The 55,855-nt window shown below is 63.3% G+C and carries 57 protein-coding genes (1 of these 57 cut by a window edge); 22 read left to right on the top strand and 35 right to left on the bottom strand.

Features of this window, described 5'->3' with window-relative positions:
• The coding region (locus tag O3299_RS21350) for a FimV family protein (RefSeq protein WP_370385304.1) at positions 1-581 on the bottom strand (581 nt) is incomplete at its 3' end.
• Positions 582-752: 171 nt separating this feature from the next.
• Here O3299_RS21350 and fumC point away from each other — a divergent pair.
• From fumC to O3299_RS21365, 3 genes are all read left to right on the top strand, one after another.
• Positions 753-2,147 (top strand): class II fumarate hydratase, encoded by a 1,395-nt coding sequence (fumC, locus tag O3299_RS21355; RefSeq protein WP_305063153.1) that lies wholly within the window; start codon positions 753-755, stop codon positions 2,145-2,147.
• A 96-nt stretch (positions 2,148-2,243) separates the two neighbouring features.
• Entirely contained in the window at positions 2,244-2,465 is a 222-nt protein-coding gene (locus O3299_RS21360; RefSeq protein WP_071079051.1) for an RNA-binding S4 domain-containing protein, read from the top strand.
• A 125-nt stretch (positions 2,466-2,590) separates the two neighbouring features.
• Entirely contained in the window at positions 2,591-2,875 is a 285-nt protein-coding gene (locus tag O3299_RS21365; protein ID WP_034759786.1) for a hypothetical protein, read from the top strand.
• A gap of 4 nt (positions 2,876-2,879) precedes the next feature.
• Here O3299_RS21365 and O3299_RS21370 read toward each other — a convergent pair whose 3' ends face one another.
• The 9 genes from O3299_RS21370 to O3299_RS21410 all read right to left on the bottom strand — a co-directional run bounded on the left by O3299_RS21370 (position 2,880) and on the right by O3299_RS21410 (position 11,012).
• Complete coding sequence (locus O3299_RS21370) at positions 2,880-4,502, bottom strand: DUF692 family multinuclear iron-containing protein (protein WP_305063155.1); 1,623 nt, start codon at positions 4,500-4,502, stop codon at positions 2,880-2,882.
• 15 nt (positions 4,503-4,517) lie between these two features.
• The gene (locus tag O3299_RS21375; RefSeq protein ID WP_077400619.1) at positions 4,518-4,820 is read right to left on the bottom strand and encodes a DUF2282 domain-containing protein; all 303 of its coding nucleotides are present in this window, start codon (positions 4,818-4,820) and stop codon (positions 4,518-4,520) included.
• Between the two features lie 253 nt (positions 4,821-5,073).
• The gene (locus O3299_RS21380; RefSeq protein ID WP_034781856.1) at positions 5,074-5,274 is read right to left on the bottom strand and encodes a YjfB family protein; all 201 of its coding nucleotides are present in this window, start codon (positions 5,272-5,274) and stop codon (positions 5,074-5,076) included.
• 57 nt (positions 5,275-5,331) lie between these two features.
• Complete coding sequence (gene mobB, locus O3299_RS21385; RefSeq protein WP_077400616.1) at positions 5,332-5,868, bottom strand: molybdopterin-guanine dinucleotide biosynthesis protein B; 537 nt, start codon at positions 5,866-5,868, stop codon at positions 5,332-5,334.
• A 106-nt stretch (positions 5,869-5,974) separates the two neighbouring features.
• Positions 5,975-7,444, bottom strand: coding sequence for an alkaline phosphatase family protein (locus tag O3299_RS21390; RefSeq protein ID WP_305063156.1), 1,470 nt, complete (start codon positions 7,442-7,444; stop codon positions 5,975-5,977).
• Between the two features lie 130 nt (positions 7,445-7,574).
• Entirely contained in the window at positions 7,575-8,264 is a 690-nt protein-coding gene (locus O3299_RS21395) for a general secretion pathway protein GspB (RefSeq protein ID WP_305063157.1), read from the bottom strand.
• 1 nt (position 8,265) lies between these two features.
• Complete coding sequence (locus O3299_RS21400; protein ID WP_305063158.1) at positions 8,266-9,918, bottom strand: AAA family ATPase; 1,653 nt, start codon at positions 9,916-9,918, stop codon at positions 8,266-8,268.
• A 51-nt stretch (positions 9,919-9,969) separates the two neighbouring features.
• A complete protein-coding gene (locus O3299_RS21405; RefSeq protein ID WP_099665198.1) occupies positions 9,970-10,494 on the bottom strand; it encodes a hypothetical protein in 525 nt (174 codons plus the stop codon).
• A 230-nt stretch (positions 10,495-10,724) separates the two neighbouring features.
• Positions 10,725-11,012 carry a hypothetical protein gene (locus tag O3299_RS21410; RefSeq protein ID WP_029496217.1) on the bottom strand — a complete coding sequence of 96 codons (288 nt, stop codon included), beginning with the start codon at positions 11,010-11,012 and terminating at the stop codon, positions 10,725-10,727.
• A 348-nt stretch (positions 11,013-11,360) separates the two neighbouring features.
• On the opposite strand from O3299_RS21410, the gene O3299_RS21415 reads away from it, so the two are divergent.
• From O3299_RS21415 to O3299_RS21460, 10 genes are all read left to right on the top strand, one after another.
• On the top strand, positions 11,361-12,233 hold the full coding sequence (locus tag O3299_RS21415; RefSeq protein WP_289906252.1) for a BadF/BadG/BcrA/BcrD ATPase family protein: 873 nt from the start codon (positions 11,361-11,363) through the stop codon (positions 12,231-12,233).
• Between the two features lie 2 nt (positions 12,234-12,235).
• Entirely contained in the window at positions 12,236-12,970 is a 735-nt protein-coding gene (locus tag O3299_RS21420; RefSeq protein WP_070282815.1) for a GntR family transcriptional regulator, read from the top strand.
• Complete coding sequence (gene nagA, locus O3299_RS21425; protein WP_099665200.1) at positions 12,967-14,079, top strand: N-acetylglucosamine-6-phosphate deacetylase; 1,113 nt, start codon at positions 12,967-12,969, stop codon at positions 14,077-14,079. The genes O3299_RS21420 and nagA overlap by 4 nt, the downstream gene beginning before the upstream one ends.
• Positions 14,069-15,082 (top strand): SIS domain-containing protein, encoded by a 1,014-nt coding sequence (locus tag O3299_RS21430; RefSeq protein ID WP_071079063.1) that lies wholly within the window; start codon positions 14,069-14,071, stop codon positions 15,080-15,082. The genes nagA and O3299_RS21430 overlap by 11 nt, the downstream gene beginning before the upstream one ends.
• 132 nt (positions 15,083-15,214) lie before the next feature.
• Positions 15,215-16,474: an ABC transporter substrate-binding protein gene (locus O3299_RS21435; RefSeq protein ID WP_305063159.1), complete on the top strand. Its 1,260-nt coding sequence runs from the start codon at positions 15,215-15,217 to the stop codon at positions 16,472-16,474.
• Between the two features lie 7 nt (positions 16,475-16,481).
• On the top strand, positions 16,482-17,351 hold the full coding sequence (locus tag O3299_RS21440) for a carbohydrate ABC transporter permease (RefSeq protein WP_099665202.1): 870 nt from the start codon (positions 16,482-16,484) through the stop codon (positions 17,349-17,351).
• Between the two features lie 12 nt (positions 17,352-17,363).
• A complete protein-coding gene (locus tag O3299_RS21445; protein WP_305063160.1) occupies positions 17,364-18,212 on the top strand; it encodes a carbohydrate ABC transporter permease in 849 nt (282 codons plus the stop codon).
• A 26-nt stretch (positions 18,213-18,238) separates the two neighbouring features.
• Positions 18,239-19,561 (top strand): MFS transporter, encoded by a 1,323-nt coding sequence (locus O3299_RS21450; RefSeq protein ID WP_077400590.1) that lies wholly within the window; start codon positions 18,239-18,241, stop codon positions 19,559-19,561.
• A 14-nt stretch (positions 19,562-19,575) separates the two neighbouring features.
• Entirely contained in the window at positions 19,576-20,709 is a 1,134-nt protein-coding gene (locus O3299_RS21455; RefSeq protein WP_305063161.1) for an ABC transporter ATP-binding protein, read from the top strand.
• Between the two features lie 161 nt (positions 20,710-20,870).
• A complete protein-coding gene (locus tag O3299_RS21460; protein ID WP_099665204.1) occupies positions 20,871-22,178 on the top strand; it encodes a hypothetical protein in 1,308 nt (435 codons plus the stop codon).
• A gap of 124 nt (positions 22,179-22,302) precedes the next feature.
• Here the strand turns inward: O3299_RS21460 and O3299_RS21465 are convergent, their stop codons facing one another.
• Both O3299_RS21465 and O3299_RS21470 read right to left on the bottom strand, forming a co-directional pair.
• Positions 22,303-23,424, bottom strand: a complete 1,122-nt coding sequence (locus tag O3299_RS21465; RefSeq protein ID WP_305063162.1) for an acyltransferase family protein — start codon at positions 23,422-23,424, stop codon at positions 22,303-22,305.
• Positions 23,425-23,679: 255 nt separating this feature from the next.
• Entirely contained in the window at positions 23,680-26,343 is a 2,664-nt protein-coding gene (locus tag O3299_RS21470) for a TonB-dependent receptor (protein WP_099665205.1), read from the bottom strand.
• 388 nt (positions 26,344-26,731) lie between these two features.
• On the opposite strand from O3299_RS21470, the gene O3299_RS21475 reads away from it, so the two are divergent.
• On the top strand, positions 26,732-27,472 hold the full coding sequence (locus O3299_RS21475; protein ID WP_099665206.1) for a GntR family transcriptional regulator: 741 nt from the start codon (positions 26,732-26,734) through the stop codon (positions 27,470-27,472).
• Between the two features lie 192 nt (positions 27,473-27,664).
• Here O3299_RS21475 and O3299_RS21480 read toward each other — a convergent pair whose 3' ends face one another.
• The 10 genes from O3299_RS21480 to rpsP all read right to left on the bottom strand — a co-directional run bounded on the left by O3299_RS21480 (position 27,665) and on the right by rpsP (position 35,049).
• Positions 27,665-29,131, bottom strand: a complete 1,467-nt coding sequence (locus tag O3299_RS21480; RefSeq protein ID WP_305063163.1) for a carbon-nitrogen hydrolase family protein — start codon at positions 29,129-29,131, stop codon at positions 27,665-27,667.
• Positions 29,128-29,946 (bottom strand): AraC family transcriptional regulator, encoded by an 819-nt coding sequence (locus O3299_RS21485; RefSeq protein ID WP_305063164.1) that lies wholly within the window; start codon positions 29,944-29,946, stop codon positions 29,128-29,130. Before O3299_RS21485 ends, O3299_RS21480 begins: the two co-directional genes overlap by 4 nt.
• Positions 29,947-30,024: 78 nt before the next feature.
• Positions 30,025-30,474: a CBS domain-containing protein gene (locus O3299_RS21490; RefSeq protein ID WP_035825422.1), complete on the bottom strand. Its 450-nt coding sequence runs from the start codon at positions 30,472-30,474 to the stop codon at positions 30,025-30,027.
• Positions 30,475-30,555: 81 nt separating this feature from the next.
• Entirely contained in the window at positions 30,556-30,891 is a 336-nt protein-coding gene (locus O3299_RS21495) for a DUF3579 domain-containing protein (protein ID WP_029496213.1), read from the bottom strand.
• 225 nt (positions 30,892-31,116) lie between these two features.
• A complete protein-coding gene (locus tag O3299_RS21500) occupies positions 31,117-32,076 on the bottom strand; it encodes a CobD/CbiB family protein (protein WP_099665209.1) in 960 nt (319 codons plus the stop codon).
• A gap of 97 nt (positions 32,077-32,173) precedes the next feature.
• Positions 32,174-32,833, bottom strand: coding sequence for a CoA pyrophosphatase (locus tag O3299_RS21505; protein WP_305054388.1), 660 nt, complete (start codon positions 32,831-32,833; stop codon positions 32,174-32,176).
• A 78-nt stretch (positions 32,834-32,911) separates the two neighbouring features.
• Positions 32,912-33,295 carry a 50S ribosomal protein L19 gene (gene rplS, locus O3299_RS21510; RefSeq protein ID WP_035825414.1) on the bottom strand — a complete coding sequence of 128 codons (384 nt, stop codon included), beginning with the start codon at positions 33,293-33,295 and terminating at the stop codon, positions 32,912-32,914.
• 134 nt (positions 33,296-33,429) lie between these two features.
• On the bottom strand, positions 33,430-34,176 hold the full coding sequence (gene trmD, locus O3299_RS21515) for a tRNA (guanosine(37)-N1)-methyltransferase TrmD (RefSeq protein ID WP_251349893.1): 747 nt from the start codon (positions 34,174-34,176) through the stop codon (positions 33,430-33,432).
• 50 nt (positions 34,177-34,226) lie between these two features.
• On the bottom strand, positions 34,227-34,784 hold the full coding sequence (gene rimM / locus O3299_RS21520; protein ID WP_077400554.1) for a ribosome maturation factor RimM: 558 nt from the start codon (positions 34,782-34,784) through the stop codon (positions 34,227-34,229).
• A 13-nt stretch (positions 34,785-34,797) separates the two neighbouring features.
• Positions 34,798-35,049, bottom strand: coding sequence for a 30S ribosomal protein S16 (rpsP, locus tag O3299_RS21525; protein ID WP_010395524.1), 252 nt, complete (start codon positions 35,047-35,049; stop codon positions 34,798-34,800).
• Between the two features lie 288 nt (positions 35,050-35,337).
• Here rpsP and O3299_RS21530 point away from each other — a divergent pair, with 288 nt between their 5' ends.
• Both O3299_RS21530 and O3299_RS21535 read left to right on the top strand, forming a co-directional pair.
• Complete coding sequence (locus O3299_RS21530; protein ID WP_099665212.1) at positions 35,338-35,772, top strand: NINE protein; 435 nt, start codon at positions 35,338-35,340, stop codon at positions 35,770-35,772.
• Between the two features lie 136 nt (positions 35,773-35,908).
• Complete coding sequence (locus O3299_RS21535; RefSeq protein ID WP_305054386.1) at positions 35,909-36,535, top strand: glycine zipper 2TM domain-containing protein; 627 nt, start codon at positions 35,909-35,911, stop codon at positions 36,533-36,535.
• Between the two features lie 86 nt (positions 36,536-36,621).
• On the opposite strand, the gene O3299_RS21540 is transcribed toward O3299_RS21535, so the two are convergent.
• From O3299_RS21540 to O3299_RS21565, 6 genes are all read right to left on the bottom strand, one after another.
• Positions 36,622-38,412: an acyl-CoA dehydrogenase gene (locus O3299_RS21540; RefSeq protein ID WP_289899933.1), complete on the bottom strand. Its 1,791-nt coding sequence runs from the start codon at positions 38,410-38,412 to the stop codon at positions 36,622-36,624.
• 92 nt (positions 38,413-38,504) lie between these two features.
• On the bottom strand, positions 38,505-39,437 hold the full coding sequence (locus tag O3299_RS21545; RefSeq protein ID WP_077400542.1) for an electron transfer flavoprotein subunit alpha/FixB family protein: 933 nt from the start codon (positions 39,435-39,437) through the stop codon (positions 38,505-38,507).
• Positions 39,438-39,477: 40 nt separating this feature from the next.
• On the bottom strand, positions 39,478-40,227 hold the full coding sequence (locus O3299_RS21550) for an electron transfer flavoprotein subunit beta/FixA family protein (protein ID WP_070221859.1): 750 nt from the start codon (positions 40,225-40,227) through the stop codon (positions 39,478-39,480).
• A gap of 256 nt (positions 40,228-40,483) precedes the next feature.
• Positions 40,484-40,711 (bottom strand): sulfurtransferase TusA family protein, encoded by a 228-nt coding sequence (locus O3299_RS21555; protein ID WP_010395510.1) that lies wholly within the window; start codon positions 40,709-40,711, stop codon positions 40,484-40,486.
• Between the two features lie 235 nt (positions 40,712-40,946).
• Complete coding sequence (gene alaS / locus O3299_RS21560; protein WP_099665215.1) at positions 40,947-43,559, bottom strand: alanine--tRNA ligase; 2,613 nt, start codon at positions 43,557-43,559, stop codon at positions 40,947-40,949.
• Positions 43,560-43,678: 119 nt separating this feature from the next.
• Complete coding sequence (locus O3299_RS21565; RefSeq protein WP_305063165.1) at positions 43,679-44,131, bottom strand: Fur family transcriptional regulator; 453 nt, start codon at positions 44,129-44,131, stop codon at positions 43,679-43,681.
• 158 nt (positions 44,132-44,289) lie between these two features.
• On the opposite strand from O3299_RS21565, the gene O3299_RS21570 reads away from it, so the two are divergent.
• Positions 44,290-46,359: a TonB-dependent receptor domain-containing protein gene (locus O3299_RS21570; RefSeq protein WP_305063166.1), complete on the top strand. Its 2,070-nt coding sequence runs from the start codon at positions 44,290-44,292 to the stop codon at positions 46,357-46,359.
• 115 nt (positions 46,360-46,474) lie between these two features.
• Here the strand turns inward: O3299_RS21570 and ugpQ are convergent, their stop codons facing one another.
• Entirely contained in the window at positions 46,475-47,218 is a 744-nt protein-coding gene (gene ugpQ / locus O3299_RS21575) for a glycerophosphodiester phosphodiesterase (RefSeq protein WP_305063167.1), read from the bottom strand.
• A 197-nt stretch (positions 47,219-47,415) separates the two neighbouring features.
• Between ugpQ and O3299_RS21580 the strand changes: the two genes are divergently transcribed.
• Positions 47,416-48,534 carry a sensor histidine kinase gene (locus O3299_RS21580; protein WP_305063168.1) on the top strand — a complete coding sequence of 373 codons (1,119 nt, stop codon included), beginning with the start codon at positions 47,416-47,418 and terminating at the stop codon, positions 48,532-48,534.
• Positions 48,531-49,388, top strand: coding sequence for a LytTR family DNA-binding domain-containing protein (locus O3299_RS21585; RefSeq protein WP_305054380.1), 858 nt, complete (start codon positions 48,531-48,533; stop codon positions 49,386-49,388). The genes O3299_RS21580 and O3299_RS21585 overlap by 4 nt, the downstream gene beginning before the upstream one ends.
• 5 nt (positions 49,389-49,393) lie before the next feature.
• Here O3299_RS21585 and O3299_RS21590 read toward each other — a convergent pair whose 3' ends face one another.
• Positions 49,394-49,720 carry a hypothetical protein gene (locus O3299_RS21590; protein WP_070257487.1) on the bottom strand — a complete coding sequence of 109 codons (327 nt, stop codon included), beginning with the start codon at positions 49,718-49,720 and terminating at the stop codon, positions 49,394-49,396.
• A gap of 167 nt (positions 49,721-49,887) precedes the next feature.
• On the opposite strand from O3299_RS21590, the gene O3299_RS21595 reads away from it, so the two are divergent.
• Positions 49,888-50,541: a hypothetical protein gene (locus O3299_RS21595; protein ID WP_305063169.1), complete on the top strand. Its 654-nt coding sequence runs from the start codon at positions 49,888-49,890 to the stop codon at positions 50,539-50,541.
• 4 nt (positions 50,542-50,545) lie between these two features.
• Here the strand turns inward: O3299_RS21595 and O3299_RS21600 are convergent, their stop codons facing one another.
• The gene (locus O3299_RS21600; protein ID WP_305063170.1) at positions 50,546-51,820 is read right to left on the bottom strand and encodes an MFS transporter; all 1,275 of its coding nucleotides are present in this window, start codon (positions 51,818-51,820) and stop codon (positions 50,546-50,548) included.
• A gap of 107 nt (positions 51,821-51,927) precedes the next feature.
• Between O3299_RS21600 and O3299_RS21605 the strand changes: the two genes are divergently transcribed.
• A complete protein-coding gene (locus O3299_RS21605) occupies positions 51,928-52,830 on the top strand; it encodes a LysR family transcriptional regulator (protein WP_077400521.1) in 903 nt (300 codons plus the stop codon).
• A gap of 28 nt (positions 52,831-52,858) precedes the next feature.
• Here O3299_RS21605 and O3299_RS21610 read toward each other — a convergent pair whose 3' ends face one another.
• The 4 genes from O3299_RS21610 to O3299_RS21625 form a co-directional block, all read right to left on the bottom strand.
• Positions 52,859-53,731, bottom strand: coding sequence for a hypothetical protein (locus tag O3299_RS21610; RefSeq protein WP_077400518.1), 873 nt, complete (start codon positions 53,729-53,731; stop codon positions 52,859-52,861).
• A 19-nt stretch (positions 53,732-53,750) separates the two neighbouring features.
• A complete protein-coding gene (locus O3299_RS21615) occupies positions 53,751-54,539 on the bottom strand; it encodes a hypothetical protein (protein ID WP_289899924.1) in 789 nt (262 codons plus the stop codon).
• The gene (locus O3299_RS21620; protein ID WP_034781751.1) at positions 54,529-55,041 is read right to left on the bottom strand and encodes a hypothetical protein; all 513 of its coding nucleotides are present in this window, start codon (positions 55,039-55,041) and stop codon (positions 54,529-54,531) included. Before O3299_RS21620 ends, O3299_RS21615 begins: the two co-directional genes overlap by 11 nt.
• Before the next feature lie 208 nt (positions 55,042-55,249).
• The gene (locus O3299_RS21625) at positions 55,250-55,543 is read right to left on the bottom strand and encodes a DnaJ domain-containing protein (RefSeq protein WP_010395442.1); all 294 of its coding nucleotides are present in this window, start codon (positions 55,541-55,543) and stop codon (positions 55,250-55,252) included.
• A gap of 161 nt (positions 55,544-55,704) precedes the next feature.
• Between O3299_RS21625 and O3299_RS21630 the strand changes: the two genes are divergently transcribed.
• A protein-coding gene (locus O3299_RS21630; RefSeq protein ID WP_305063171.1) for a glutamine--tRNA ligase/YqeY domain fusion protein crosses the window boundary here: on the top strand, positions 55,705-55,855 show its 5' end (the start). The gene runs 1,616 nt beyond the window's last position; the window shows 151 of its 1,767 coding nt (coding positions 1-151); the start codon lies at positions 55,705-55,707; its stop codon lies off the right edge, out of view.

Here is a 55,855-nt window from a genome sequence, read left to right on the forward strand (position 1 = left end):
AACACGCGCGCCGGGCGCACCAGGCCCTCGGCGCGCGCGCGGGCCGCCAGGGCGGCGGCATCGGGCAGCGGCGCGGCGGACACGGCACGCGGCAATGGCAACGGTTGCGGCACCGGCGCGGGCGCGGGCGCCGGAACGGCGGGCCTGGCTGGCGCGCTGACAGGGGCGACGGCGGCGGGCGGGGCCGGCGTCAGCCACAAGGTGCCCAGGCGCACGACGGCGCCATTGCCACTGCCCAGCAATAAATACAGGTGCACATGGCCTGCCTGGATCGCTTGCCGCGTTGTCACGCGCACATAGTGGCGCCCACCGCGCTCCAGCGGGCTGATGGTCAAGGTTTGCAGGGCCGGATCCATGCCGATGCCGCCGCCGCGGTACACATCGGGCGAAGCCAGGCGCACGGCCACGCCGCTCGCTTCCTCGGGCGCCAAGGCCGTCAGTTCTATCTCGGCCAGCAGGGGCTGCCCCACGTGCGACAGCACGGCCATGTCACCCAGTTCGGCCGCCATGACGGGCGGCAAGGCCAGGCTGGCGGCGACGCACGCGATCAGGGACCAACGGGGAAAGATGCTGCTCTGCATGGACTGATCGCTTTGATAACAGGATAGGAAGGGGAACTCGCCTGTCTTTAACGGCAGGAAATCGCAAAAATATAGATGGGTCAGGGCAAAAATGATGCAATACAGCATCATCCTGTGCTTTTTTGACGCCTGGAGTACACTCGATCCACCTCTATCGATGAAAGGGATGCCATGAGTAGCAGAATCGAACGCGACAGTTTCGGCCCGATCGACGTACCCGCCGACCGGCTGTGGGGAGCGCAAACGCAGCGCTCGCTCGAGCACTTCCATATCTCCACGGAAAAGATGCCGCCCGAACTGATCGCCGCCCTGGCCACCGTCAAGCGCGCGGCCGCCCACGTCAACCTGGACCTGGGTCTGTTGGATGGCAAGAAAGCCATCGCCATCACGCAGGCGGCCGACGAGGTATTGGCCGGCAAGCACGAGGCAGAATTCCCGCTGGCCGTCTGGCAGACGGGTTCTGGCACGCAAAGCAATATGAACATGAATGAAGTGCTGGCCAACCGCGGCTCCGAGCTGATCGGCGGCTTGCGGGGCGAGGGGCGCCTGCTGCACCCGAACGACGACGTCAACCTGGGCCAGTCCTCGAACGACATCTTCCCCACCGCCATCCACGTGGCGGCCGCCCTGGCCGTCGCCAACACCGTCTTGCCGCCGCTGCGCCAGCTGCGCGCCACCTTGGACGCGAAAGCGACGGAGTTTGCCGACATCGTCAAGATCGGCCGCACCCACTTGCAGGATGCGACGCCGCTGACCCTGGGCCAGGAATTTTCCGGCTACGTGGCGCAACTGGACTTTGCCGAGCACATCATCACGGCATCGTTGCCGCCGCTGCTGCAGCTGGCCGCCGGCGGCACGGCCGTCGGCACGGGATTGAATGCCCACGTGGAATTTGCCGGCCGCATCGCCGCGGAACTGGCGCGCCTGACGGGCCAGCCGTTCGAGACGGCCAGCAACAAGTTTGCCGCGCTGGCGGCCCACGACGCCTTGGTGGCCGCCCATGGCGCGCTGAAAACCCTGGCCACGGCCCTCATGAAAATCGCCAACGACGTGCGCTGGATGGCGTCCGGCCCCCGTTCCGGCCTCGGTGAAATCACCATCCCCGAAAACGAGCCGGGCAGCTCCATCATGCCGGGCAAGGTCAACCCCACCCAATGCGAAGCGCTGACCATGCTGTGCTGCCAGGTGTTCGGCAACGATGTCGCCATCACGGTGGGCGGCGCCTCGGGCAATTTCGAGCTGAACGTCTTCAAGCCCTTGATTGCGCACAACTTCCTGCAAAGCGCGCGCCTGCTGGGCGACGGCATGCGCAGCTTCGACGAGCATTGCGCGCACGGCATCGCGCCGAACCGCGAGCGCATCGCCGAACTGATGGAGCGCTCCCTGATGCTGGTCACGGCGCTGGCGCCGCACATCGGCTACGACAAGGCGGCGCAAATCGCCAAGCAGGCCCAGCATGAAGGAACGACCTTGAAGGAAGCGGCGCTGGCCTTGGGCTTTGTGACGGAAGAGCAATTCGGTGCGTGGATCGTGCCCCTGGACATGACGCGGCCCAACAAAAGTTAAGGCTCAGCCTGCATTCCTCCTGGCTTCATGTAAACTATGACCTTAGTTGACACCGTCATTAAGTGTTTAAAACACATCGTTGCAATAAGGGATACAATGCAAAAAGTAAGCTTTGATTTAACATCCGAGTTCGTCGAGCTGAACCAGCTATTGAAGCTGGTCGGCCTGTGCGACAGCGGTGGCGCAGGCAAGGTCATGGTCGATAGCGGCGTGGTGAAGGTCGATGGCAAGAAGGAATTGCGCAAGACCGCCAAGATCCGCGCCGGCCAGGTCGTCAGCGTGGGCGATATCCGTATCACGGTCGTCGCTCCCGCTTGATGCCGGCATGGGGCGCGAAAGCAGCCCCATGCGTCCAGCCGGCGCCGCTGCCAGCCGGCTGCCTGGATCAAGCTGCAAACACGTCGTTATTGTCAGATGAATATCGATTGCAGAAGGGAAGCGCCATGGACCATCCCGAACAAGGTACGCGCAGCCAGGAACGCCTGATCGGCGACTTGCGCCAGGTAATAGAAAACGCGGAAGAATTGCTGCGTAACACAGACAAATACACCAGCAGCCTGTACCAGAGCGCGCGCGCCAGGCTGGAACTGGCCCTCGTCGCGGCCACGGCCGAGCTCGCCCGCTTTGAAGAAGAACAAGTCACGCGCATGATGGATGCCACCCTGGCCGCGAATGCCCTGTACCGCGATCAGACGGGCGAAGCGCGCCTGCTGCGGGCCTTCGAATAACCCCTCACGCCGTCAACACCGCATGCGCCAGCCACTGGCGCAAGTGCGCGGCCAGGTCGAATGCAGGGTCCAGCTCGAACGCCGCATCGAGCGCGGCGCCAAACGTCTGCCCCTGCTTTAACGCAAGCAAGGCGGCATGCGCGGCCGCATCCAGTAGCAGCACCTGCGCCTTCCAGCCCGGCCGGCATACGAGCGCGCAGCTCGCCACCTGCATATCCTGCGGAAACCTCCCCTGCCCTTCTCCCTCCTGATGCGCCTGCCACAGGGCCGCCACTTGCCAATCCGATGCCAGCAAGGCGCAGGCGGGATACAAGCTGAAGCGCCGCGCTTCCAGCTGGTCGGGATGCAAGGCGGCCAGCGACTCGGGCGTCAAGCCCTGCGCATCGTCCGCGTAATGGGCCAGGTGCACGGCCCATTCCAGGCGCGCCATGTCCGGCAGATAGGGCAAGCCGGCAACATGCGGGAAAGTGGCCAGAAAATCGGCGAAACGGGCGCCAAACTGGTTCAAATCGGCGCTATCGGATGGCATCTGCCGCCCATACGCGCGCGCCAGGCCACCCAGGAATTCCTCGCCCACCAGCGCCAACACGACGGGATAGACGTGCGCCAGGGTGCGGCGCCAGGTGGCGCTCATATTGCCACGGTACAGTGCGAAACGCTGCGGCACCGCCTCTCCCGCGAACGGTGGCAGGGTTGCCTCGGCATCCAGCAAGGCCGTGGCAAACGCTTGCTGGCCGGCCGCCAGCGCATCAAGCGACGCCGACGCCGGCGGGGACGGCAGCGCTGCTCCATGCCGTGGCGTTGGCGGCGCATGGCGCGCCAGCATGGCTTGCGCCTTGTCCACCTCGCCCAGCAAGACATCGAGGGCGGGCAAGTCCGTATCCCATTCGACGAGGGTGGGCACGGCGCCAAAGCGCTGCAAGGCGGCCGCATACAAGTCCCAGACGGGATCGGCCACGGCGGCGCCGTGATGGTCGATCACGGCATGCGACGTTACCAGATGGCCACCCAGGTGCAGCTCGCCCACGCTGCCCGGCGCGATGGACAGCATGGCCGTCATAGCGTCTTCGCCGTGGTTGCACTGGTTCACATACAGGTTATTGATATCGAGCAGCAGCCCGCAGCCGCTGCGCCGCGCCAGCTCCGCCAGGAATTGCGCCTCGCTCATGGCATCGTCGGCAAAACGCAGGTAAGTGGAGACATTCTCCAGCAAGATCGGCCTTTTCAGCGCATCCTGCACCCTCCCCACCCTGGCGCACAGCAAATCGAGGACGGCGCCGTTCAAGGCCAACGGCAACAGATCATTGAGTTGCTGCTGCGCCACGGCGCCCCAGCTCAGGTGTTCCGACACGAGGACCGGCTCGACGCGCTCGACCACGGCGCGCACGTGCTGCAAGTGGCTCTCGGAAAAACCGCGCGCGGACCCCAGGCCCAGGCCCACGCCATGCAGGCTGATGGGGTAATCCTGGCGCAGGGTGTCTAATACATGGTTATCCCAGCCCGACGGCTGCAGATAATTTTCGGTGTGTACTTCCAGCCAGCCCACCCTGGGGCGGCGCGCCAGGAAGTCGCGGTAGTGCGCGGCGCGCAAGCCGACGCCGGCAAGCGCTTGAACTGGCGGCGGCATGGGCTGGCGGCGTGCTTACGGCTGCGTGGCCGGTTTTGCCGCCTTGCCGGCCTTGATGGGCTTGACGGAGCCGCCCGCCTGTTCGCACGTGCCCTTGGCAACATACGTCCATTCCGTCGGCAAGTTGTCCGCCTCCGCCTGGCCCGCGCAGGAGTGCGCGCCGTCGGACGAGGCGCAATCGTTCTGCCCTGCCTTGGCCACGCCATAACACTTTTCCTTGTCGCCGGGGGCGGGACCATCGTGCGCGGCCGCGTTGAGGGTGGTGCCGGCACAGATGCCCGCGAGGGCGGCGGCGATGAGAGCTTGACGTTTGTTCATGGGGAATCCTCTTGCATGGGTCAAAGTAATGGCACGCCCCGGGCTGCGCTGATGGGCAACGCGAGGTGATGGACGTCATTCTACTGAATCGGCCGTGCCATGGCGAACCATGGTCAATTAATCAACTTGACAGAGGCGGGGAGAAAACGGAAGGCAGGCAGGAAGACAGACAAAAACGCCCACGCGCCACCGTCGATGACGGTGGTGTGGGCGTAAGCAATGCGAGCGCCAGACGGGCGCCGCGGGACTGCGCTCAGGCGGTCGTGTTGATGCGGTTGCCGAGGTGAGCCGGCAGACTTGGCGCCGACTGTACCGGTGGCAGCGCTGCCAGCAAGGCCGTGGCGGTCGAGCTTTGGATATCCTGGGCTTTTTTCAGGACAGTCAAGCCGACGGCTTGCCGCGTGCCTGTCTCCGCCATCGTGGTTGACAGTTGAGCAATGCTTCCGACGTCCATACGTTTCTCCAATGAGGTTCTACCCTTGTTAACGGATGCCGCCGGCAAACCTTTAGCTTATTTTTCCAGCTTATTTTCCAACTGCAGCAGCAGCCAGGCCAGCACGTGTTCGCGCGCATTCAAGTCCAGCCATTGCACGCCCTCGCGCAAGTCGGCCGGCGCAGGACTGTCCGACGCGACGGCGATCACATGCGGGTCATGCGGATACAGGGGCGCCTGCCCCACTTCCGGGCGGAATACTTCCAGCTTGGGAATGGGGTCCGTCTTGAAGCCTTCCACCAGGGTCAGGTCTGCCGGCCCCATGCGGGCCAATTGCTGCGCCAGGCTGGGTTCCGGCGCGCCGCGCAGTTCATGCACGATGGCAAAACGGTACGGCGACGCCACCAGCACTTCCGCCGCACCGGCCAGGCGCAGGCGGGCGCTGTCCTTTTGCGGCGGTTCCAGCGCCAGGTCATGGTGGCTGTGCTTGACCAGGTTGACGCGCAAGCCGCGCGCCGCCATTTCCTTCACTACAAATTCCAGCAGGGTCGTCTTGCCGCTACCGGAACGGCCGATCACACCGAGTACCGGGTGTGCGGGCATCGCATCGTGCATGGTCACTCCTTGATTGAGAAGGAATGATTATACGCAGCCCACCGGCGCCGCCGCCTGACGCAGGCGCCGCGCATCGCCCGACTCATCGCGCAACTCATCGCGCAACTCAAGCGCCGCCGGATTTCCCGCCATTCCTGGCACTGGCGGGCCCCGGCTTGCCGCCCTGCCGCCGGCGCCTGCCCACCGGCTTCGGCGCTGCCGTTCCCGCCGCTTGACTCGCCGTTTGACTTGCCATTTTACTCGCCGTTCTACCATCCACCGCCTGCGCATTCCTCGCCCTGCGCGCCAATTGCCGGTGGGCGGCGATCGCGCCCGCCTCCGCATCGGACTGGAAGGGGACGGCGGCAGCGGCGGCCAGCGCGCCATCCGGCGGGGAGGCAGGCGCCGGCGGGGCGAAATCCTGCGCCCGCACATCCGCTTCCCATGCGGCGCGCTGCGCCTGCACGGCTGCGGGCACGGCAGGCGCCGCGCGCGGCTGCGCCAGGGTCAGCACGGCGCCCAGGCCGCTGGCGGCCGCCACGCGCGCACCCATCTGGGGCAAGGCGCCGTCGGCGGCGCGGCAAAAGCGCTGCAGGATGGTCTTGATGATCGACGCGTGATCGTATACCTCGTGGCTGACGCTGCCAGGCGCGATCAGCGGCGACACGAGCAGCATGGGCACGCGCACGCCGTAGCGGCGAAACGCGGGGTCGTCGTCCACGGCGACGGGCGGCGGCACATGGTCGAAAAAACCGCCGTGTTCGTCATAACTGAGGATGAGCAAGGTGCGCGCCCAGGCAGGACCGCGCGACAGGGCCTGGTAGACCTGCGCCACCAGCGCCTGGCCGGCGCGGATATCGGCCGGCGGGTGGTCGTCATTGTCGAAGAAATGGGGATCGATCCAGCTGACCGAGGGCAAGGCGCCCGCCAGCGCATCGCCGATGAAACCATAGCGGCGGGCGCTGGAGCCGAACGGTTCGTACATGTCGGACGAGCGGTAATGGTCGTCCGTCAGCGCCAGGCTCCAGGGCTTCCAGGCGGAATAAAACTTCCAGCTGACCTGGGCCCGCTCGAGGTGGCGCACGAAGGATTTGTTCGCATACAGGGGCACGCGCTTGCTGTCCTTGCTGCCGGCCGCCTTGCCGCTGACCGCATACAGGCGGTTGGGCCAGGTGGCGCCCGGCACGGAACTGTAGCAGCGGTCGCAGACGCAGAATTGCTGCGCCAGGAAATCGTACATGGGCAAGTCGGCCCCATTGTAGTAGCCCATGACCAGGTCGATGTCGGGGTCGCCCGGATGCGTTTGCGCATAATCGTCAACGAAGCCACCGTTATTGTTTTGCAATTGCTGCGCCACCGACATGCCCGTATGCGACGGGTCTTGCTGCGGGCCAAGGGCCGTGCGCCGCAAATGGTGCACGAGGTAGGTCACGCCCGCATGCACGTTGGCATGACTTGCCTGCAAGCCATCGATATCGGTGCGCCCGCCTTCCAGGCTCAGGTAGCCAAGCATGTGGTCGAACGAGCGGTTTTCCATCATCAGCACGACGATATGGTCGATGCGCGCCAGGTTTCCCAGCCCCTGTGCATCAAGCATACCTTCGCCAGCAGTTGCGGCAGCAATCATCGGACCTCCCCGGCCGCGCTCACGGTCGCAGCGACCCTGGTTCGACCAGGCCCCGCCAGTATGGTTCAGCTATGGCGGCCCGGCCTTGATGCACAACAACTCAATATGGCACGCGGTAGCGGTAACCCTTGAAACTGAAGATGGCCGCCTTCGGCTGCAACTTTTCCAGCACCAGGCCGGGCGCCAGCTCCTCACCCTCGTGGCGCAAGACCTTGTCGATCAGCAACAGGCGGTCGGCCGGATTTTTCGAATAGATATAGCCGCCGATGGCGACAGTGGGGATTTGCCGCTGTATCGGCTCGGGCAGGTCGCGCATGCCGGGCACGCTCTCTTCGGCCGCCGGCGCGGGCGCGGGCGCGGGCATGGCCGGCGCCGGAGCGGGAGCGGGGACAGGCGGAGCGGCCTGGCCTGGCGTCTCCTGCTTCGGTTCCGGCACGGGCCTCGCATGGTGCACGGGCGCGGCGGTGGCCGCCGGTGGTACGGGCGCCGCCGCGGGCGCGGGGGCAGCAGGCGGCGGCGCTGCCGGCAGCGGCGCGGGCACGGCCTGGGCCAGCACGGCAGGGGCGACGGCCGCAGGCGCCGCCGCGCTCGCCTGCCACGGCTGCCACAGCAGCAGCGCGGCAGCCACGGCCACCGTCACGCCGCCCAGCGCCAGCCAGACGGGCGCGCGCCGCGCGGCGCCGGATGCGGCGGCATCGTGCAGCTGCACTTGCGGTGCGTGGATCGACGGCAACTCGCCCAATTGGCGCTCGGCTTGCGATTTTTTCAGTGCTTCAAGTATGTAGGACATCTTATTTCCCCGCCACCATCGCCGTCGCAGCGGGCGCTGCCACGGCAGGAGCCGCGCTGCTCAGGCGCGGCTCCGAGTTGTCACCCAGCTGCATCAGGCGTATGAATGTTTTCGGGCCAGCCAGGCCATCGGCCCGCAAGTTCTGGCGCTGCTGGAAAGCGCGCAGCAGGCCTTGCATCTCTGCATCGAGCGGCAGATTGGCGGCCGGCGCAGGCAAGCCTTGCTGTTGCGCCAGGCGCTGCGCCAGCCAGTCCACGTCGGCGCCACGGGCGCCCAGCGGCACTTCGTCGCGCCAACTGCGCGGGGCGCGCCAGAAGGTGGTGAAACTGCCATCGCTGCGCTGGGCCAGCTGGGCCAGCGGCACGCTTTGATGTTTGCCATCGAGCAGCACGGTGGCGTTCTCGTCCTGCACGCGCGTCAGCAGCGCCAGCTGCTCCGCCCCCTCCCCGTCGCGCAAGGCCAGCATGGCGGGACGGTCCAGCACGCGCAGCTCGGCGATACCGCCCCGGCTCTGCAGGCAGCGCAGGCCGGCGCGGGCGCCCGCCTGGCAAGCGTCGCCGGCCGGCAACTGCTCGCCCCACAGGCTGGCCAGCTGGCGCAGCACGGCGTTGCGGTCCGGCACGCTGGCCGGTGCGGGCACGGATGCGGCGGCAGCCGCTACGGAGGAAGCGGCCGCGACGGCGGAGGCGGCCGGCACAGAGGCGGCCACGGCAGGTACAGGGGGGACGGCGGACGGGCGCGGCATGAAATGCCAGGCCAGCGCGGCCGTGACCACGGCGCCGGCCAGCACGCCACCGGCCACGTGCGGCCAGCGCAGACCCCGTCCGGCAGCCGACTTCCCCTCTTCCGCAAACACTTCCTCGGCGGCGCGGCGCAGTATCTGGCGCGTCACCTGCGGCTGGTTTTCCACGTAGGCGCCCAGCAGCGCGCGGTCGCACAGCAGGTTGATGCGGCGCGGCACTCCCTTGCTCAAGGCATGGATCTGCGCCATCAAACGCGGCGCGAACGGCGTCTGCGCCGTGCTGCCCGCCACGGCAAGGCGGTGGCGGATATAGCTGGCCGTCTCGTCCGCCGTCAGCGAACCCAGGTGGTAGCGGGCGATCACGCGCTGCGCCAGCTGTTCGAGTTCGGGACGGGCCAGCATGGCGCGCAATTCCGGCTGGCCGATCAGTATGATCTGCAGCAACTTGCGCTCGCTCGTCTCCAGGTTGGTCAGCAAGCGCAGCTGCTCCAGCACGGCGGCGGACAGGTTTTGCGCTTCGTCAATGATCAGCACATTATTCTTGCCCTGCGCATGGCTGGCCAGCAAATGCGCGTTGATGGCGTCGACATAGCCTTTCACGCTGGCCACGCCGGGCGCCAGGGCGATGCGGAATTCCTCGCAGATCGACAGCAGCAATTCCTCGACGGACAATTTCGGATTGAAGATGTAAGCGAGCTGGCAATTTTCCGGAATCTGTTCCATGAAGCAGCGGCACACGGTGGTCTTGCCGGCGCCGATTTCTCCCGTCAGCAGCACGAAGCCGCCGCCGCTGCCCACGCCATACAGCAGGTGCGCCAGCGCTTCGCGGTGGCGTTCGCTCATGAACAGGTAGCGCGGATCGGGGGCGATCGAAAACGGCGATTGCTTGAGCTGGAAATAATGCGTGTACATGGAGACCCTGCGGATGAAACGATCAAAATGCGCGGCGGCAAGCCGAACCCCTCATCGGGTGCGGGCGGGCGGCAACGGCTTGTATTTGGCGCAATACACTTTCGCCTTGCTGCGGAAGTAGACGATTTTACTGCCAGGCACGGAACCACGGACAGGAAAGGCGGAATTGTCGAGCTTATTGAAGCGCAGGCCCGAGACGCCGCGAATGGCCGGTTCCAGCTTTTCCGGCGTCGCGTCCGCCACCACGCCCATGAAGACGAGGGGACTGGTGTCGTCGCTGACGATCACGTCGGTAATCGGCGCGCCCCACAAGGTGGCGTCCGTGCGGAACCAGTAAGCGCCCCCTTCATGCTTGTAGGCGGGGCCGAAGGCCGTCAGCAGATACGCATAGAAGGCCTTGTTGTCGATCTGGTCGATGCACAGCACGGCATTGCCCACCACTTGCCCGAACGTGGATGGCGGCGGCTTTTGCTGTGCCAGCACGCCGGACACGGGCGTGCCCACGGCCAGCAGGGCGAACGCCGCCAGCAGGGCCGGCGCACGCCACGGGCGCGACAGTAAGCGACGCAGGCGCATGATCAGCGCTTGCGCTCTTCTTTCTTGACCTTCTTGGCTTCCTTCTTTTCCTTCATGGTCTTGGCCGGTTCCTTCTTGGCTTCCTTCTTGCTGTCCTGTGCCTTGCTCATTATCTACTCCATACCTGGGCGGAAATGCCTGGGCCATTATGACACTCCCCCATGAAAATGCCACCCGAAAAGCAAAACGGCCGCACAAGGCGGCCGTTCCAGTCGCGCGTCAGCGCACTCTCAGTGCAGGCACAGGCGGCGGCGCGTCTTTTCGATCAGCGCCGCATCGTAGGGATACAGGTTCTCGATGAAGAACAATTCCGTTTCCGCTTCGTCTTCTAGGCACATTTCGATCATGACCGGGCCATCGCTTTCGCGGCCCAGGAAATCCTTCGGCCAGCGGTTCTTGCGGTGCGTGCGCATCATTTCCATGCCCAGCGCAGCCAGCGGCGCCGACACGCCAGCGGCCAGCGCCTCTTGCTGCCAGTCGTCCCAGTAATCGCTCTTTGCTGCCTTGTCGTTCATCATGCTCTTCCAACTCAGGTGTAAAAGGCGGACTTTACTCTTCATGGCGTCCCTTGCCAAGCATGCGCGGAAGCAACACTACCGCGCGCGGCGCAGACCAGTCTGGAAAAATTGGCATTAAACAAGGCCAATTTCAATACCATTCGGCAAGCACAAAAATCCCTTTATTAACAATCACTTGCAATCACGCCCTCGGGCATGCGGCGACAGCGCGCAACGCATTTGTTAATACCACTTAAATACCTGTTGACAAGCCATCGGGGCGACAATATAGTGCCTTCAGCTTTTTCGCCGCCCGACAAATAAAAGAACCGAGACAGGCGCAATCAACCAAACGCGGGACTGCACAACATGATCGAATACATAATCGGCGTCGACGGCGGGGGCAGCGGAACCCGCGTACGCCTGGCGCGCCTCGACGGCCAGGAACTGGCGCAGGGACAAAGCGGCCCATCCGGCCTGGGACTGGGCATCGAACGGGCCTGGACGTCCGTGGCGCATGCCGTCACCCTGGCCTTCCGCGCCGCCGCACTGGAACAGCCGCCGCTGCAGCGCATGGCCATCGGCCTGGGCCTGGCCGGCGTGCACAACAAGCAGTGGGCCGCCAGCTTCATCGAACACAATCCCGGCTATGCGGCCGTCGCGCTCGAATCGGACGCCCTGACCACCCTGCTGGGCGCGCATGCGGGCCAGCCGGGCGCCATCGTGGCCATCGGCACGGGCAGCGTGGGCGAAGTGCTGCACGCGGACGGCAGCCGCCATGAAGTGGGCGGCTGGGGCTTCCCGTCCGGCGACGAAGCGGGCGGCGCCTGGATCGGCATGCGCGCCATCAACCATGCGCAGCAGGTGGCCGACGGGCGCGTGCCCGGCAGCGCCTTCGCCACGGCCATCATCGATGCCTGCGGCGGCCAGCGCGACGCCATGCAGGTCTGGCTGGCCGCCGCCAGCCAGACCAATTTCGCGCAACTGGCGCGCCTGGTGCTCGAACACGCGGCCACCAATGCGGTGGCGCGCGCCATCCTGGTGGACGCGGGCCAGCAGATCGCCCTCATCGCCAGGGCGCTCGACCCGGCCGGCGCCTTGCCCGTGGCCCTGTGCGGCGGCCTGGCGGCGCCCTTGTCGGGCTATCTGCCGGCGGCACTGTTGCAACTGGTCGTGCCGGCACAGGGCGACTCGGCCGCAGGCGGCCTGCGCCTGATACGTAAGCACTTGCAGGAGCAATGACCATGCTGGCCAAACTGTCCGCCTTCAAACCCAATCCGGCCAGCGACACGCCGCTCTACATGCAGCTGGCGAACATGCTGTCGGACGGCATCGCCAGCGGCGACTGGCGCGCCAACCAAGCCTTGCCCTCCGAGCGCGTGCTGTCGGACATCCTGGAAATCTCGCGCGTCACGGCGCGCAAGGCCATCGACATGCTGTGCGACCGGGGCATGCTGACGCGCAAGCGCGGCTCGGGCACCTACATCACGCCCAAGCTGGAGCAACCGCTGTCGCGCCTGACGAGCTTTTCGGAAGAATTGCGCCAGCGGGGCTTCACGGCCGGCTCGCGCTGGCTGCAGCGCGACATCGGCGCGGCCGCGCCGCTGGAACTGCTGTCGCTGGGACTGTCGCCGCACATGCCGGTGGCGCGTTTGCGCCGCCTGCGCACGGCCGACGAAGTGGTGATGGCGATCGAAACGACCACCATCCCCGCGCTGTACATGCCGGACCCGCAGCAGGTCACCGATTCGCTGTACGGCTACCTGGAGTCGCGCGGCACCATCCCGATGCGCGCGCTGCAGCATATCCGCGCCGTCAACGCCACGGCGGAACAGGCCAAGCTGGCCAATATCAAGACGGGTGAAGCCATGCTGCACATCACCCGTGTCAGTTATCTCGACAACGGCGCAGCGGTGGAACTGACCCACTCGTATTGCCGCAGTGATTATTATGAATTCGTAGCGGAGTCGCGCAGATGAGCAGCACTATCAAAGGCAATATCCTTACCCCCGGCGGCTGGATCCACGGCGCCATCGCCTTCGGCGAGCGGGTCGACAGCATCACGGGCGATTCGCTCCACCCGTCGGGCAACAGCGACGATTACATCCTGCCCGGCTTTATCGACCTGCACGTGCATGGCGGCGCAGGCAAGGACATCATGGAAGGCGGCGAAGCCGTGTACACCATCGCGGGCATCCATGCGCGCCACGGCACCACCAGCCTGCTGGCCACCACCATGACGGCGCCGCCGGAAGATATCGACATGGCATTGACGGCCATCGGCATCGCCGCCAACCACCGCCGCCCGAACACGGCGCGCGTGCTGGGCGCCCACCTGGAAGGCCCGTACATCAATTCCGGCAAGCTGGGGGCGCAGCCGAACTACGCGCGCGCCGCCAACCTGGCTGAAATCGAGCGCCTGCAAACGCTGGCCAAGCTGCGCGTCATCACCGTGGCGCCGGAAATCGCCGGCCACCTGGACCTGGTGCGCGCCCTGGCCGACGCCGGCGTGCGCGTGCAGATCGGCCACACGCTCGGTTCGTACGAAGATGGCGTGGCCGCGCTGGAACACGGCGCCATGGGTTTCACGCATTTGTTCAACGCCATGAGCGGCCTGCATCACCGCGAGCCGGGCATGGTCGGCGCCGCCCTGGCGCACGCCGAATACGCGGAACTGATCCCCGACCTGCTGCACGTGCATCCGGGCGCCATCAAGGTGGCCCTGCGCGCCATCCCGCGCCTGTACTGCGTCACCGATTCCACCGCCGCCACCGGCATGCCGGACGGCGAATACATGCTGGGCCGCCACGCCGTGCAGAAATGCATGGGCGGCGTGCGCCTGCCCGACGGCACCCTGGCGGGCAGCACCTTGACCCTGGACCAGGCGCTGCGCAACCTGGTGGGGCTGGGACTGGACCTGGCCGACGCGTCCAAGCGCGTGTCGACCAACGCCGCCGATTACCTGGGCCTGGAAGAACGCGGCCGGCTGGCCCCCGGTACTTACGCCGATCTGGTGGTACTCGATCGCGATCTCAAACTCAAAGCTGTGTATATAGAAGGAGAAATCTGTGACCTCAATGATGCTTAAAGAAGCCATTTCCGCCGCCGAATGCGTCGCCCTGCAACTGGCCAGCGACACGGAACGCTACGCGGAACTGGGCCGCAAATTGAGGAGCACCTCGTTCTCGACCGCGCTGACCATCGCGCGCGGCAGCTCGGACCACGCCTGCAACTACGTCGCCTACCTGATCATGGCGCGCCTGGGCCGTGTCGTCGCGTCCCTGCCGATGTCGCTGGTGACGCTGAACAAGTCGCCGCTGGTGACGCGCGACACGCTGGCCATCTCGATCTCGCAATCGGGCCAGAGCCCTGACGTGGTCGAGCCGATCCGCTACTTCCGCGACGGCGGCGCCACCACCGTGGCCCTCGTCAACGACATCGATTCGCCGCTGGCGCACGCCGCCGAGTGGGCCATGCCCCTGCGCGCCGGCAAGGAACAAAGCGTCGCCGCCACCAAGAGCTTCATCACCAGCCTGGTCGCCGGCGCGCGCATGGTGGCGCAGTGGCAGAACGACCCCGAACTGCAGGCGGGCCTGGAAGCGCTGCCCGAAGCGCTGCTCGAAGCGACCCGCGTCGACTGGTCGCCCGCCATCGACGTGCTGGCGCCGGCACGCAACATCATGGTCGTCGGACGCGGCATCAGCTTCCCCGTGGCGCTGGAAGCGGCGCTGAAATTCAAGGAAACCTCGGCCCTGCAGGCGGAAGCCTTCAGCGGCGCCGAAATCAAGCACGGCCCGATGGCCCTGATCGAAGACGGCTACCCGCTGCTGATTTTCGCCACGCGCGGCCCGACGCAAGCCGGCCTGCTGCAGCTGGCAACCGAGATGCGCGGCCGCGGCGCCAAGGTCTTGCTGGCGGCCCCCGCCGACGTGGCCGAGCGCGACCTGACCCTGCCCGTGGCGGCCACGCCGGACCTCGATCCGATCGTCGCCATCCAGTCCTTCTACGTGATGGCGGCCAAACTGTCGGCCGCGCGCGGCATGGACCCTGATGCGCCGCGTCACCTGAGCAAGGTCACCAAAACCAATTAAGCAGCAAGCGGCAGCTGCGCCCCCGGCACGGGGCGCGGCTGCCGTCCGTAGCACCCGAATATAAGCGACGGCAAGGGCATGTACCCGCGCCGCGGACTCATGGACATTGGAGCCTCGCGCTCCAGGATAAAAATGACGATCAAGAGACTGTTGGCGGTTGTTGCCTGCGCGGGCCTGCTCGCGCCGCAGGCATGGGCTGCCGAGAAAATCGAATTCTGGACCTTCAGCATGAAGCCCAAGTTCACGCCGTATTTCAATGCGGTGGTGGCGCGCTATGAGGCGCAGAATCCCGGCGTCAAGATCGAATGGATCGACTTCCCGTGGGACGTCATCCAGACCAAGCTGGTCACGCGCATCGTGGCCGGCACGCCGCCCGCGCTGGTCAGCCTGAACGTGCCCTGGGCCGACGAGTTCGCGCGCGACGGCTTGCTCACGCCCGTCGATGGCCTGATCGCAGAGGCGCGCGCCAGCTACATTCCCAGCGCCCTGGCGGACTTGCGCTTCAAGGGCGGCACCTACGGTTTTCCCATGTACAGCAATGTCGCGGTGATCGCCTTCAATACCGCCATTTTCAGGCAGGCGGGCCTCGTGCGCGGCCCCGCCAGCCTCGATGAACAGCTGGCGTTCGCGCGCCAGATCGCGCAACGCACGGGCAAGGCCGGCATCGCCCCCGCCCTCTCCAAAATCGATGGTCTGTTCATGCAGCAGGGCCTGGCCGTGATCACCGACAACCGGGCCGTCTTCAATTCGCCGCAGCACGTGGCGCTGGTGCAGAAGCTGGCCGACACCTATAAAGTCGGCGGACTGCTGAAGGAAAGCCTGTTCGCCGAAGATAACTTCCCCGCCGTGATCGACGCCTACAAGGGCGGCCGCCTGGGCATGCTGCTGGCGCCGCCGACGGCCATGCAGCGCATCCGCGGCGACGCGAAAGACATCTACGCCATCACAGACGTGGCGCCCGCGCCGCTGGGCCCCACCGGCATCGCCGACGGCGGCTGGCTGGTGCACTTCGCCATTCCGAAAGGCGTGCCGGCGCGCCAGTTGCCATCGGTCGGCAAGTTCGCGCGCTTCTTGACGAACGACGAAAACCAGCTGGCGTTCGCGCGCCAGGCCAGCGTCTTCCCCACCACGGTGAAAGCGGCGGCCGATCCGTTTTTCCTCGCCACGCCGACCAACGCGGGCGCGGCCGAAAAGGCGGTCGCCGCCGGCGCCCTGTCGATGGGCCACTCGCGCACCCTGTACGTGGCCGGCATCGACGACTACGACGAGCTGCGCCGCTCGCTGGTAAAAGCCGTCGAGGCGGGCGTGACGGGCAAGCAGGACGTGAAGCAGGCGCTGGACCAGGCCGTCGCCATCTGGAACCGCAAGCTGGCCACCCTGCCGCGCCACTGAGGACACCATGACATTCTCCCACCGCCACACTCTGCAAGCCTGGCTGTTCCTGACCCCCGCCCTGCTGCTGCTGGCCGCCTTTTCCTTCTGGCCCGTCGGCTACGGCTCCGTGCTGGCCTTCACCGACTACAGCCTGATACGCGAAACGCGCTTCGTCGGCCTGGATAACTTCCGCTACATCTTCAACAACGAGATGTTCGTCTCGGGCCTGAAGAATTCGCTGATGTTCCTGCTGATGGTGCCCTTCGTGCAGGTGGGCGCCATCACCCTGGCGGTCTTGGTGAACAACCGCCTGCCCGGCATCCGTCTGTTCCGCGCCGCCTTCTACGTGCCCGTGGTGACGACCGTGTCCGTGGTCGGCATCATGTGGGGCTTCATGTTCCACGAGCAGGGCGCGCTGAACTACGTGATGCTGACCCTGAAACTCGTGAACGCACCCGTGGGCTGGCTGTCGAACGACAGCCTGGCCCTGTTTGCCGTCATGTTCGTCACCCTGTGGCGCGGCCTGGGCTGGTACATGGTGATGTACCTGGCGGCGCTGCAATCGATTCCGTCGGACATGCAGGAAGCGGCCATGCTCGATGGCGCCAACCGCTGGCAGCGCTTCTGGAAGATCACCGTGCCCATGCTGCGCCCCACCATCATGCTGTGCTCCATCCTGTCCGTGCTGGCGGCCCTGAAGGCGTACCAGGAAGTCGACGTGCTGACCCAGGGCGGCCCCATGAATTCCACCTTCACGGCGCTGTACTACGCGTACGACCAGGGCCTCAAGCACTTGAAACTGCCGCGCGCACTGGCCGCCAGCTTCGTCGTGTCCCTATTTTGCATCGGCATCGCCCTGCTGTGCCTGCGCTACCTCAAACCCAAGCACCGTTGATCGGGAATGACCATGCAAAAACGTTCCCGCCCCCTGAAAACCCGCCTGCAGCTCATTGGCCAATATGCGGGCCACTATGCCGTGCTGTGCGCGATCGCCGTCGTCTGCGTCTTCCCCTTCTGGTGGACCCTGGTGACGGCCATTTCCACGGAGGGCAATATCTTCGCCTTCCCGCCCACCTTCTGGCCGAAGGCGCCGTCCTTCGACAACTTCATCGAAGTGTTCAACGCGATTCCCATCTGGTCGTTCTTCAGGAACTCCGTACTGATCGCCGTGTTCACCGTATTCTGGAAACTGCTGCTGTGCTCACTGGCCGCGTATCCGCTGGCGCGCCTGAAATTCCGCGGCCGCAAACTGGTATTCGGCCTGATCCTCGCCACGCTGGTGCTGCCGTCGGAAGTGAACTTCCTCGTCAACTTCATCACCATCACGCAAATGAGCCTGGTCGACACCTACACGGGCGTGATCCTGCCCAACGTGGTGACGGCCGTCGCCATCTTGCTGCTCAAGCAGGCGTTCGAGGAAGTGCCGCAAGACCTGATCGACGCGGCCAGGGTAGATGGCGCCTCCGAATGGGTGATCTTCAGCCGCATCATGCTGCCGCTGATTACGCCATGGCTGGCCACCGTCGGCATCCTGACGGCCGTCGAATCGTGGAATGAATACATCTGGCCGTCCATCGTCATGAGCAAGCCCGATGAATTCCCCCTGTCGGTGGGCGTGCTGTACTTGCGCGGCACCTTCGGCAGCAGCACGCGCGTGATCGCGGCCGGCACCCTGATCACCATCGTGCCGACCCTGCTCGCCTTCCTGTTTACCCAACGCTTCTTCATGCGCGGCATGGACGGCGCAGTCAAATGAAAACGTCTCTCGATAAGGAAGCCTCCATGCACGACAAGCGCACCAACATTGGCAAACGCAGCCCGATTTCCTGGGTGCCGACCCTGTACTTCGCCCAGGGCCTGCCGTTCTACGCCGTGGCCCTGGTGGCCGGCCTGATGTTCAAGAGCATGGGCGTGCCGAACGACCAGATCGCCCGCTGGACGGGCCTGATCGGCTTTGCCTGGGTCTTCAAGTCGCTGTGGAGCCCCTTCCTGGAACTGGCATCGAGCAAGAAGACCATGGTGGTGCTGTTCCAGTTCGCCGGTGGCCTGAGCCTGGGCCTGATCGCGCTGGCCCTGCAAACGCCGCTGTGGTTTGCCGCCTGCATCGCCGTGCTGTTCGTCGCCGCGCTGGCCTCGTCCACGCACGACATCGTCTGCGACGGCCTGTATATCGCCAGCCTGTCGGACAAGCAGCAGGCGGCTTACGCGGGCTGGCAAGGCGCCTTCTTCAACGCGGGCAAATTCATCTCGCTGGGCGGCCTGGTGATCCTGGCCGGCTACCTGGAGAAAAAAATCGGCATCAAGCCCGCATGGTCTGTGATCTTCCTGATCATCGGCGCCATGATGCTGTCGCTGGCCGCGTACCACCTGTGGGCGCTGCCGCAGGTGCGCAATGCGGCCGTAGCAGACAAGAGCGTGGCCGGCATCAGCCGCACCCTGTGGGACGTGCTGGTGGACTTCCTGAAAAAACCGGGCATCTGGGGCATGATCGCCTTCATCATCCTGTTCCGCGCGGGCGAGGCGCAAGTGCAGACCATCGGCCCGCTGTTCCTGCGCGAAGCGCGCGAACTGGGGGGACTGGGCCTGTCGACGACGGAAGTGGGCGCCGTGTACGGCACGGCCGGCACCGTCGCATTCCTGCTGGGCAGCATCGGCGGCGGCTACTTCACGTCGTGGCTGGGCCTCAAGCGCGCCATGTTCTTTCTGATCCTGGCCATGAATTTGCCGAACCTGGTGTTCTATTACCTGAGCCACAGCATGCCCACCGATTTGACCCTGATCACGGCCGCGCTCAGCGTGGAGATGTTCGGCTATGGCTTCGGCTTCGTCGGCCTGATCCTGTTCATGATGCAGGTGGTCTCCGTCGGCAAGTACCAGACGGCCCACTATGCGTTTGCCACCGGCGTGATGCAGCTGGGCTTCGTGCTGTTCAAGATGATCAGCGGCGACATCCAGACGGCCCTCGGCTACAAGACTTTTTTCCTGTGGGTGCTGGTGTCGGCCGTGCCCGTATTGATCCTGTCGCGCTTCATGCGCATCGGACCGAAGGATGCCTCCGGCCAGACTGACACGGGCGCCACGTCCGCGCCGGCCAGCGCCAGCTAGGATAGAACCACTTCATGGCACATATCGCGTTAAAGAACATCGTCAAGCTGTACGACGACAAGCACCCGGTCATCCACGGCATCGACCTCGATATCCGCGACGGCGAATTCGTCGTCTTCGTGGGGCCGTCCGGTTGCGGTAAATCAACCCTGCTGCGCATGATCGCGGGGCTGGAAGACATCACGGACGGCGAACTGCATATCGGCGGCAAGCTGGCCAACGATATCGCGCCGGCCGAGCGGGGTCTGGCCATGGTTTTCCAGAGCTACGCCCTGTACCCGCACATGACGGTATTCGAAAACATGGCCTTCGCCCTCTCGCTGGCGGGGCACAAGAAGGCGGAGGTGCGCGCCGCCGTCGAGCGCGCGGCCGAGATCCTGCAGATCACGCCACTGTTGAAACGCAAGCCGAAGGATCTGTCGGGCGGCCAGCGCCAGCGCGTAGCCATCGGCCGCGCCATCGTGCGCAAGCCGCAGGTATTCCTGTTCGACGAACCGCTGTCGAACCTCGACGCCTCGCTGCGCGTGCAGATGCGCGTGGAAATCTCGCGCCTGCACCAGGAATTGAAAACGACCATGATCTACGTCACGCACGACCAGGTCGAGGCGATGACCCTGGGCGAACGCATCGTCGTCTTCAACGGCGGGCGCATCGAGCAGGTGGGCAGTCCGCACGCGCTGTATAACAATCCCGGCAACCTGTTCGTGGCCGGCTTCCTCGGCGCGCCGAAGATGAACTTCATCGCCTGCGCAGCCGTCGCCAGCGGCCCCGGTTCGGTGGCCGTGCGCCTGCCCGGCGGCGCCGTGATCTACGTCGAAGCGCAGGGCGGGAGCGTGGCGCCGGGCGACCAGCTGACCCTGGGCGTGCGCGCCGAGCACGTCGTCCTGCAGGACGGGGACGCTGCAGGCGACAACGTCATCGACGCGGCCGTCAGCCATGTCGAATACCTGGGCGACGTGGCCATCGTTTACGCCAGCATGCCGGGCGTGACAGAGATGCTGGCCGTCAAGCTGCCGGCCGAGGAAGGCTTGTGCCAGGCGGGCGACGCCATGCGCCTGCATCTGCCGGCGCAGCGCTGCCTGCTGTTCGATGCCGCAGGGCAAGCCCTGGCGCGCACGTTTGCCGCACCCGCTCAGCCGTTTATGTGACAATAGCCGCTTCGTATCATGCCGCTTCTGTTTGACTTATGCAGGCAGACTGGCAGAATGTGTGTTTTTTCGAGCTTCCTTGCCCCTCTGGCAATGCCACTGCACGATGTTGCGGCTGCCAGTGCAGGTGCGTATTTTTGTTATTGATTGAAGGATTGACCATGTCCCAATTCCGTCTTGCCCGTCTTAGCCTGCTCCTGGCCGCCATCGGCCTGAATGTCCTGCCATCCCTGTCGCACGCGCAGGATGCCAAGCCAGCCGCCGCCGCTGCCGCTCCGGCCGACTCGGTGCGCCCTGAAGTGTTCAAGCTGCTCGATCCGACCGCCGTGAAGGCATCGATGGATGCCAAGAATTACGCCGACGTGCAAAGCCGCATCGACCAGGCTGCCGCCATGCCGGCCCTGACGCCATATGAAACGTTCGTGCTGAACCGCCTGCGCGTGGCGCTGGCCTCGACCACCAACAATGCGCCTATGGCCATGACGGCACTGGAAGCGGTGATCGAATCGGGCAAGCTGGACAAGAAATCGGAAGGCGACTTCATCCAGGCGCTGGCGAACTACCACTACAACGCCAAGGATTACCCGAACGCCATCAAATGGTTCACCCGTTACCAGACGGCAACGGGCGACGTAGCCTCCGTGCGTCCCTACATCATCCGCGCGTATTACTTCAGCAATGATTTCGCGCGCGCCAAGCAGGAACTGATGGCCGACGTGACGGCCAAGCAGCAAGCGGGCAAGACGCCGACCATCGAAGAACTGCAATTGCTGGCCAACACGGGTTCGAAGAGCAAGGATCCGGCCACCTACCTGATCGCCATGGAAAACCTGGTGCGCTACTACCCGTCGGATGACTACTGGAGCGACCTGCTGGGCCGCCTGCAAGGCAAGGCCGGTTACTCCGACCGCTTCGCGCTGGACGTGCTGCGCCTGCAATTCAAGGCCGTCGACACCATGCCGCCACAGGACTACAGCGACATGGCTGAAATCGCCTTGCAAAACGCCTTCCCGACGGAAGCGAAAAAAGTCATCGACGCCGGCTTTGCCAAAGGCGTGCTGGGCACGGGCGCGAATGCTGCCAAGCACAAGAAACTGCGCGACCAGGCCAACAAGGCTGCCGCCGACGATGCGAAAAACATCGCCAGCGGCGAAGCGTCGGCCATGAAGAGCAAGGATGGCACGGGCTTGATCAACCTGGGCTACGCCTTCGTGACGATGGACCAGTTCGACAAAGGTATCGACCTGATCCAGAAAGGCATCGCCAAGGGCGGCCTGAAACGTGCTGAAGACGCCAAGCTGCGCCTCGGCTACTCCTACGCCATGGCCGGCAAGAAAGACGACGCCATCAAGGTCCTGGAAACGGTCAAGGGCGGCGACGGCGTGGGCGACCTGGCCCGCTACTGGATCCTGTGGCTGAACCGTCCTGCCACGGCAGCAGCGGCGGCACCGGCAGCAGCGGCACAGTAATTCCTGCGCCCTCAAGCAGACGCAAGGCAGTTCCCGGCTCAGGCCGGAGCTGCTTTTTTTTCGTCCATCCACCCAAGAATGGGTATCGCCGCCCTGGCCACGCGGCATGGGCTGACGTCAAGTTTCAGACCTTGATATAGATCTTGCGCTTGTCCATCGCGTAGGCGATCAGCCAGCACAGCAACATGAAGCTGACGGCAAACAGCATGGATCCCACGCGCGCCGGCGCCCAGCCCGTAAACCACTGCTGGTACAGCCACTGGTACAGGTTGACGCCACCAATGCGCACGGTAAACGCGACAATCACCAGCACTTCCGACACCAGGTAGATGAACAGGGTGTTCTTGCCGAAGACTTCAAAGAAGTAGGTCCAGCCCGTCATTTGACGCACGTCAATGATGAACATCAGCAGCGCCAGCAGCAGCAAGTCCAGGCCGATGCCCAGCATGACGTAAGAGCTGGTCCACAGCTTCTTGTTAATCGGAAACACTTCATTCCAGCACAAAGCCACCGCCACGCAAATGGCGCCGGCCACGGCCAGCTGATACAAGCTGGAGCGCAGCCGCGCCGGCGCCGCCTGGCGCAGGAAACTGCCCGCCAGGTAGCCGGCGATCACATTGACAATCGAGGGCAAGGTGCCGAGGATGCCTTCCGGATCGAAGGCGATGCCTTCACCATGGTACAAATGGCTGTCGCCCAGCAGAATCAGGTCCAGCTTGGCCGGCGCGTTGCCGTGCAAGCTGTAGTCGCCAAAGCATGCCAGGATGGCCCAGTAGCCGAGCAAGGCGCAGGCGCTGAAGATCAGCGCGCCCCGCGTCTTCCAGTAATGCAGGATCAGCGCGGCGGCCAGGTAGCATACGGCGATGCGCTGCAGCACGCCGGGGATGCGCGTGTGCGACAGGGGCGACCAGGCGAACTGGCCCGCGTCGTCGATCTTGAAGAAGGGGAACCAGTACAGCAGGAAGCCCAGTAAAAAGATCAGCGCGCTGCGCTTGCACAGCTTGGCCAGCACGGCGCCATGGCCCAGGTTTTCATACTTGCCCAACGCAAAGGCCAAGGCATTGCCGACGACAAACAAAAAGCTGGGAAAGACCAGGTCCGTCAGGGTAAAACCATGCCATTCGGCATGCAGGAACGGGGCATACACGCTGCCCCAGTCGCCGGGCGTATTGACGACGATCATCAGGGCCACGGTCAGGCCGCGCAGGACGTCGAGGGCGAGGTAGCGTTGAGGTGCAATAGTCATGATCAAACAAATCCAAATAAGAAAAACCGCCTTCCTGCTTGCGGCAAGGAGGCGGCAAAAAACCTTGCGCCGCAGGATACAAGCTTGACAGCGCAAGTCATGCTGGCAACCGGCGGGGACAGCCCTGGCATGAACAAGCCAGAAGCCGCCCAGCCGGTGAGCGCAAAAAAAAAGCAAGCCCCTGAAGCAGGAACTTGCTTGAAAGACCGAGGAAGACCTGGCCTGACGCGGACGCATCAGGCCTGATCGTCTTGCTTACAGCTTGCCGCGCAAGCCCAGGTAGAAAGTACGGCCGTTGCTATAGAAAGCGCGTGGCTGTTCCTTGTTTTCGGCGTACATCTTGATGGTTTCATTGGTCAGGTTAAGCGCATCGAACGTGATCGTGAAGTGTTCGTTGATCTTGTAGTTGAGCGAACCGGCCAAAGAGCTGCTGTCGTCGACGTGCTGGCTGGCGCCACGGTCCACGCCGGCCTTGTAAGCCGAGCGATAGTTGTAGGCCAGGCGCGCGCTAAAACCGTGGGCTTCATAGAAAGCGGTCAGGTTATAGGTATTTTTTGATGCATTCAGCAGTTCACTGCCATCGTTCAACTTGCCATCGGCATAGGTGTAATTGGCCAGGACGCCGAAATCACCCAGCACCGGTTGCTGGTAGCTCAACTCGACACCCTTGTTCTTGCCCTTGGTATTGAAAGATTCGGTAATTTGATACAGGTTGTTAGCGCCGACCTTGGTGTTGAAATAGGTCGCATTGACGTTGCGCTGTGCCACGATCGAGTTCAAATCCATGTAGAAAATACCGGCCGACACCGCCGATTTCGGTGCGAAATACCACTCGGCACTGACTTCGGCATTATTCGAGCGCACCGGATTGAGATTCACATTCCCCTTGGTGCCGCTGATGGTATCGTCATTCAGCGCAACAGCGCCACCCAATGCGCTATAGTCGGGACGCGCAATGGTCTTTGCCAGGGCCGCGCGCACGACGATATCGCGGTTGACATCAAACTTGATGTTGGCGCTAGGCAGGAAGTCATTGTAGCTGCGCTCGTAGGTGTTTTGCGAGTAATCGCCAAATGCCGTGGAGAGCGGGCCACCGCTGGAGTTGACCGTCGTCGTTTGCTTGGTGTGCACGGCACGCACGCCGAAGTTACCACTCCAGTTATCGCCAGCCACATTGGCCATGCCGTACACGGCCTGGGTTTTTTCTTGCAGTTTGAACTCATCCTTCCAGTTATGGCGCACCACGCGGTCCACGTTGCGGTTGCCTGGCACGGCACCCCAATTGGCCAGCGCCTGGCCATCGTACAGGAAGTAATTGTTTGGCACGTTTCCACCCAAATTGTTACCATAATTGCCTGGGAACATGGTGCCATTCCAGACGGGACCTGGATTGATAAAACCTAACTTGCCAGGGCCGGCTTCATACGGGTGCTCGGCGCTACGTTTATGATCAGTGAAGCGTGCGCCAAACTTGATGGAATCCCAGATGCCGCTCGACAGGCGCAATTCGCCATCGATCTGCGTGTAGAGTTCCTTGTCGACCGATTGCGATTCGCCGCCGCCGATCCAGCCGGTTCCCTGTGGCGAGGAAGTATTACCACCTGGATAGGAAACGGTCGCCGGGTTCATGCCGTTGAGTGCATACGCCATGCCGCCATTGACATTGTTTTGATAATAAACATCGTCGCGGTCGTAACCCACGCCGTGGGTCTTGCCCAGTTTCCCGGTAAAGGTCAGGTCCTTGCTCGCGCGGTACTTGAAATTAAAATCGAGATAGTACGTCTCGCCGCCGGCATCGGGACGGTAGGCATTGTCTACTTCCCCAGCATTGGAGGCGAACGTAGCGCCGACCAAGGTACCGTTCTTGACGGTGTAATTTGTCGGAACAAGGTTCGAACGATCCGCACGGACCGAATTGCCGGGCGCTGCCAGGAAATTGGTATTCTGGTTAGGCGCCTTCAACTGGGAGTAGAAGCCGTTAAAGTCCAGGGTCAAGTCTTTGTTGGGCTTGAATTCGACGTCAAACGCGCCGCCTTCACGCGTTTTCTTTTGGGTGAAATAGCTCGCGCCAATAAACGTAGGTACCCGCACGCCGACCAAGGACGGATCGGCCTTGGCCGCCGCGCTATCCGCAGTAATGCTGGTGTAGCCCAGGATTTCCTGGCCATCGCGGCGTACCGACGTCTTTTGCGAGAATCCCTGCAGCATGACGCCCAGGGTATTGGTATCATTTTTCCAGTTCACCAGACCGGAGAATTGCGGTTCTGTTTTGCTGGACAGGTCATTGTAGACAGCCTGTATCGAACCTTCGGCCGTGATCTGGTTCTTGAATTCCAACGGACGGCGCGTAATCACATCGATCGCACCGGACACGCCGCCTTCCACCAGATCAGCGGTGGCGCTCTTTTTCACCACTACCGAGCTCACCAGCTCGGACGGCAGCAAGGAGAAGCTGCTGCTGCGGCCCACGTTGCCACCGTATTGATTCAAGACAAACCAGTCGCCCGTGCTGATGGCATGGCCGTTGAACAGGGTTTGCTGCAGGCTGGGGCTGGTGCCGCGCAGGCTGACGCGGTCGTTTTCGCCGAAGCCGCCTTCACCACCGGCCGACGATTGGGTATTCACACCTGGCAGGCGCTGGATCGCGTCAGCCACGTTACGGTCAGGCATCTTGCCGATATCTTCGGCCGTCACCACTTCCACCACGGAATCCGCATTGCGTTTTTGCTTCAGCGACTTTTCCAGCGAGGCACGCACGCCGGTCACGGTGACGGTCGTCACGTCGTCGGCGGGTGCTTCTTGCGCCTGCGCCGAAAAAGCCAGACCAGCGACCATCACGGCAACGGCCGCGGCGATCGGCGTACGGCTACGCGATCCGGATTTCACGACGGCAGCTGCAGGTGTCAAATTGCGTTTCATGTACTCCCCCTTGATTTAGGCTCCAGGATTGGAACCTTTTCATTTTTAACGTAGGTCTTCTTTCCAGCCCGCCCACTCACGCCGGCATGCTGCAGACCCTTCGGCACAACCACTTACAAAACCAATTCAACGCCAATATACTACTATCCAATACCAGAACACTACCAGTTGCAACTTTTTTTTTATAACGTTGTTTGAATCACACAGACCACTTTATCTAAATCAATCCGTAGCCCGTATGCGCGGCTTAAATACGCGGGAAGCCAGGCATAAATTGTTGGCCTGATAATTCAAATTGGTTTTATAACGGCCTTTTTTGGTATTATCCAGCGACACAAAACAGATACAGAGCGCGTCTGCAACGCGCCGTAACGGAGACCCTCAGCGTATGACAACCCTCGCTCACATCATGCAAGGCCTGGGGCAGACGAGTAGCCTGCCCCTGTACCAGCAACTGCAGCGCGCGCTGCGCGAAGCGATCGACAAGCGCATCCTCGGCCCCGAGGAAGCCTTGCCGGCCGAACGCCAGCTGGCCAGCGACCTGTCCGTTTCGCGCATCACCGTGCGCAAGGCCATCGATGGCCTCGTCAACGAGGGCTTGCTGGTGCGGCGCCCCGGCTCGGGCAATTTCATCAATACGCGCATCGAGAAAAACTTCGCCAAGCTGACCTCGTTTTCCGAGGACATGCGCGCGCGCGGACGCACGCCGCGCAGCGTGTGGCTCAAGCGCGCAGAAGGCACCGTCACGCCGGAAGAAGCCTTGCGCCTGCGGCTGTCGCCGGGCGCGCCCGTGTACCGCTTCCACCGCATCCGCTATGCGGACGAGGTGCCGATGTGCCTGGAGTACGCGACCATCGTCGCCAGTTGCCTGCCGAACCTCGACGCCGTCGACGTGTCCATGTATGACGCGCTGGAACAGGCGGGCAACCGGCCCGTGCGCGCCTTGCAGCGCCTCAGCGCGCTTTTATTGACGGGGGAGCAGGCCAGCCTGCTGCAGGCGGAGGAAGGCGACGCGGGCTTGTCGGTGGAAAGGCTGGGCTTTTTGCGCGATGGCCGCGCCGTGGAATTCTGCCGCTCCTACTTCCGCGGCGATATGTATGACTTCGTGGCCGAATTAAGTACCAATTAATACCGGATGCACGAATTTCTCAATACCAGATAACACCACTTATTGCAGTGCAATATATATGCCGGCATCGCGCCTATATATGCACGGCAATGGTGCAATCATCGGCGGCGATTATGTGGCTGCCTGCGCAGAATATAAAAGAAGGCTGTGCAATACGGTTTTGCGCGTTGCAACAAAACGGGGCGTTATGCGTCAAACGGCAGGCGCGGCGCGGCGACCCACGCCGAGCGGGATCACGCTAAGCGCCACGCACAGCCAGCCGAACAGCGGCCCCAGCCAACCAGCCCAGGGGGAGACGGACGGCTGCGCCGGCAGCGGCGCCAGCAAGGTGCTGCCCGGCATGGCGCTGCTGGCCCGCTCCGCCAGCACGTTCCCATACGCATCGCTGACCGTCAGCACGCCCTCGCGCGCCGCGCGCAGCACCGCATAACCGTTTTCCACGCCGCGCACGATGGTCATGCGCGCCCCCATCCAGGCATCGACCTGGAAATCCCAGGCCGGCACCAGCATCGCTTGCGCGCCGGCCGCGCCATACGCCTGCCCCAGGGGCGCAAAATGCATGTCCTTGCAGATGGCCAGGCCCATGGCGAACTCCGCCACCGGCTGCACGGCATAGGCGCTGCCAGCAAGAAACTCGCGCTCGGGCGGCGCCAGATGATGTTTTTGATAGCTGACCGGCGCGGCGCCATCGGGCGCGAACAGCCAGGCCAGGTTGCGCCGCCCGGCAGCGTCCTGCACGCCGATACCCAGGATAATCCACGCGCCCGTGCTGCGCGCCAGCGCCTGGAAACGCTGCCGCACGGCATCCGCCTGCGCAGGGGCCAGCACGGCTATCTTTTCCGGCAACAGCACCAGCGTGGCGCCCTGCCCGGCCAGTTGCCCGACATGGCGCGCGTACTGGTCCCAGACGGCTTGCGCGCGCGTCGGCGGCGTGGCCGGACCGATAAAGTCATCGATGGCCACCAGTCCCGCCAGCGGCCCGCCAGGCGCCGGCGCGCCAGACGTTCCCTGCACGCGCCAGGCGCCGCCGGCGAACGCGGCCGCCAGCAGCAGCGCGGCCGCGCCCGCCGCTGGCGCATATGCGCGGCCGCCCGCCAGCAGCAAGGCCAGCGCGGATGGCGCCAGGCACAGCAAGAACAACAGGCCAGGCACGCCCGCCAGGGCCGCCACCTGCAGGATGGCAAGATTATCCGCCTGCGAATACGCGAGGCTGCCCCAGTTACCATCGGGCAGCAAGGCCGCCATCACCGTATCGATGGCCACCCACAGCACGGGATACGCCAGCACCGTCCAGCCGGAGCGGTAGCGCAGCACGAGGCGCCGCGTGGCCAGCACCACCAGCAGCCACAGCAGTGCCTTGACGAACATCACGGCCAGCACGGCCGGCAAGGGCATGAGCAGGCGAAAATAGGCAACGTTCGATGACAGGCCCAGCAAGGCAGCCAGGAACGTCATCCAGGCCGCATCGCGGCGCGACGAGCGCAGGGCCAGCCACAGCACGGGCAGCGGCGCGCACCAGGCCAGCCAGCCCAGCGGCTGCGGCCCCAGCACCCAGTACAGGGGCAGGCCCGCCGCCAGCGCGGCGGCGGTTTGCAACAGGCGCTGGCGCAGCGCGGTGCCGCCGGCAGCCGGCGCAGACAAGGTATGGAGCATGGTCATGCTTTCAAGGGGAGCCAGATTTCCACGCCGCCGCTGCCGCTGACGGGATCGAAATGCTGGTCGTAGCGTTCAAAATCGGGCGCGTCGGCCACTTCCAGGCCGGATCGGGGCAGCCACTCGTTCCACACCGTGTGCCAGGTGGCGCGGATGGTAGAAATGTGACCGCGGTGATGAAACACGGCATAGCGCCGCGGGGCGATGCGCAGCCGCGTCCAGCCGTCGGGGGCCTGGGAAAAGTCGTTCACGGGCATGGCGCACAGGTAATCGAAATTGCCTGCATCGTCATTGTTGCAGCACACGCCATACACGAGCTGGCCGGGCGCCGCATGGGGCAGGAAACGCTGCCACAGGGCGGGGATGCCGGCAGCCGTTTCTGCGCGATAACGTTCGACGAGGCCCGCCACCAGCAAGGCGGGGCCCTGCTCGAAACGGGGTGCTTCCAGCGCCACGCCAGGCTCCACATCCAGTTTGATGGCCTCCACCAGCGCGAGGTTGGCGACATGGCGCTGGGCCCGCACCATTTCCGGCGTGCGCTGGAACTGCTCACGGAAGGCCCGCGTAAACGCCTCGTGGGAACTGTAGCCAGCCTGCAGGGCGACGGCGAGGATGTCTTGCGCGCCCTGCGCCAGTACGCGCGCCGCCTCGCTGAGCCGGCGCGCCCGCACATAGCGCATCACGGAATGGCCCGTGGCCAGGCCAAACGCGCGCGTCAGGTGACACGGCGAGGCGCCGCCCACGTGGGCGATGTCGCCGAGCGAGATATTCTCCGCATAATGCGATTCGATATACCAGAGTGCCTTGGCCAGATAGTGCATGGACGCTTCCCGTTGAACGAGCTGCGACTGTAGCATTTTCAGATCACGAGGATTTGACTGAAATTGCGCAATGCAGGCTTATTTGCGCGTGCGCTTTTCGTAAACCAGCTGGCCGCTGCTGATGCGCGCCAGTTCGGCCATTTCCTGGGCCAGGAAGGCGAGCAGGTCGTCGATGCTGACGACGCCGGAAAGCGCGCCCAGGCTGTTGACCACGGGCAAGCGGCGGATGCCGTTGACGCGCATGCGTTCGATGATGTCGTAGACGTCTTCGTCTTCGCTGGCCGTGAGCAGTTGCGCGCTCATGATGTCGCCCACCAGCAGGCTGGCGGGGTCGAGGCCCAGGGCGATGACGGAAATGACGATGTCGCGGTCGGTGAGGATGCCGATGGGGACGCGCTCGCCGTTCGGCTGTTCGGCCACGATCAGGTCGCCCACGTGGTGCTGGCGCATCAGCAGCGCCGCATCTTGCACGCTGGTGTCACGCTGGCAATGGATGGTGTGCAGGGTACAGATGTCGCCGATGCGCATGTCGCCACTCCGTTTGAGGCAGAGTGTCCACGCTACGCCAGCCCACCGTGGCGGGCTTGAGGCAAATCAATGGAGCGGTACTTACTTTTCTTCGGGGGGCGGCAGGAAGCAGGCTTCGACGATTTGCAGGTCGTTATCCTTGGCAAATTCGCGCACGAAGTGAAACGCCATCGGCTCGATCTCGCGCAACTTCGTGTTGACGACCACCGACTTGACGCCATTGACGACGGTCGGGCGCACGTAGGGCGAATACTGGAGGTGCGCATTGCGCCCGCCGCCTTCGGGATTGAAACAGGACATCACTCCGCAAAGGCGCTCGGCCCAATCGCTGGGTCGGAATTGCTTGCCATTGCTGGTGAGACCAAGGATGAAGAACTCGTCTGAGAGTTCCCCTGTTTTTTGAGATAACTCGGCCATGTGGCTTGTCGGGACTGGATTGCGTGAATGGCCCCGGCGGGTAAGCCGGGCTGGTAATTCAACTACGTTTGCTGCGGTAAGCCAGTATTATATCTTATAGAAGACTTGGGTTCTACCTCGATCTGCCCTGACGATGCAAACAGGGGCCGGCACGCGTAACGCGCCAGCCCCTATTTTAACCTTGTTCCAAGCGCCAGGCGCATGGATGGCGCGTGTGCGTCCGCGTCAGCCGAGGAAAACGGCGCCCGACATCAACAACAGCAGCAGCATCCACAACAGCAAGGCGCGCCAGACGAGGCCCACCGTGCTCTGCAAGGCGCGTGCGCCTGGCTCTTCGCCCGGCAGGATATCGCTTTCGCTGTCGCTGTCGTCGACGGCCATGTCGGGCGTGACGACCACGCGGGCCGCCGTTTCCGCCGGCGTGCCCAGGCGCACGCCCATGGCGCCGCCGCCGGCCGTCAGGATGATGCCGATGGCCTCGTCCTGCCAGCGCTGGGCGAAATTGCGCCAGGCGTAGATGGCATCCTCGAAATTGCCGACCACGGCAAACGCCACGGCCGTCAGGCGCACGGGAATCCAGTCGATCAGGTAAAAGGCGCGCGCGGCGAACTGGCCGAACGCTTCATTGCGCATGTGCTCGGGCTCGTTCCAGGCGCGCGCCAGGTATTCGGCCACGCGGTACATCACGGCGCAGGCAGGGCCCAGCGGCATGAGGAACCAGAAGAACACGCCAAACACATTGCGATGCGTGGTGATCAGGGCTTTTTCCACGGCGATGCGGGCGATTTCGCTCGCTTCCATGCCTACCGTGTCGAGCTTGGTCCACTCGGCCAGCAAGGTCCGCGCGGACGCCTCGTCGCCGGCGCTCAGGGCCAGCTGGATCGACGTGAAGTAATGGCTGTAATGGCGAAAACCCAGGGTCAGGTAGACGATGAGGACATTCCAGACGAAGGCCAGGGGGGTCAGCTGGTAATGCCGCAAGAGCCAGTACACGCCGGCCGTCGGCACCATCAGCACGCCGATCATGAGGAACCAGCCCATGCGGCCGTGGTTGGCGTGGCCGGCATTGAACCAGGTCTCCATGCGCATTGCCAGGCTCTTGATTTCGGCGTAGATCGGATTGTCCGCGCGCAAAGGTTTGAGCTGCTCGATCAGCAATGCGCAAAGTATGGAGAGAAATGTCATCAATGGTCCTTTTTGTCTTTTTCAGCAATACCGCAATGCCCGCTACGATAGCGCAGTGCAGTGCTGGAATCAAACTTATTACGTGCGGGGTGCCATTTTACGCGCGCAAGAGGTGAAACAGATTGCGCAGCATGCCGGCGGTGGCGCCCCAAATGTAGAAGCGCTCGTAGGGCATGGCGTAGAACGAGCGCCGTCCGCCGGGCAATTCCACCGACAGGCGCTGGTGGTTGAGGCCATCCATGAGGAAGGCCAGCGGCACTTCGAAGATTTCCGCCACTTCCGACGGGTCGGCGCGCAGCTCGAACGGCGGCGTCACCAGGCCCACCACGGGCGTGACCTGGTAGCCGGTGCCCGTCAGGTAGTCGGGCAGGCAGCCCAGCACTTCAATGTGTTCGCGCACCAGGCCCACTTCTTCTTCCGTTTCGCGCAGGGCCGTGGCCACGGGCGAACCATCGAACGGTTCGCTGCGCCCGCCCGGAAAGCTGACCTGGCCCGCATGGCTGCTCAGGTGGTCCGTGCGCATCGTCAGCAAGATGGTCAAGCCCTGTGGCCGTTGCACCAGCGGAATGAGCACGGCGGCGCGCACGGGCACGGCGCGGGCGGACAGGAAATCCTGGGTAATCTCGGGCTGCCAGTCCGGCTGTTCGGCCAGGCGCCGGCGCAGCCAGTCCGGCGTCAGGCGTTCGGCGTCCAGCGCCGCCTCGCCGGCGATCGAATCGATGGCGAGTTGTTTGGGATCAAATGCGACGGTGGCCATGGCAGCTTGCCTCAATAGCAATTCAGAATAAAAAAGGGGCGCCGAGAGGCACCCCTTTTCCCAACGCAGACGCTGATATTACGCGCTTGCTTTCGCCACAACGCGGCGATTTGGCAATTTTTCTTTGATACGCGCCGATTTACCCGAACGCTCACGCAGATAGTACAGCTTGGCGCGGCGAACATCACCACGGCGTTTCACTTCGATCGAAGCGATCAGCGGCGAGTACAGTTGGAACGTACGCTCAACGCCTTCGCCGGACGAGATCTTGCGAACGATGAAGTTCGAGTTCAGGCCACGGTTACGACGGGAGATAACGACGCCTTCGTAAGCCTGGGCGCGCTTGCGCGTGCCTTCGACTACGTTGACGCTGACGATAACGGTATCGCCTGGTGCGAAGTCAGGAATCGATTTACCCAGACGGGCGATCTCTTCTTGCTCTAATTGTTGAATCAAGTCCATTTTTATAACTCCGAAAACCATCATGCCGGCGCACTGTGGATAGCGTGCTATCCGCCCGGTAGAGGATGGGTATTACCAATTTGGGCAACATGCCCGGCACTGCAAAGCCACCCTGCTGGCCGTCCGAGGACGGTTTACAGGCTGGCCAGGAATTTTTCGTCGGTCTTGCTGAGCAAGCCGGCGGCGCGCGCACTGACCAGCAGGTCAGGCCGCTTTGTCGCGGTCGCTTCCAGCATGCGCTGGCGGCGCCACTTGACGATCTCGGCATGATTGCCCCCCATCAAGACGGGCGGCACGGCCATGCCTTCATAGCTTTCCGGCCGCGTGTAGTGCGGCGAATCGAGCAAGCCATTGACGAAGCTGTCCTCGATGGCCGATGCCTCGGTGTTCAAGACACCCGGCAACAGGCGGATCACCGCATCCATCAGCGCCATGGCGGGCAGTTCGCCGCCCGACAGGACGAAGTCGCCGACGCTGATTTCTTCGTCGACGCAACGGTCCAGCAAACGCTGGTCCACGGCTTCATAGCGGCCGCACAGGATCACCAAACCGGGTTCGGCTTTCAACTGCGTGACGCGCTCGTGCGTCAGCGGACGGCCTTGCGGCGACATGAACACCACGCGGGGCGCCGCCAGGCCGAGATCGGACTGACGTTGCTTCGCGGCATTAATTGTCGCTTCGAGGGGACGGGCCATCATCACCATGCCGGGGCCGCCGCCATACGGGCGGTCATCCACGGTACGGTGATTGTCGGTGGTGAAATCGCGGGGATTCCACAGCGACAAGCCACATTTCCCCTGCTCGAAGGCGCGCCGGGTCACACCCGACTGCGTCAGCGCGGCAAACATTTCCGGGAACAGGGTCACGACATCAAATTGCATCGCTCACCATCCTGCAAAGTTTGCCCGGCGCAAAGTTAAGCGCAGGCGGTTTAATAATCGAGGCCCCAGTCGACCGTGATCTTGCTGGCAGCCTTGTCAACGTTAATGACAAACTGACCAACAAACGGGATCAGGCGCTCAGGCGCCTTTTCAACGGTCTCATCGGCAGTGGCGACGGGCGTAACGCGCAAGATCGACTGCGGACCATTGCTCATCATGTCGTGCACTGTGCCGAGGCACTCGCCTTGCAAATTCTCGACTGTCAGTCCGATCAGATCGGACCAATAAAATTCATCGGCCGACAGCGTCGGGAAATGGCTACGCGGAATTTGCACAGAGACGCCTTTCAGCGCTTCTGCGGCATCCCGCCCGACCACACCCACCAGCTGGGCCACGACGTCGCCGCCGTGTAACTTCGCTTGCCTGACTTGAACATCATGCAAGGTCGGTTTATCAAACCACCAGGTTTTGACGCTTAATAATGCATCCGCGTCGTCGGAGAAAGGAGTGATCCTAACCCCGCCAGCAATGCCATAAGCACCGGAGACATAGCCTACCTGTACCAGGTCATCGGGGACTTTCACCCCGGATGCAGTCTTGACCGTCAAACCAGTGATCTAATTAAGCTGCTGCTTTGTTGTTGCTAGCTACCAAGCGAGCAACGGTTGGCGACAATTGTGCGCCAACGCCTTGCCAGTAGGCCAGACGGTCTGCGGTGATACGCAGTGGAACTTCGCCACCTTGCGCCATCGGGTTGTAAAAACCGATACGCTCAATGAAGCGACCATCGCGGCGATTGCGCGAGTCAGTAGCGACGATGTTGAAGAACGGGCGCTTCTTGGCGCCTCCACGAGCTAAACGAATAACGACCATAATATTTCCAAAAAGTGTGCTGAGGCGGAAAAAGCCGCAAATTATAGCGCGCTTTACCGCCAGGCAGCAAGCGTTATGATGACGGGCGTGTAATTTGGGCTAATCAAACATTATGACCAGTCATGGCCGAAGACGCAATAGGCGCGTGCGTCTATCGTGCCTGCCATGTCACGTCCAGGCGTTGATATTGCACGACAGCATCGCCTGAACGCTGCCTGAAAGTGCTATCGTTGCAGCAAGCAATGACCGATACTGGCAATCTTTACCGATGAGCAACTCTGGAGTCCCATGACCACCGCTACCATTTTGCAACAGTCGCACAAGAACAAGGCCTTCACGACACTGCTGGCCTTCCTGCTGGGCATGCTGGGCGCCCACCGCTTCTACCTGCACGGCGCCAAGGACCGCTGGGGCTGGCTACACCTGGCCGCCCTGCCCGCCTCGCTGCTGCTGCGCCAGCTGTTTCCCGAAGCGGACTGGTTTTACCAGATATTGCCGCTGACCCTGTCCGCCCTGGGCGGCTTCCTGGAAGCGCTGGTGCTGGGCCTGATGCCGGACGACAAGTGGGATGCGCGCTACAACGCCTCCTCCAGCCGCCAGTCGGACACGGGCTGGCCCCTGGCCGTGGTGCTGGTCGCTACCTTGATGCTAGGCGCAGGCGTGCTGATCGCCACCATGGCGCGCCTGTTCGACTTGCTGTATACAGGCGGCGCCTACGGTTAATTTCCACCCGGAAATAGCATCGGATCACGCCTGCCGCACGCACATGTAAGTGTTGGTAAGCAATCATGATTTTCCTCTATACTGCATTCACAATGCCGACATTACTGGCACATTCAACACCCCCTAGGAGAAGATCATGATTCGTCGCCCACTCGTCCTCGCAGTCGCCGTCACGGCCCTGCTCAGCACCTCCGCCTTCGCGCAAAACCTGTCGCCGAAAGCGCAATACGCGTACGACACCAAGCAAGCCAACACGCGCTATGCGGACGACAAGAAACTGTGCGCAGAAGAAACCAGCTCGAAAGCCCGCATGCAATGCCTGCGCGACGCCAAGGGCGAATACGACCAGGCCATCATCAACGCCAAGGCCGCGCAAAAGGCGGGCAACTCGTATGCGGGCCAGAACAGCAAACCAGCCCAGCAACAGATCTGCGCCGAGTGCGGCAAGGTGCTGGCAGTCAACGTCGCTGAAAAAGCGGGCGAAGGCGGCGCGCTGGGCATGATCGGCGGCGGCGTGGCCGGCGCCCTGCTGGGCCGCCAGGTTGGCGGCGGACGCGGCAAGGACCTGGCCACCCTGGCCGGCGCCGCCGGCGGCGCTTTCGCGGGCAAGCAAGTCGAAGGCCACATGAAAAACAGCAAGGTGTGGACCGTTACCGTGCAGTACGAAACGGGCGCCAAGGCTGACTTCGCATTCGACCAGGACCCGGGCCTGGCCGCTGGCGACTTGGTGCGCAATTCCGGCAACGGCATCGCCAGAAGATAAGCTTTTGAAAGAGTAAAAAAAAGCGCTGGAGAGTGATCTCCAGCGCTTTTTTGCATTAGGCCAGCTTGCGCCGGCCAAGTTTCAACTTAAAACTGCTCTTCCGACAAGGCCATCACGCCGGCGCTGCCGTCGATGATGGTGGCGCGCAAGCCTGGCGCCTGTGACAGGATGTGGTCGGCAAAGAAGCGCGCCGTGGCGATTTTTGCCTTGTAGAACGAAGCGTCGCCGCTGCCTTCACCGAGCTTTTGCTGCGCCACCACGGCCGCACGGGCCATTTGCCAGCCGCCCAGCACGATGCCGGCCAGTTTCAAATACGGCACGCTGCCCGCGAACACGGCCTTGATGTCCGTCTTCATGTTCGCCACCACATACTCGACTACCGCTTCGAGGGCCGCGCTGCCTTCGGCCAGGTGGCGCTGCATGGCCTGGAAGTCGGCGCCGGACAGTTCGCCCAGCTGGGCTTCCGTGGCGCGCACCTGGGCGATGATGGCTTTCGCCACGGCGCCGCCGTCGCGCACCGTCTTGCGGCCCACGAGGTCGTTCGCCTGGATGGCCGTCGTGCCTTCGTAAATGGTGAGAATCTTGGCGTCGCGGTAATGCTGGGCGGCGCCTGTTTCTTCAATGAAACCCATGCCGCCATGCACTTGCACGCCGTCGCGCGTGACGTCTTGCGACATTTCCGTGGCCCAACCCTTGATCACGGGCACCAGGTATTCATACGTCGCCAGGCTTTCCGCGCGCACTTCCGCGTCCGGATGGTGGTGCGCCACGTCGCTGATGGCCGCGCCCACGTAGGCCAGCGCGCGCGCCGCCTCCGTTTGCGAGCGCATCGACATCAGCATGCGGCGCACGTCCGGGTGGTGGATGATGGAGACGGGACCAGGCGAACCGGCCAGGTCGCGCGACTGCACGCGGTCCTTGGCGAACGCCACGGCTTGCTGGTAGGCGCGCTCGGCCAGGCCGATGCCTTGCAAGCCCACGCCGAAGCGGGCCGCGTTCATCATGATGAACATGTATTCGAGGCCGCGGTTTTCCTCGCCCACCAGGGTGCCGATGGCGCCGCCGTGGTCGCCGAACTGCAATACGGCCGTCGGGCTGGCCTTGATGCCCAGCTTGTGCTCGATGGAAACGCAATGGGCGTCGTTGCGCGCGCCCAGGCTGCCATCGGCGTTGACGAGGAATTTCGGCACGATGAACAGGGAAATGCCTTTCACGCCGGCGGGCGCGTCCGGCGTGCGGGCCAGCACCAGGTGGACGATGTTTTCCGCCATGTCGTGTTCGCCGTACGTGATGAAAATCTTCGTGCCGAAGACTTTATACGTGCCATCGTCTTGCGGCACGGCGCGCGTGCGCACGGCGGCCAGGTCGGACCCCGCTTGCGGCTCCGTCAGGTTCATGGTGCCCGTCCACTTGCCCGACACCAGGTTTTCCAGATACACCGCCTTTTGCTCGTCGCTGCCGGCCGTCAGCAGCGCTTCGATGGCGCCGTCCGACAGCAGGGCCACCAGGGCGAACGAGATGCTGGCCGAGTTGAGCATTTCGATGCACGGCGTGGCCAGCAGCTTGGGCAAGCCCTGGCCGCCGAATTCCGTCGGATGCTGCACGCCCTGCCAGCCCGCTTCGCCGTAGGCCTTGAACGCTTCCTTGAAGCCTTTCGACGTCGTGACCTGCCCGTCGTGCCAGAAGCTCGGTTCCTTGTCGCTGGGGCCGTTCAAGGGGGCCACCACGCCGCCGCAGAACTTGGCGTTCTCTTCCAGCACGGCTTCGGCCGTGTCGGGCGTGGCGTCTTCGCAGCCGGGTAAAGTGTGGATTTCGGCCAGGCCGGCCAGTTCGTTCATCACGAACAACATGTCTTTCAGCGGGGCTTGATAGCTCATCTTCTTTTCTCCAAGAAAAAAGCCACGCGCGGCTCGCCGTGTGGGGCGGGCCGGCGTGGCTTTGTCAGTAACAAAACCGGAAGGGGTGTGACTTAACCCAGTTCTTTGACCAGTTGCGGCACGATCTCGAACAGATCGCCCACGATGCCGTAGTCGGCCACGGCAAAGATCGGCGCTTCCGGATCCTTGTTGATGGCGACGATGGTCTTCGAATCTTTCATGCCGGCCAGATGCTGGATCGCGCCCGAGATACCGACGGCGATGTACAGCGATGGCGCGACGATCTTGCCCGTCTGGCCCACTTGCCAGTCGTTCGGCACGAAGCCGGCGTCGACGGCGGCGCGCGAAGCACCCATGGCGGCGCCCAGCTTGTCGGCCAGCGGTTCCAGGATGTGGAAGTTTTCCGCCGAACCCATGCCACGGCCGCCCGACACGATGATTTTCGCGGCGGTCAGTTCAGGACGGTCGGACTTGGCCAGTTCGCGGCCCACGAAAGCGGACTTGCCCGCGTCGGCGACGGCGGCAACGGTTTCCGTGGCAGCCGAACCGCCGGTGGCGGCAGCGGCGTCGAAACCGGTGGTGCGCACGGTGATGACCTTGACCTTGTCGCCAGATTGCACGGTAGCAATGGCGTTACCGGCGTAGATCGGGCGCTCGAACGTGTCCGGCGAATCGACCTTGGTGATTTCCGAGATTTGCGCCACGTCCAGCTTGGCGGCCACGCGCGGCAGGATGTTCTTGCCGTAGGCGGTGGCTGGCGCCAGGATGTGGCTGTAGTTGCCGGCGATGGCCAGCACTTGCTCGGCCACGTTTTCGGCCAGGCCGTCGGCAAAGTATGGCGCGTCGGCGACGATGACTTTCGTCACGCCGGCGATTTGCGCGGCGGCAGCGGCAGCAGCCGATGCATTCGAGCCTGCGACGAGCACGTGCACGTCGCCGCCGCACTGGGCAGCCGCGGTCACGGTGTGGTGGGTGCTGCCCTTTAAGGTAGCGTTGTCGTGTTCAGCAATAACTAATGCGACCATGATATGTCCTGTAATTGTTCTGGGTAGACGGCAAAGCCGCTTAGATGACTTTGGCTTCGGTACGCAGCTTGGCGACCAGGGTAGCGACGTCCGGGACCTTGATGCCGGCCGAGCGCTTGGCTGGCTCGACGACTTTCAGGGTCTTCAGGCGTGGCGCAACATCGACGCCCAGGTCTTCCGGCTTGACGGTCTCGAGCGGCTTTTTCTTGGCCTTCATGATGTTCGGCAAGGTCACATAGCGTGGCTCGTTCAGGCGCAGGTCGGTGGTGATGATCGCTGGCAAGGTCAATGCCAGGGTTTCCAGGCCGCCATCGACTTCGCGCGTGACGGTGACTTTACCGTCTTCCAGCACGACTTTGGAGGCGAACGTGGCTTGCGGCCAACCCAGCAGGGCTGCCAGCATCTGGCCGGTCTGGTTGCTGTCGTCGTCGATGGCTTGCTTGCCCAGGATGATCAGTTGCGGCTGCTCTTTCTCGGCCAGGGACTTGACCAGCTTGGCCACGGCCAGCGGTTCCAGGTCAGTCGTCGTTTCCACCAGGATGCCGCGGTCGGCGCCGATGGCCATGGCCGTGCGCAGGGTTTCCTGGCACTGCGTCACGCCGCAGGAGATGGCGACCACTTCAGTGACCTTGCCGGCTTCTTTCAGGCGCATCGCTTCTTCCAGCGCGATCTCATCGAAAGGGTTCATCGACATTTTGACGTTGGCGGTATCGACGCCAGTGCCGTCACTCTTGACGCGGACTTTGACGTTATAGTCGACCACGCGTTTGACGGGTACCAAGACTTTCATAGCTATGCCTTTGGGAAATTATAAAAATGACGGATCAAGTGCTGATTGTGCGTTCGATTATAAGAGAAATTTGAATCTTGAACCGAATTTAAGCACGATCGTGCGATTTTTTGTTAGAGCAATCCATCTAAACTGTCCAGCTTTGACGATTTCAGGGGAGTCCGCCGCTACGCTGCAAGGCAGCAAAAGGGCATGAAAGTGACGCACACGGCAGGGTATTCACCAGGCCGCGCCACGGCGGCCCCGGCTGGCAGAATTATTTGCGTTGCATCAGGAAGACGAATTCGGTACCCGTCTGCACATGCGACAGCAGGGCATTGCCCGTTTGCTTGGCAAAAGCCTGGAAGTCGCGCACGGAACCGGGATCGGTTGCCATGATGCGCAGCACTTCGCCGCTCTGCAGCTCTGACAAAGCCTTTTTCGCCTTCAGAATCGGCAAGGGGCAATTCAAGCCCCGCGCGTCGAGTTCTTTATGAAATTCCATAATCTCGGTATCAAGTAGTGTGTCGCTCATCATCAATATCCCGCCATTTTTGTTGTACTGATTTTCGACATACTACTCTAAATCAGGGGCATTGACGCGCTGCACCAAAATAGTTCATCGGCTGTTGTGGTGTCACAACGAGATTCCACACGGCAAAACGGCCCGCAAACACCGTCTGCGGGCCGTTTTCAAGGGGCTGTGGGGCGAAAACCCCGCATGGAGCCTAGCTTACGCCTTATTTCGCGCGTTCGCCGACCCAGGCCGGCACGCCGGCCAGGGCGTTCGCCAGGCCGCTCGGATCGGTGCCGCCCGCTTGCGCCATATCGGGGCGTCCGCCGCCTTTTCCGCCCACTTGCTGTGCAACGAAGTTCACCAGCTCGCCCGCTTTGACCTTGCCAGTCGCGTCGGCCGTGACGCCGGCGATCAGGCTGACCTTGCCGTCGGCCACGCTGGCCAGCACGATGGCGGCCGTTTTCAGCTTGTCCTTCAGCTTGTCCATGGTTTCGCGCAAGCGGGCCACGTCGGCGCCGTCCAGCACGGCTGCGAGCACCTTGATGCCGTTGACATCGACGGCTTGCGTGACCAGTTCATCGCCCTGGCCCGACGCCAGTTTCGATTTCAGCGCGGCCAGTTCCTTCTCCAGCGCCTTCACGTGGTCCTGCACCTGGCCGATACGGGCAGTGAGCTCTTCCGGCTGCGCCTTCAGGGCATTGGCCGCCTCGACCAGGCGGCGGTTGATGGTTTGCACCAGCGCCAGCGCGCCCTCGCCCGTCACGGCTTCCACGCGGCGGATGCCGGCGGCCACGCCGCTTTCGGCGATGATCTTGAACAAGCCGATATCACCCGTGCGCTGCACGTGGACGCCGCCGCACAGCTCTTTCGAGCTGCCGATGTCGAGCACGCGCACTTCGTCGCCGTATTTCTCGCCGAACAGGGCCATCGCGCCATGCTTGACGGCATCGTCAAACGACATCAGGTGCGCTTGCGTGGCGCGGTTTTCCAGGATCTCTTTATTGACAATGGTTTCCACGGCGGCGATTTGCTCTGCCGTCATCGGCGCATTGTGGCTGAAGTCGAAACGGGTTTTATCGGGGTCGACCAGCGAACCCTTTTGCGCCACGTGGCTGCCCAGCACTTCGCGCAAGGCCTTGTGCATCAAGTGCGTGGCCGAGTGGTTGCGGATGGTGCGCGCGCGCTTGGCCGTGTCGACTTGTGCCGAGACGGCGTCGCCCACCTTCAGCGCGCCCGATTCCAGCACGCCGTGGTGGCCAAACACGTCGGCCTGGATTTTCAGGGTGTCGCTGACGGCAAAGCTGCCGGCGCCCGAGGAAATCACGCCCTGGTCGCCCACCTGGCCGCCCGATTCCGCGTAGAACGGCGTCGTGTCGAGCACGACGATGCCCGCTTCACCGGCTTTCAGTTCCTGCACGGGCGTGCCGGCCGCGTACAGCGCGACGACCTTGCTGCTGAACGTCAATTGATCGTAGCCGACGAAGGTGTTTTTCTCGCCCGTGTACTCGACCTTGCTGTCCTTGTGCGTCTTGCCGCCCTTGCGCGACAATTCCTGGCTTTCCTTCAGGGCCGCGTCGTAGCCGGCCTGGTCGAACGTGATGTCGCGTTCACGGCAAATGTCGGCCGTCAGGTCCGGCGGGAAGCCGTAGGTTTCGTACAGGGTGAAGGCGGTGGCGCCGTCGATGCCCGTGGCATCCTTGGCCAGCTGCGCTTCCAGCACTTTCATGCCCGTTTCCAGGGTTTCGCCGAAACGCTCTTCCTCGGCCTTCAGCATGTTGGCGACGTTGTCTTTCGCTTCTTCCAGCTCGGGATAGGCGCCGCCCATCTCGATGGCCAGGTCGGCCACCAGCTTGTAGAAGAACGGTTTCGTCTGGCCCAGCTTGTGGCCATGGCGCAAGGCGCGGCGGATGATGCGGCGCAACACATACGCGCGGCCTTCGCTGCCCGGGATGATGCCGTCGACGATCATGAAAGCGGCGGCGCGGATGTGGTCGGCGATCACGCGCAGCGACTTGTTTTCCAGGTCGGTGGCGCCCGTTTCGCGCGCGGCAGCCTTGATCAGGTGCTGGAACAGGTCGATTTCATAGTTCGAATGCACGTGCTGCAGCACGGCAGCCAGGCGCTCCATGCCCATGCCCGTGTCCACGCATGGCTTCGGCAACTTGTGCATGACGCCCGCTTCGTCGCGGTTGAACTGCATGAACACCAGGTTCCAGATTTCAATGAAGCGGTCGCCGTCTTCGTCAGGCGAGCCCGGCGGGCCGCCAGGAATGTCGGCGCCGTGGTCATAGAAGATTTCCGTGCATGGACCGCATGGGCCCGTGTCCGCCATCTGCCAGAAATTGTCGGACGCGTAGCGCGAACCCTTGTTGTCGCCGATGCGGATGATGCGCTCGGTTGGCACGCCAATTTCTTTCGCCCAGATATCGTACGCTTCGTCATCTTCGATGTACACGGTGACGGTCAGCTTATCGGCCGGCAAGCCATATACCTTGGTCAGCAGTTCCCACGCGTATTGAATCGCGTCGCGCTTGAAATAGTCGCCGAAGCTGAAGTTGCCCAGCATTTCAAAGAAGGTATGGTGGCGCGCCGTGTAGCCGACGTTTTCCAGGTCGTTGTGCTTGCCGCCGGCGCGCACGCAGCGCTGCACGGAAGTGGCACGCGTGTACGGACGGCTGTCCGTGCCCGTAAACACATCCTTGAATTGCACCATGCCGCTGTTCGTCAACAGCAAGGTCGGATCGTTGCCTGGCACCAGGGAGCTGGAACGGACGATGGAATGGCCCTTGGACTCGAAAAATTTGAGGAACTTGTCGCGGATTTCAGTTGATTTCATGTTTTTTTGGCAAAGAGTGGCGGCAGCTTTAAAGGGAAGATTATACGTGATATGGGGTGCGGCAATGACGGCGGGCCAGGGCATTGTTGCGCCCGTGCCAACATCGACAACCTGCCCGCTCAGGCCGGGTCGTGGTGGCTGGCGCAGGCGTGCGGTGCAGGTGCGGCCTTGGCCGCGGAGCCTGTGGTGCCGGCGGCCGCATTGCAGTCGGCGCAGCGGCCGTACAGGGTCAATTCATGGCGCTCGACGACAAAGCCTTGCGGCGCCATGCGCTTCAAGTCGCCCGGGCAATCATGCACGTCGAACACGCGCTGGCACGTGGTGCACTGGAAATGGTGGTGGTGGTGATTGGCGGCCGTGTTCGACTCATAGCGCGGGTTTTCACCCGGCAAGGTCACCACGTGCACCTTTTCTTCCAGCACCAGCGATTTCAAGTTGCGGTAAACGGTGGCGATGCCCAGCTGCGTCACCTGCAAGCTGGCCTGTTCGAGGATTTCCTGCGCCGACAAGGGGCGCTGGGCCGACTCGATGGCGGCTTGAATAGCGGTTTTTTGACGTGTTGTGCGTTCCATAGCCGACAGAATACACCATCCGCCTGACACCCCTGCCCGGAAAAACTGTCACACAGTAATGATAATGGGTTATCATTATCATCTTCTGGCAGCCCCCCCATCCGGCAATGGCCTGCCCCGACCCGTCAAACCGATCGCCGATAAAGGAATTCTTGCCCATGTCCGTCCGTCCTCACCAACCCACTCCCCTCGCGCTGGCCATCATGCTGGCCTTTGCCGCCCCTGCCAGCGCCCTGGCGCAGCAAGCGACAACCTTGCCCGCCGTGACCGTCTCGGCCAGCGCCCTGGCCCTGGGCAGCGACGACATGAGCACGCCCGTCACCGTGCTCGAAGGCGAGGAACTGGTGCGCGCCCGCGAAGCGACCCTGGGTGAAACCCTGGCCGGCCAGCCGGGCATCACCTCCAGCCATTTCGGCGCCGGCGCCAGCCGTCCCATCATCCGCGGCATGGATGGCCCGCGCGTGAAAGTGCTGTCCGATGGCGCGGAAGTGCAGGACGCGTCGACCATCAGCCCCGATCATGCCGTCGCGGCCGAACCGATGCTGTCGGAACAGATCGAAGTCTTGCGCGGCCCGTCCGCGCTGGCCTACGGCGGCGGCGCCGTCGGCGGCGTGGTCAACGTGATCGACAAGAAAATCCCCACGCGCGTGCCGGCGAAAGGCTTTGAAGGCAGCGCGGAAGTGCGCGCCAACTCTGCCGCGCGCGAAAAGGCGGGCGCCTTTGAAGTCACTGGCGGCTCCGGCAACATCGCCTTCCACGCGGAAGGCGTCAAGCGCGATGCGAAGGAATACAAGGTCGGCAGCGGCTGGGAAGGCGGTTCCAAGGTGGCCGGCAGCTACAACAAGACGGACACGGGCAGCGTGGGCGTGTCGTGGGTGGGACAGCGCGGCTTCCTGGGCCTGGCCTTCACGAGCCAGCATGCGGAATACGGCTTGCCTGGCCACAACCACGAATTCGAAAGCTGCCACCCGCACGGCACGCATCTGCATTGCGGCGGCCACGAAGGCCACGGCCATGGCGATGAAGAGGAACACGACCACGATCACGAGCATGAGCATGAGCATGAAAGCGTGCCGTACGTGAAGCTGAAGAGCGAGCGCTGGGACGTGCGCGGCGAATTGCGCGACCCCGTGCCCGGCTTCGCCAAGCTGCGCCTGCGCGCCGCATTCACCGATTACAAGCACGATGAAATCGAAGGCACGGAAATCGCCACCACCTTCAAGAACAAGGGCCACGATGCACGCCTGGAAATGGAACACCATCCCGTCTTCGGCTGGCGCGGCGTGGTGGGCCTGCAAACGTCGAAGCGCGATTTCTCCGCCCTGGGCGAAGAAGCGTACGTGGCGCCGACGGTAACGAAGAAACACGCGGCCTTCCTGGTCGAGGAATACAAGCTGGACCAATGGCGCTTCGAAGCGGGCTTGCGCCACGAATGGCAAGACATCACGGTCGACAGCGCCACCCTGCAAGACCGCAGCGCCAAGGGCACGTCGATCTCGCTGGGCGCCGTGTGGAAATTCGCGCCGCAGTATTCGCTCGGTTCGACCATTTCCCGCACGCACCGTCTGCCCAGCGCCGAGGAACTGTATGCGCACGGCGTGCACATGGCGACGGCCACGTATGAGCTGGGCAATCAAAACCTGGGCAAGGAAACGTCGAACAATATCGACTTGACCTTGCGCAAATATGCGGGCGCCACGACCTTCTCGGCCAGCGCTTACCGCAACAAGGTGGATAATTACATCTTCGGCTCCACCCTGGACAGCCACGAAGGCTTCCAGCTGATCCAGTACGCCCAGCGCGACGCCACGTTTACTGGCGTGGAAGGCCAGATCCGCCAGCAATTGAACCCCATGTTCGGCGCCAGCGTGTTCGGCGACTACGTGCGGGCCAAGCTGGCCGACGGCGGAGGCAACCTGCCGCGCATCCCGGCCCAGCGCGTCGGCGTGAAGGTCGACGCCAACTGGCAGGCGTGGAGCGGTGTGGCCGAGTTCTACCGCGTGGGCAAGCAGGATAAAGTGGCAGCGTTCGAAACGGCCACGCCGGGCTACAACATGCTGAACCTGTCCGCCAACTACGACACGCGCATCGGCACGACGCCAGCCCAGTTCTACATCAAGGCGAACAACCTGACGAATGAACTGGTGTACAGCCACACCTCGTTCATCAAGAATGCGGCGCCGTTGACGGGGCGCAACTTGACGGTCGGCATGCGTATCACCTTTTAATGTTTGACTAGACGGCAACTGCTGGGGTCAGCCCCGTCCGGGGGAATTTTTTCCAATGGGGAAAATTCCACTCCCGAAGGGACTGACCCCGGATTTCCGCTGAGTATGCATCGCATTATTCCGTCGCTCCGATCAGATCGATCCTGTCCGTACAAAACCCGTCCACACCCCAGGCCAGCAGCTCGCTGGCCCGTTCCGGGGTGTTGACGGTGTAGCAAAACAATCCCAATCCCTCTTCCTTGACTGCCAGCGCCTGCGCGCGCGTCAGCTGCTGGTGGTCGCAATGGAACGCCACCACGCCCAGTTCGCGGGCCGTCCGCGCCCAGCCATCCGGTATCTGTTCGACCAGCCAGCCGCGCGCCAGTTCCGGCGCCGCCTGGCGCGCCGCCTCCAGCGCCGCAATGCTGAACGACGACAGCAGCGGCAATAATTCCCCTGCAGCAATTTCCTTCGAAAAATGATCGCGCGTGGCCAGCGCCACGGTCTTGCCCGTCGGCACGTCGAAGCCGGGCGCCGGCTTGATTTCGATATTCATCCAGATGCGCTGCGCCTTGCAGTAATCCACCACGGCGGCGAAGGTGGGCACGCCTTCACCCGCGAAAGCGGGGCCGAACCAGGCGCCCGCCTCCATCGCGCCCAGTTGCGCGGCCGTGTAATCGTTGACAAGGCCGCTGCCGGCCACGGTACGGCCCAGTTCGGGGTCGTGCACGACGACGGGCACGCCGTCGGATGCCAGCATGACGTCGAATTCCACGGCGCGGTAGCCGTAAGCCAGGCCGCAGCGCAGGGCGGCCAGGGTGTTTTCAGGCGCCAGGGTGCCGCCGCCGCGGTGCGCCAGGGTGCGTGGATAAGGCCACATGATGCTTCCTTTATAGCAATTCCATGGATACAGACTGTCTTGCCATACTATTGCGTGCCTGCCCTGAAAAGTAAAGCGGCCCCGTTTGGCGATCCTCCGCGGCGAATGGCGGCGCGCCAGCCCCGTTTCGTCGCAGCCCGGTTGCGCCCAGGCTTGCGCTGGCACACAATGCCCCATCGCTACCAGCAGACACCACCATGAAAACCGATGCAACATCCGCCGCAGCGCCAGCAGCCAAGGCCAGGTCTCCGTACTACCGCATGCTGCCCGACGCGCGCTATGCGCTGGCGCTGAACGTGATTTGCGCGCTGGTCATTACCTTCATCCTCAATCCGGGCAGCCATTTCGGGCAAAACCTGATCGCCTCGATGTGCATCGGCACGATCGCCTTCTTGCTGATCGACGGCATGCGCCTGACCCTGTGGGGCGAAGGCCAGCGGCCGAAATTCCTGCCCTTCATGCTCATCATCCTCATTTCCGTGCCCGTGGCGCAAATGCTGGGCCTGACCCTGTTCAGCTGGCTGACGGGCGTGGACGTGGGCGGCTTCGAAAGCCTGCTGCCTACCCAGATGATCAGCACGCTCGTATTCACCCTGCTGGCCACGGGCGGCGCCGTGCTGTTTTTCTCCAGCCGCGAAAAAATTGCCCGCCTGCAAATGGAAGCCGCCCAGGAAAAGGCCCGCGCCGAATCCGTGGCGCGCCAGGCGATGCAAGCCCAGCTGCAGCTGCTGCAGGCGCAGATCGAGCCGCACATGCTGTTCAACACCCTGGCCAACCTGCAAGGCCTGATCAGCTTTGACCCGGAGCGCGCCCAGTTGCTGCTCGACCAGCTGATCCAGTATCTGCGCGCCACCCTCTCTTCCTCGCGCGCCGGGTCCACCACCCTGGAGCAGGAATTTTCCCTGATGCAAGCCTACCTGGGCCTGATGTCGATACGCATGGGTGCGCGCCTGCGCTTTACGCTGGACTTGCCCTACACTTTGCGCCAGATCAAGGTGCCCCCCATGCTGCTGCAACCGCTGGTGGAAAACGCCATCCAGCACGGCCTGGAACCGAAGATCGAAGGCGGACACATCCACGTGCAGGCATCCACGGACGCTGGCGTGCTGCTGCTCACCGTCAGCGACGATGGCCTGGGCCTCGACCATCCGGGCCAGACCAAGGGCACCCACCTGGGCGTGGCGAATATCCGCGAACGCCTGCGCGGCATGCACGGCGACGCCGCCAGCCTGTCGCTGACCGCCAACCATCCGGCAGGCGCGACCGCCCGCCTGACACTTCCCCTTCCACCCACCATCACGAGCCACCTCGCATGAGTCCACATACTCCACGCGCGCCGCGCGCCCTGATCGCCGAAGACGAACCCATCCTCGCCGCCGCCCTCGCACACGCCTTGCAACGGCTGTGGCCGGAGCTCGACATCGTTGCCACTTGCCCCAACGGCGTGGAAGCCTTGCGGCAAGGCCTGGCGCTGCAACCCGACATATTATTTCTCGACATCAAGATGCCGGGCAAGACGGGCCTGGAAGCGGCCGAGGAACTGGCGGAACAGTGGCCGGACGGCGTGCCTTTCCCCCACATCGTGTTTGTCACCGCCTACGATGAATACGCGCTGGCCGCCTTCGAACACGCGGCCGCCGATTACGTCTTAAAACCCGTCAACGATGCGCGCCTGGGCAAGACGGTGGAACGCCTGCAGCAACGCTTGCGCGACAGCGCTGGCGGCAACGGCAACGCTACAGCTACGGCAAGCCCAACGCCAGCGACGTCGGCAGCCGAATCCGCCAGCGACGGCAACATGGCCCGCCTGCTGAGCCAGTTGCAAGCCATGCTGCCGCCAGCGCCGCGCCTGCAAATGATACGGGCCGCCGTCGGCAACAGCGTGCGCATGATCGCCCTGGCCGATGTCGTGTATTTCGAAGCGCTGGACAAATACATCAACGTCGTGTGCCAGGACAGCGAAGCGCTGATACGCACGAGCCTGAAGGAGTTGCTGCCCCAGCTGGACCCGCAACAATTCTGGCAAATCCACCGGGGCACCATCGTCAACGCCAGCGCCATCGCCACGGCCGTGCGCGACGATGCCGGCAAGCTGTCGCTGACCCTGCGCCAGCATCCGGCGCAGCTGCGCGTCAGCCCTTTATATGCCCATTTGTTCCGCCAGATGTAAAACCGTTAATGCAGCTGGTGCTTCAGGTCCGATAATTCATCGTGCACCTTGAGCACGGCGCTCTTCATTTCCGGCGTCACGCTGGCCGCCGTGCCGCACGCCCGCTTGGCGCGGTCGCCCAGCGATTCCATCTGGTCGACGGCTTGCCGGATGCGCGCATCGTCTTGCGTGTCGATGGCTTGCCGCACGGCGTTCTTTTGCTGGTCCAGCTGGTTGATGCAATCCTTCAAGTCCATCGGCATGCCCTGCTGCTTGCCGCACAGCTGGGCCGCCTGGCCGATCGCATGTTCAATGGCGCCAAAGCGCCGTGCCACTTCCTTTACTTGCATCATGATGATCTCCTGTTCGCGTGGTGTCCGGGTTGGATCACCAGACTGGCGCAGGGTTCCCCGCCAGCCGCCATGGCATCGAAATTTCCACCTGGCACTTTTTTGTAAGCACTGGTGACATTTTAGATAATTATCAAATCCTTCAGATACATTGGCGTACCTGAACCACCATGCCCTCCATGACCTCGCCAACTACCCTGCGCCGCCGCGCTCCCAGCCTGCTGCTGATCGTCCTGTTGCACCTTGGCTTTGCGTATATCGTCTTGCAGTCGCGGCCCCGCGCCGTCATGGACGAACACTTGCCGCAGGGTCCGGCCATCGCCTGGCTGCGCCACACGCTCCCGGCGCCGCCCAAGCCGGTTCCCGTACCGTTGCCCGACGCAAAACCGGCCGCCGCACGCCCGCCGCGCCTGCCCGTGCCGGCGCCCGTCAGCCGCCCCTTGCCCGTTCCTGCCGCCGAACAGGCGCCGGCGCCGGCAATGCCGGAAGCGATCACGCTCGTCGCGCCGCCCAGCGCGGCCGACATCCTGGCGCAAGCCAAGCGCGACGTGGGCAAGATCGACAAGGAGCTGCGCAAGGCATTCCCGCAACGGGGTGGGGAGAAATTCGACGACACGGGCTTCAAGCGCATGCAACAGGGATTTGCCGAGGCCTACGCGGCCGTGCCGCCGAAATGGTACGAGGCCTCAAAAATCGAGGAAGTGGGCGCGAACGAGGCCAAGGGCAGCCGCACCTATAAAATCACCAGCGCGCTGGGCACCTTGTGCGTGACCACGCGCGCGGGCAAGCAGGGGGAAACGATGATCGGCAACTGCCCCAAATAACCGTTCAGCCGACGGCTTCGCGCGCGCCCAGCGGCTGCAAATGGCGCAGGCGCAAGGCGATCAGCACGCCGCCGCCCAGGCACAGGCCCAGCATGACGACCACGCCCGTCCAGCCGTCGAAGCCCCACATCATGCCCGAGGCGGACCCGATCAGGCTGGAACCCAGGTAATAGAACAGCAAATAAAAGGCCGAGGCCAGCGCCTGCGGCGCGCGGGCGCGGCGGCTGACCCAGCTGCTGGCGATCGAGTGCGAGGCAAAGAAGCCGAAGGTGGCCAGCGCCATGCCGATGACGATCAGCGGCAGCGAGTCGAACAGGGTCAATACAATGCCGGACAGCATCACCGACAGCATGATCCACAGCACGCCCCGGCGCCCCAGGCGGTCCACCAGGCGACCGGCCCAGACGGAACTGAAGATGCCGATCAGATACAAGAAGGCCAGCAAGCCGACCGTGCTCTGGCGCAAGCCGAAGGGCGCGGCCAGCAGACGGTAGCCGATGTAGTTATACAGGCTGACGAAACAGCCCATCAGCACGAAGGCCAGGCAGAACAGCCACGGCAAGCCCTTATCCGAAAAATGCTGCTTGATGGCATGCGGCAAGGCATTCCAGCCCTTGGTGCTGGGCACGAAGTTCTTCGACGCGGGCAGGCTGCGCCAGAATTCCGCCGCCGCCAGCACGCCGGCCACGCCCAGCACGCCCAGGGCCCAGCGCCACGACAGGAAATCGCTGAGCATGGACGCCACCAGCCGTCCCGACATGCCGCCAAACGCGCTGCCGGCGATATACAGCCCCATCGACAAGCCCAGCGACGGCCCTTCGATTTCCTCGCCCAGGTAAGCCATGGCCACGGCCGGCATGCCGCCCAGGGCCACGCCCAGCGCGGCGCGGATGGCCAGCAACTGCGCATAATCCTGCGCGAACGCAGACAAAATGGTCAATATTGCGGCGGAAAACATCGACGCCACCATCAGTGGCTTGCGCCCGACCCGGTCCGACACTGCGCTCAGCAGCACCAGCGAGATGGCCAGCAAGCCGCTCGACACGGACAGGGACCAGCTGCTTTGCGCCGGCGTCAGATGGAACTGGTGCGACAGCAGCGGGAACAGGGGCTGGATGCAGTACAGCAAGCTGAAAGTGGAAAAGCCGCCAAAGAACAGCGCGCGGTTGCTGCGCTTGAATTCGATGGAACCCTTGGCGATGGCCGTGCGGGAAGCGGGAGCGGCAGGCGAAAGCGCCGGCGTGGCGGCGGAGGCATAAGCGAGCGATGAATCAGACATGGCCGTGTTCGTGAAAGAAGCAAGTCTTCATCTTAGGATTGCCAACTCATATCGTCCAATATATATTTAAGGCCCAACTCATACTTTAAAACGATTACTGGACGAATATGGAACTGCGCCACCTGCGTTATTTTGTCGCCGTCGCCGAGGAGTTGCACTTCACGCGCGCGGCCGAGCGCCTGCATATCGGCCAGCCGCCGCTGAGCCAGCAAATCCAGGCGCTGGAAGCGGAATTGGGCGCGCAGTTGTTCGAACGCAACAAGCGCTCCGTGCGGCTGACGCAGGCGGGCACGCTGTTCCTCGACGATGCGCGGCGCATCCTGGCCCTGTCGGAACAGGCGGCCGTGACGGCGCGCCGGGCCCAGCGGGGCGAGGCGGGCGAATTGCGCATCGGTTTTACCTTTTCCACGCCGTTCACGCCGTATTTCGCCACCGTCATCAACCGCTACCGCCAGCTCTTTCCGCACGTCACATTGACCCTGCACGAGATGGCGACATTGCATCAACTGGAAGCGATCAGTGGCAGGACCATGGACCTGGGCTTCGTGCGCCCGCCGGAAACGACGTATCCCTCCGATATCAAGCTGACGCAACTGCGCCAGGACCCGCTGTTCCTCGTGCTGCCCGTCGCCCACGCGCTGGCGGCCAAGGAGGCCATCGCGATTGCCGACATGGCGGGCGAAGGTTTTGTCATGTATCCCAAGGATGCGGGCACGGGGATTTATCCGCAGATCTTTCGCCTGTGCAAGGCGGCCGGCTTCGTGCCCCAGGTGGCGCAGGAAGCGGGCGAGGCGTCGACCATCATCGGCCTGGTGGCGGCCGGCTGCGGCATTTCCGTGCTGCCCGCCTCGTTCGACCGCATCCGCATGGATGGCGTGTGCTACCGCCCGATCGACGACCCGCAGGCGACGACCAGTCTGTTACTGGCGCAAAGGGAAGAAGAAACGTCGCCGCTGGTGGCGGCATTCGTGAAACTGGCCGAGGAAGCGGCGCTGGAAGGGGGAGCGTAGGCCGGCAGGCGCCGGCCCAAGTACTGCATTACGAGTAGTCGGCGTCCAGCTCCGAACCCGCGTAGTTTTCCAGGTCCTCGAACAGGCTCTTCATGCTGGCCCGCGTGAGGATTTTATGCACGACGGTGCAGCTGCGGCGGTACGAAGCTATGCGGTCGAGCAACACCGGGTGATGCTGCACGGGCACCTTGGCCACCAGGGCGGCCCAGCCTTCCTCGAAGTCGGGCTTGTTCTTGCGCACGGAACGCACGAAGCGTTCAAACTCCTTCTGCCCCGTGCGCGCGATGACGCGCCCGCCGCCTTCGATGGCGAAGATGATGGCCAGGGCGATGACGCCCTCGGCATTCAAGTCGCTGTCGCTGACGGGGCCATTGTCGTGGTGGCGGCGCAGCCAGCCGGCCAGGCGCACGACGGCTTGCACTTCCTTGCGCTGTTGCAACTGCAACGCGTACTTTTCATAGCCGGCCCAGTTCTGGTTCGGGTCGGCCTGGCAAATATCGATGAACAGCTCGCGCAGGCGCCGCTGCAGGTAGACGGGATCCTGGTCGTATTCGCCCACGAGGGCGTCTTCCGGCAGCTGCGACAATTCCTTGATCAGGCGAAAGCCCACCTGGAACGCGTGCTCGGCGCCGTGCTCGACGAGGAAATCGAGCGCGGCCTGGTCGCCTTCATGCGTGACGGCCTGCTCCAGGCCCAAGGACACGCCGCCCACCGTCAAATACAGCGCTTTCTGGATGCCGTCGGCCGTGCGTTCATTCGTGAACTTCTCGGCCACCATGGCCGTGATACCCGTCAATTCATCGGCCAGGTTCAGGGCCGCGTCTTCGCGCGGGTCGCCCGGCAACAGTTTGATGGCGCGCACCAGGCGCGGAAGATTCTCTACAACAATTGCTGGCAGCATTAGACGTTCCCTGCTTTCATTACGAGAAAATGCCCGTGCCCAGGCTGCGGCGCGTGCTGGAACGCGGCGCGCTGCGCGTGCTCGGCACTTGCTTGCGCAGGCGGTACAGCAATTCCTTGGTACTGCGCTGCAACATGGTCGGCTCTTCGTCCGGGTCGTCCGAGTATTCCGCGTCGGCCAGGTCGGCGCTGTGGCGGAAGTCGGGGAACAGTTCGAACAGCGAGCGGTCCCAGCCGTCTTCATTCGCTTGCGCCAGCTCGATGGCCAGCGGCACGACGTCGTTGTCGGACGACGTCACGCCCGTCACGTACGGTCCCTTGATGACGATCTCGCCCGCCACTTCGAGGATTTCCTTCGGCGCCATCGAGAACAGGATGGCGAACGCCGTGGCGCCCCAGTCGGTGGCGGACGCTTCGAGCAGCAGCTCGCGGCGGCGCTCGGCGTCGTCGGTGGAAAACACGACGCCGTGGATGTGCGCGAACAGGGCTTCGGCGATGCGTTCCGGATCATCCTCGATCTGGTCGTCGCTCCAGGTGGCAGCGATGAAGGCCAGGCTGTCGGCCCAGGCTTTCGGCGGCACCAGCAAGGTCGCCAGCGACATCTTGCCGCCGTCGAAGCCGGCCAGGTGCAGGGCCGTCACTTGCGGCGGGATGGCATTCAACACTTCCACCACGGCAAGATCGCCGTACTGGTCGGCCGCGTCGGCAAACGCCTGCTCGGCGTGGCCCAGCGAACCGGACAGCACCAGCTCCGTGACTTGTTTCGTCAGCGCGGGAAGATTGCTCTTTTGATCATTATTATCGGCCATGGTCATCTCCATCCTGGTCAAACATCTGGGCGAAATCGTCGGTCGCTTCGTCTTCATCGTGCTCGTCGTCGCCGTCGTCATTGGCGGCCAGCTGATCCAGCGACTGGTCGTCGTCGTCCCACAGGCGGGGATTCTTGTGCAGGAAGGCCGTGATGATGGCCTGGCGCGCCAGGTCGGGGAAGCTTTCCTCGATGGCGGCGTACATCTTGGCCGCTTCCGGCGCGGCGCAGGCGGCCATGGAAAACACGCGGGCCGTATCGCCGAATTCGTAGTCTTCGCTTTCGGCCAGCAAGCCTTTCGGGTCGCTGAAGGTGATGTGGTCGACCAGCGCGAAGGCCAGCATGTTCACGTCTTCGATGCCGCCGCCGCTCGCGTATTCGCCCACCAGCGCGTCGACCATGCTCTTGTAGTTCTTGCGGTTCGGCGGGTCGCCGAGGATGCCTTCGATCTGGCCTTCCAGCTCGCGCGACTGGTACGCGAATTCAGGGTGTACTCTTCTCATGCTGTGCTTTCCAATGTGGTGCGCGGCACTTTTACTTAAAAGCAAAAGCACCATTGTTTGTTGTTTTTCAAATCATCCGGGCTGTACCGCGGCTCACAGAACCGTAGCGAGCGGCAGTGAGTTGTGGCTAAGAAGCGCAACCGTACTTTAGTACGGTGAGCATCGCAGGCCGCAAATCACGACGCGCAGTAGGTTATGTGAGACGCCCTCAGTCCGCGGGAAGAACGGTGCCATGCAGGCGGAACACGCCGCACCACAGGGCATAGGCTTCCGCTTCCGGATCGATGATGATGCGGTGGTTCACGCTCTGGTCGTATTCGGCGCGCTTGGCCGGGTCGGCCAGGATCTCATACGCCTTGGTGACGCTCTTGAAGCGCGCCTCGGCGCCGGGGGCCTGGTTGCGGTCGGGGTGGAAGCGCATGGCCAGCGAACGGTAAACCTTCTTGATTTCATCGTCGCTGGCATTGGGCGCGACACCGAGGACGTTATATAAATTTTCCATAAAAGGCTCCGGGGTCACGTTTTTCTACTAATTAAAGGCGAATTATCCTATAGAACGGCGTCCGCGTCGCTTGCATGCCGGGAAATGGGGGCAAATACGTGCTTATAAAGCGCTTGCGGTACGGTAAAATGCTTTTTACTGTCACTCTTCCGCATTGATCAATGAGCAACGATAAACCGAATAACGCCGCGCCGGCGCTGGCGCCCAATTTCTTGCGTAACATCATCGAAGCCGACCTGGCTGCCGGCGCCCATGTGCGTCCCGGCCTGCCCCAGGTGATCACGCGTTTCCCGCCGGAGCCGAACGGCTACC

The sequence above is a fragment of the Janthinobacterium sp. SUN176 genome (assembly GCF_030587335.1).
GTDB classification, from domain to species: Bacteria; Pseudomonadota; Gammaproteobacteria; order Burkholderiales; family Burkholderiaceae_D; genus Janthinobacterium; species Janthinobacterium kumbetense.

Excerpts from the sequence above, each read along its gene's own strand:
- O3299_RS21370 (WP_305063155.1), bottom strand. The coding sequence starts at position 4,502 with ATGCCGCCGCCAGTTCAAGCGCTTGCCGGCGTCGGCTTGCGCGCCGCG.
- O3299_RS21405 (WP_099665198.1), bottom strand. The coding sequence starts at position 10,494 with ATGCGCCTGCGTCGCTTACTGTCGCGCCCGTGGCGTGCGCCGGCCCTG.
- O3299_RS21580 (WP_305063168.1), top strand. The coding sequence starts at position 47,416 with ATGAAAACCGATGCAACATCCGCCGCAGCGCCAGCAGCCAAGGCCAGG.
- mobB (WP_077400616.1), bottom strand. The coding sequence starts at position 5,868 with ATGCACGATGCGATGCCCGCACACCCGGTACTCGGTGTGATCGGCCGT.
- O3299_RS21625 (WP_010395442.1), bottom strand. The coding sequence starts at position 55,543 with ATGGAAAATTTATATAACGTCCTCGGTGTCGCGCCCAATGCCAGCGAC.
- nagA (WP_099665200.1), top strand. The coding sequence starts at position 12,967 with ATGAGCAGCACTATCAAAGGCAATATCCTTACCCCCGGCGGCTGGATC.
- O3299_RS21440 (WP_099665202.1), top strand. The coding sequence starts at position 16,482 with ATGACATTCTCCCACCGCCACACTCTGCAAGCCTGGCTGTTCCTGACC.
- O3299_RS21620 (WP_034781751.1), bottom strand. The coding sequence starts at position 55,041 with ATGAGAAGAGTACACCCTGAATTCGCGTACCAGTCGCGCGAGCTGGAA.
- O3299_RS21610 (WP_077400518.1), bottom strand. The coding sequence starts at position 53,731 with ATGCTGCCAGCAATTGTTGTAGAGAATCTTCCGCGCCTGGTGCGCGCC.
- O3299_RS21480 (WP_305063163.1), bottom strand. The coding sequence starts at position 29,131 with ATGACCATGCTCCATACCTTGTCTGCGCCGGCTGCCGGCGGCACCGCG.
- O3299_RS21535 (WP_305054386.1), top strand. The coding sequence starts at position 35,909 with ATGATTCGTCGCCCACTCGTCCTCGCAGTCGCCGTCACGGCCCTGCTC.
- O3299_RS21390 (WP_305063156.1), bottom strand. The coding sequence starts at position 7,444 with ATGCTTGATGCACAGGGGCTGGGAAACCTGGCGCGCATCGACCATATC.
- O3299_RS21600 (WP_305063170.1), bottom strand. The coding sequence starts at position 51,820 with ATGTCTGATTCATCGCTCGCTTATGCCTCCGCCGCCACGCCGGCGCTT.
- O3299_RS21420 (WP_070282815.1), top strand. The coding sequence starts at position 12,236 with ATGCTGGCCAAACTGTCCGCCTTCAAACCCAATCCGGCCAGCGACACG.
- O3299_RS21460 (WP_099665204.1), top strand. The coding sequence starts at position 20,871 with ATGTCCCAATTCCGTCTTGCCCGTCTTAGCCTGCTCCTGGCCGCCATC.
- O3299_RS21470 (WP_099665205.1), bottom strand. The coding sequence starts at position 26,343 with ATGAAACGCAATTTGACACCTGCAGCTGCCGTCGTGAAATCCGGATCG.
- O3299_RS21465 (WP_305063162.1), bottom strand. The coding sequence starts at position 23,424 with ATGACTATTGCACCTCAACGCTACCTCGCCCTCGACGTCCTGCGCGGC.
- O3299_RS21605 (WP_077400521.1), top strand. The coding sequence starts at position 51,928 with ATGGAACTGCGCCACCTGCGTTATTTTGTCGCCGTCGCCGAGGAGTTG.
- O3299_RS21570 (WP_305063166.1), top strand. The coding sequence starts at position 44,290 with ATGTCCGTCCGTCCTCACCAACCCACTCCCCTCGCGCTGGCCATCATG.
- O3299_RS21360 (WP_071079051.1), top strand. The coding sequence starts at position 2,244 with ATGCAAAAAGTAAGCTTTGATTTAACATCCGAGTTCGTCGAGCTGAAC.
- O3299_RS21495 (WP_029496213.1), bottom strand. The coding sequence starts at position 30,891 with ATGGCCGAGTTATCTCAAAAAACAGGGGAACTCTCAGACGAGTTCTTC.
- O3299_RS21365 (WP_034759786.1), top strand. The coding sequence starts at position 2,591 with ATGGACCATCCCGAACAAGGTACGCGCAGCCAGGAACGCCTGATCGGC.
- O3299_RS21410 (WP_029496217.1), bottom strand. The coding sequence starts at position 11,012 with ATGATGAACGACAAGGCAGCAAAGAGCGATTACTGGGACGACTGGCAG.
- O3299_RS21475 (WP_099665206.1), top strand. The coding sequence starts at position 26,732 with ATGACAACCCTCGCTCACATCATGCAAGGCCTGGGGCAGACGAGTAGC.
- O3299_RS21380 (WP_034781856.1), bottom strand. The coding sequence starts at position 5,274 with ATGGACGTCGGAAGCATTGCTCAACTGTCAACCACGATGGCGGAGACA.
- O3299_RS21550 (WP_070221859.1), bottom strand. The coding sequence starts at position 40,227 with ATGAAAGTCTTGGTACCCGTCAAACGCGTGGTCGACTATAACGTCAAA.
- O3299_RS21430 (WP_071079063.1), top strand. The coding sequence starts at position 14,069 with ATGATGCTTAAAGAAGCCATTTCCGCCGCCGAATGCGTCGCCCTGCAA.
- rpsP (WP_010395524.1), bottom strand. The coding sequence starts at position 35,049 with ATGGTCGTTATTCGTTTAGCTCGTGGAGGCGCCAAGAAGCGCCCGTTC.
- O3299_RS21375 (WP_077400619.1), bottom strand. The coding sequence starts at position 4,820 with ATGAACAAACGTCAAGCTCTCATCGCCGCCGCCCTCGCGGGCATCTGT.
- trmD (WP_251349893.1), bottom strand. The coding sequence starts at position 34,176 with ATGCAATTTGATGTCGTGACCCTGTTCCCGGAAATGTTTGCCGCGCTG.
- O3299_RS21615 (WP_289899924.1), bottom strand. The coding sequence starts at position 54,539 with ATGGCCGATAATAATGATCAAAAGAGCAATCTTCCCGCGCTGACGAAA.
- O3299_RS21450 (WP_077400590.1), top strand. The coding sequence starts at position 18,239 with ATGCACGACAAGCGCACCAACATTGGCAAACGCAGCCCGATTTCCTGG.
- O3299_RS21545 (WP_077400542.1), bottom strand. The coding sequence starts at position 39,437 with ATGGTCGCATTAGTTATTGCTGAACACGACAACGCTACCTTAAAGGGC.
- O3299_RS21590 (WP_070257487.1), bottom strand. The coding sequence starts at position 49,720 with ATGATGCAAGTAAAGGAAGTGGCACGGCGCTTTGGCGCCATTGAACAT.
- O3299_RS21435 (WP_305063159.1), top strand. The coding sequence starts at position 15,215 with ATGACGATCAAGAGACTGTTGGCGGTTGTTGCCTGCGCGGGCCTGCTC.
- fumC (WP_305063153.1), top strand. The coding sequence starts at position 753 with ATGAGTAGCAGAATCGAACGCGACAGTTTCGGCCCGATCGACGTACCC.
- O3299_RS21585 (WP_305054380.1), top strand. The coding sequence starts at position 48,531 with ATGAGTCCACATACTCCACGCGCGCCGCGCGCCCTGATCGCCGAAGAC.
- O3299_RS21395 (WP_305063157.1), bottom strand. The coding sequence starts at position 8,264 with ATGTCCTACATACTTGAAGCACTGAAAAAATCGCAAGCCGAGCGCCAA.
- O3299_RS21490 (WP_035825422.1), bottom strand. The coding sequence starts at position 30,474 with ATGCGCATCGGCGACATCTGTACCCTGCACACCATCCATTGCCAGCGT.
- O3299_RS21540 (WP_289899933.1), bottom strand. The coding sequence starts at position 38,412 with ATGAGCTATCAAGCCCCGCTGAAAGACATGTTGTTCGTGATGAACGAA.
- O3299_RS21505 (WP_305054388.1), bottom strand. The coding sequence starts at position 32,833 with ATGGCCACCGTCGCATTTGATCCCAAACAACTCGCCATCGATTCGATC.
- O3299_RS21445 (WP_305063160.1), top strand. The coding sequence starts at position 17,364 with ATGCAAAAACGTTCCCGCCCCCTGAAAACCCGCCTGCAGCTCATTGGC.
- O3299_RS21485 (WP_305063164.1), bottom strand. The coding sequence starts at position 29,946 with ATGCACTATCTGGCCAAGGCACTCTGGTATATCGAATCGCATTATGCG.
- O3299_RS21530 (WP_099665212.1), top strand. The coding sequence starts at position 35,338 with ATGACCACCGCTACCATTTTGCAACAGTCGCACAAGAACAAGGCCTTC.
- O3299_RS21500 (WP_099665209.1), bottom strand. The coding sequence starts at position 32,076 with ATGACATTTCTCTCCATACTTTGCGCATTGCTGATCGAGCAGCTCAAA.
- O3299_RS21455 (WP_305063161.1), top strand. The coding sequence starts at position 19,576 with ATGGCACATATCGCGTTAAAGAACATCGTCAAGCTGTACGACGACAAG.
- O3299_RS21400 (WP_305063158.1), bottom strand. The coding sequence starts at position 9,918 with ATGTACACGCATTATTTCCAGCTCAAGCAATCGCCGTTTTCGATCGCC.
- O3299_RS21415 (WP_289906252.1), top strand. The coding sequence starts at position 11,361 with ATGATCGAATACATAATCGGCGTCGACGGCGGGGGCAGCGGAACCCGC.
- ugpQ (WP_305063167.1), bottom strand. The coding sequence starts at position 47,218 with ATGTGGCCTTATCCACGCACCCTGGCGCACCGCGGCGGCGGCACCCTG.
- O3299_RS21565 (WP_305063165.1), bottom strand. The coding sequence starts at position 44,131 with ATGGAACGCACAACACGTCAAAAAACCGCTATTCAAGCCGCCATCGAG.
- alaS (WP_099665215.1), bottom strand. The coding sequence starts at position 43,559 with ATGAAATCAACTGAAATCCGCGACAAGTTCCTCAAATTTTTCGAGTCC.
- O3299_RS21595 (WP_305063169.1), top strand. The coding sequence starts at position 49,888 with ATGCCCTCCATGACCTCGCCAACTACCCTGCGCCGCCGCGCTCCCAGC.
- rplS (WP_035825414.1), bottom strand. The coding sequence starts at position 33,295 with ATGGACTTGATTCAACAATTAGAGCAAGAAGAGATCGCCCGTCTGGGT.
- O3299_RS21555 (WP_010395510.1), bottom strand. The coding sequence starts at position 40,711 with ATGGAATTTCATAAAGAACTCGACGCGCGGGGCTTGAATTGCCCCTTG.